Source organism: Halobacillus kuroshimensis DSM 18393, assembly GCF_000425705.1.
Lineage (GTDB): Bacteria > Bacillota > Bacilli > Bacillales > Halobacillaceae > Halobacillus > Halobacillus kuroshimensis.
In genome coordinates, this window is record NZ_AUDY01000012.1 from 56,719 (window position 1) to 114,389 (window position 57,671).

Genomic DNA, 57,671 nt, shown 5'->3' on the forward strand with positions numbered 1-57,671 from the left:
CGTACAGAACCTGGATGCCATCCCCGCCACCATCCAGCTTGCCGGTGCAGAAATTGAACTGGTGCGGACGATTTCAAGAGAAGCTCAGTTGAAAAAGTCCATGGATCAGTTGAAAGCGGATTACGACTATATCATTATTGACTGTCCGCCCTCTTTAGGCCTTTTGACGTTGAACGCCCTGACCGCTTCTGATACGGTGTTAATTCCAGTCCAGTGTGAATATTATGCGCTTGAAGGACTGAGCCAGTTGTTGAACACGATCCGGCTTGTCCAGAAGCATTTAAATAAGCAGCTGATGATTGAAGGAGTCCTGCTGACGATGCTCGATGCCAGGACCAACCTTGGTATCCAGGTAATCGAAGAAGTGAAAAAATATTTCCAGGATAAGGTCTATCAATCGATCATTCCCCGTAATGTCCGGTTGAGCGAAGCTCCCAGCCACGGACGTCCGGCGATTCTGTATGATCCGAAATCAAGAGGAGCAGAAGTCTATTTAGAATTAGCAAAGGAAGTGATTACAAATGGTGAGAGGGTTAGGTAGAGGGCTGGATTCTCTGATCACCGGCTCCATGGAGGATGATGAACTGATTGATGTGTCTGTGGGCGCATGCCGGCCGAACCCGTACCAGCCCCGCAGACAGTTCGATAAAGAGGCCCTTGACGGACTTCAGCAGTCGATTGAAACCCACGGCATCCTCCAGCCTTTAATTGTACGGAAAAGCATCAAAGGCTATGAGATTATTGCTGGTGAGCGCCGTCTGCGGGCAGCCAGGCAGGCGGAGCTTGAGACGGTTCCTGCCATCGTCAAAAATCTGACGGATGAGGAAATGATGGAGCTTGCTCTGCTGGAGAACCTGCAGCGTGAAGATCTCTCCCCGGTGGAGGAAGCCCGTTCCTATGAAAAGCTGATCAAGGAACTGAACGTCACGCAGGAAATTCTGTCCAAGCGACTCGGAAAAAGCCGCTCGCACATTGCCAATCTCATCCGTCTTTTATCGCTTCCACAGGAAGTGATCGAGCTGATCGAGGCCGGCAGCCTCTCGATGGGCCATGGACGGGCTCTGCTTGGGTTGAAAGACCGGTCGGAGCAGATTGCACTCGCCGGCCGGATCGTCAAAGAATCCCTCAATGTCCGGCAGGTGGAGCGGCTGATCCACGAAAAGAATCAGACGCGTTCGAAAGATAAAAAGCAGCCGAAACCGGCCGATGTGTTTTTGAAGGAGCGCGAAACCGACTTGAGAAACCGGCTCGGTACGGCTGTGAAAATCCAAAAAGGCCGTCGGAAAGGGAAAATTGAGATTGAATTCACCAATGAAGCCGATTTGGAGAGAATTCTTGATATGTTCCAGGAGTAACGGGTACGACCAGAGGCCTCAGGGTCTCTGGTTTATTTTTGTCTGAGGAGGTCGGAAGCCGATGGTTTTAACAGGAGCGCTCGTCAATGGACTCTGTATCGCTGTAGGTACAGGACTAGGTCTGTTTTTTACAAAAATCCCTGAGCGGTTTAAGGAAACGGTGATGAACGGGATTGGTCTTGCCGTTCTTTTGATTGGACTCCAGATGGCGTTTGAAACAGAAAACATCGTCATCGTTCTGCTCAGTCTGCTGCTCGGCGGCTTAATCGGGGAGGCGGCTTCTCTTGAGGAAAAGCTGCAGTCCACAGGTCGGTGGCTGGAGGAGAAATTCAGCCGCCCGGGTCAGGAAACCGGCATTGCACAAGGGTTCATTACCGCCTCCCTCATTTTCGTCATCGGGGCGCTGGCGGTTCTGGGTGCCCTGGATAGTGGCCTGCGCCAGGATCATGAAGTGTTGATCACTAAAGGGATCATCGATGGATTCGTTGCGCTCGTCCTGACCTCGACGCTCGGATTCGGCGTGTTGTTTTCCGTCGTCCCCGTCGTGTTATATGAAGGAGGCATCGCCCTCCTGGCGACACAGATCAATGCCTGGGTTCCGGAGGCGATCCTTGATCAATTCATCGTGGAAATGACGGCAGCCGGCGGTCTGCTTATCACAGCTATCGGGCTGAATATGCTGAATATAACCAAAATCCGCACAGCCAACCTGCTGCCTTCGCTGCTGATGGTCGGAGTGATTCTCTGGGTTTACCAGTGGTTTTAATGTTACTGGATCCGTTTGTGAATGACAGGACGGGACGCTGTGAACGCCTGGAACGGACGTGTCTCCATGCTTGTTTTCTTCCGCTTCGCTTCGGTCATCTGAATGGCTGCGGCCACTTTAGCCGCCATCTGCATGACGACGTGAAGCCGTGTGTTCTGCAGGACGACATGCTCCATGAATCCACTGACATTGACCATCCCGCTGATATGGATCTGCCCTACCGGAGGCAGGTCCTTTTTTAATGCGGAGCCTGGGTTCAAGGACCCTTTACCGAGAACAACGGAACCGACGGAGGAAGATTTTCCGAGGCAGGCGTCGACAGCGAGAATATACGGGTTTACATGTTCCCGGTGGATGGCAGACAGCCGTTCTTTCAGGTTCAAGGCGTGGAGCGGCTCTTCCAGTGTGCCGTATATATGGAAGGTATCCAGTAATTGATCGTGAAGCATCGATCCGACGAGCGGACCGAAAGAATCTCCCGTGGAACGGTCGGTTCCGATACAGGCGACGACGATGTCCTTCGACGGGGGAAGCCAGTCATTCAAATAGTCGGCAAGCTGATCACTCATGGCCGGGTCTTCAGTGCTGACGCGTTTCTCTTCTTTGGAAAACTTGTCCTTGAAATTCATAGCTTCTCCTCCAGACACATAGTAGTAACAGTATATAAGGTTGTCCCTGGTTCTATACGTCGCAAATACATAGATGTGGAGGAACGGTCATGATAAAAGCGGGTTGTAAGTGGATGTTTTTGATTGTCGGAACGATGATAGGGGCCGGCTATGCTTCCGGAAGAGAGCTGTGGCAGTTTTTTGGTGATGACAGCAGTCTGGCCATCCTCTTGTTTTCCCTTATGTTCATCTTCTGCTGCTGGGTGATTTTGTCGATCAGTTTCAAGCTGGAAAGCGGCCATTATCTCCCTGTCCTCCGCGCGGTCGTCGGCCGTCGTCTGACCGGCGTATATGACTGGATGATCATCGTCTATCTGTTTACGACGACGGTCATTATGCTGGCGGGCAGTGGAGCGACCCTGCAGGCCTTTAACTTCTCTTATAAGTTCGGGGTCGTTCTGATTATCATTCCGCTTATTCTCCTGTTTGTATGGGACGTCAAAGGGATCGTCGTCGTGAACAGCTTTGTTCTGCCGCTGCTGATCGCCGGTCTGTTATTCGTCCTCATCCTGTTCATCAAAGATCAGGATCTGTCCCTTTTCGGCCATGTGCACGAGATGAGCAACTGGCTGGCGGCTTTTCCGTTTACTGCACTGAACATCCTGCCTTTGATCGCTGTCCTCGGGGCAATCGGCAACCAGGTCCGGCGGAAAGGAGAGATCTGGGTGGCCAGTATCGGAAGCGGGGTGGTCCTCGGAGTCGTTTCCTACCTATATAACAACAGTCTCATCCAAATTGCAGAAGACATCATTTTGTATGAAATCCCCCTTTTCGCGATTCTTAAACATTATCCGTACGAAATGATGATCTTCATGTCGGTGATGCTTTGGATTGCCATTTTCACCACCGCGGCCTCCGGGACACTCGGGCTCGTCACGAGGTTCCGGGATTACGTCCGGCAGCCGCTCTGGATCCTGGCGATGATGGTGATTGCCATCATGCTTCCTTTCACTTCTTTCGGTTTCTCCACGTTAATTGAATACTTGTATCCGCTGTACGGTATCCTGAATTTATACGTGCTCCTCGCCCTTCTTTTATACCCCGTTCTTTCCAGATTCAAAATTCGCTGAAAACCTGTTAAAATGAATGTCATATTCATAGACGTACAGGAGGGAAAGCGGTGAGTGAGCCAACGAAAGCTGTGGAGGATGCCAAAACACAGTGGGAGGAACTTGTCAGTTATGTCAAAGATCCGGAGATTTGGTGGAGTTATGGAATCGGCGCGTTGAAGATCATTATGATCATTGTGCTGTCTCTGCTGATTATCCGGATCGGGCGCGGTTTGATTGCGCAGTTTTTTGCGAATAAACGCAGGGGGCCATTTCAAATTACCCAGCGCCGGGAAGCGACGCTGAACAAGCTGGTCGTCAATGCGTTGTCCTATGTCGTCTACTTTGTCGCCTTTATTATGATTCTGGAGACGCTGACGATCAACATCGCTGCACTCCTTGCCGGTGCCGGTGTAGCAGGCCTTGCGATCGGCTTCGGGGCCCAGAACCTTGTGCGCGACGTTATTTCCGGCTTCTTCATTATCTTTGAAGATCAATTTTCCGTCGGCGACTATATCCAGACCTCCGGTGTCGAAGGCTTCGTTGAAGAAGTCGGTCTCCGGACGTGTAAGGTGAAAGCATGGACAGGCGAAGTCCATATTCTGCCGAACGGCAATGTAACTCAGGTGACCAACTACTCCATGCACAACAGTGTGGCTGTCGTCGATGTGAAAGTGGCCTATGAGGAGGACATCGAGCGGGCAGAGCAGGTCATTTCAAAACTGCTTGAGGAACTGCCGGAACGTTATGAGGAAATCATCACTATGCCGGAACTCCTTGGTGTCCAGAACCTCGGGGCATCGGAAGTCGTGATGCGTGTGATCGCTGAGGTTAACCCGATGGAGCACTGGGCGGTGGCACGGGTGATCCGTAAAGAAGTGAAAAACCGGCTGAATCAGGAAGGCATTGAAATTCCGTTTCCACGTATGGTCATGTATTCCCGTCATGACGAGAACGAGAATGAAGCGGTCGATCAATAAGGAGGAGCACAGCTATGGCAGAGAAATCCTATGAACTCAATGATGTGGTGCAGATGAAAAAACCGCACCCCTGCGGCGAGAACCGCTGGAAAATCATCCGCATGGGGGCGGATATCCGGATCAAATGTGAAGGCTGCGGACACAGTGTCCTCGTCCCGCGCCGGAAGTTTGAAACGAAGATGAAAAAAGTGCTGGAACCGAGTGAATGAACGAAAGCCCTCCCTTTGACAGGGGAGGTTTTTTTATGGAAAGAGGGAAAAAAGGACAAACTTCCATTATTCGGTCTGTTTCTTTGGAAAGGGTGGATTTGTTATAGTGGAAAATGGACTTTTGAGCTGTGCTTTTCCCCGTAAGGACGGGACGGCGCAGGTTGTTATTTTCAAGTACAGAATCTATAATAAAGTGGACTAACATGCATGTATGTAAATCCTTAAGGAGTGAAAGTCTCATATGGCACTAACAGCTGGAATCGTAGGTTTACCGAACGTAGGGAAATCTACGTTGTTTAACGCAATTACACAGGCAGGCGCTTTATCCGCCAACTATCCGTTCGCCACAATAGATCCGAACGTCGGGATCGTGGAAGTACCGGATTCTCGGCTGGAAAAGCTGACCGAGCTTGTGAACCCTAAGAAAACTGTTCCGACCGCATTTGAGTTTACTGATATCGCCGGCATCGTCAAAGGCGCAAGTAAAGGGGAAGGTCTCGGCAACCAGTTCCTCTCCCATATCCGCCAGGTGGATGCGATCTGCCACGTTGTACGCGCGTTCGAAGATGAAAACATCACCCACGTATCCGGTCAGGTCGATCCGATCACGGATATCGAAACGATCAACCTCGAACTGATCCTTGCCGACCTTGAGACGGTTTCGAAGCGTCTGGACCGTGTGGCTAAGCTTGCCCGTCAGAAGGACAAGGACGCCGTTGCTGAATATGCCGTTCTTGAAAAGCTGAAGGAAGCATTGGAAGCTGAAACACCCGCCCGCGCTGTCGAATTCAGCACCGATCAGGAAAAAGTCGTGAAAGGTCTCCATCTTTTAACTTCCAAGCCCATCCTCTATGTGGCTAACGTAAGTGAAGATGAGATTGGCGAAGGCGATAATGACAAAGTGAAGCAGATCCGTGAATTTGCGGCTAAAGAGAACGCAGAAGTCATTGTCGTGTGTGCAAAAATCGAGTCTGAAATCGCTGAGCTTGATGGCGATGAAAAGGACGAATTCCTGGACGATCTTGGAATCGAGGAATCCGGTCTTGATCAATTGATCAAAGCGACCTACAACCTGCTCGGCCTGGCGACATATTTCACTGCCGGCGAACAGGAAGTGCGCGCATGGACCTTTAAGGAAGGCATGACCGCTCCGCAGGCGGCCGGCATCATTCATACGGACTTCGAGCGCGGCTTCATCCGTGCTGAGACAGTGTCCTATGAGGATCTTGTCGACGCGGGAACCATGGGGGCAGCCCGCGACCGCGGCCGTGTCCGCCTTGAAGGAAAAGAATATCTGGTCAAAGACGGTGACGTCATCCATTTCCGTTTTAACGTATAAGCGGGGAACCCTCCACAAAAGGTTGTAAAGTGAGGACAAGTTTGTTACAATACTATATTGTGAGTAATTAAACGAATTACTCCTTGCTCCTCTTTACGAAAAAGGAGCCGTTAAGTCCATAAGGAGGTGAAAACGGATGAACAGAAAATACGAAATCATGTATATCATCCGCCCAGATATCGAGGAGGAAGCGAAAACGTCTGTCAAAGATCGTTTCAGCAAAATCCTTACAGATAACGGAGCGGAGATCCAGGAAGTTAAAGAACTAGGCAAGCGCCGTCTTGCTTATGAAATTAACGACCACCGTGATGGAATCTACGTAACAGTTGATTTCAACGGTACACGTGAAGCGATCAATGAATTCGACCGTCAGGCGAAGTTCACGGATGATATTATCCGCCACATCGCAGTACGCGAAGATGACAAATAAGGAGTGATTCTGGTGTTAAATCGTGTCGTACTAGCCGGCAGATTGACGAAGGATCCTGATTTACGCTATACGCCAAACGGAGTAGCTGTCGCCAACTTTACGATCGCTGTCAACCGCCCGTTCTCAAACAATCAGGGAGATCGCGATGCCGATTTCATCAACTGTGTCGTTTGGAGAAGAGCAGCGGAGAACCTTGCGAATTTCATGAGTAAAGGCAGTCTTGTCGGAGTGGACGGACGTTTACAGTCCCGCAGTTTCGACAATCAGGAAGGCAAGCGTGTGTTTGTAACCGAAGTCGTTGCAGACAGCGTACAATTCCTAGAATCCAAGGGTGGTTCTTCGCAGGGCGGAGGAAACCGTGGAGGTTCAGGATACCAGCCAAATCAGAATCAACCATCAGGAAACAACTTCGGTTCCAATAATAATAATCAACGAAACGATGACCCATTCGCAGATAATGGGGAACCCATCGATATATCAGACGACGATCTACCATTTTAATCAGAAAGGAGTGAATGCTACATGGCACGTCGTGGACGCGGAAAACGTAAAAAGGTGTGTTTCTTCACAGCTAACGGAATCACACACATCGACTATAAAGATGTTGATTTGCTGAAACGTTTCGTCTCTGACCGTGGAAAAATTCTTCCTCGTCGAGTAACTGGAACTTCTGCTAAATATCAGCGTAAATTGACAAAAGCGATCAAACGCTCTCGTCAAATGGCCCTGCTTCCTTACTCTACTGAGTAATAGCAGCGTTACTAAAAACCGTGAAGTCTTTTAAAGACTTCACGGTTTTTTTATGTTCAGGCCAGCCCCATCAGCTTCTGCAGTTCTCCCCGATTATCCAGTAAGTCCGCCAGTGTATAGCTGTCCAGCACTTGAAAGAATGCGGCCAGGGCTTCGTGCAGGGCACGCTTCAGCCGGCAGGCCGGTGTAAGGACACAGTAATCCGAGCCGCAGTCAAAGCACTCCAACAGGTGGAAATTATCCTCCATCGCCCGTACGACGCTTCCAATGTTTATATCTTTCGGTTCTTCAGCCAGACGAATTCCTCCAGCTCTTCCCCGGATCGTTTCAATCAGACCGAGCCTGCTCAATTCATGAATGATTTTCCCCAGATGGTTTTCAGATATATGAAACACCTCGGAAATTTCCTTTTTATTCGCCAGGGCACCGTCTTCCTTGGACCCGGCAAACATCAGTACCCTCAGGGCATAATCCGTATATTTCTTCAGATGCATGTCCGGCACCCCTTTTGTTTTCCAGTTTCCTTTATCATACCACATGTATTTCTATGGAAAGCGGTGAGAAGATTGCCTTCGAATTGTCAAATCTTTTTGTGAAAAAGACGTTGCAGAAGACGTCCCTTTCGATACAATAAAGGTGTATACAAAATACATCTTTTAAAGGGGTTTGAATGATGACCAATCACGTTAAACATCCGCTTGATGAAAAGACTGTACGGATTATCAAGGCCACCGTTCCTGTGCTGGAGGAGCATGGGGAGGCCATTACGACCTTGTTTTACAAACGACTTTTTGAAAATTACCCGGAGCTTAAAAACATTTTCAACCAGACCCACCAACGTGCGGGAGACCAGCCGAGAGCCTTGGCGAATATGGTTTACATGGCAGCTCTTCACATCGAAAACCTTGGGGCGGTGCTTCCTCAGGTGAGAACCGTTGCGGAAAAGCATCGAAGCTTGAATGTTCAGCCGGAACATTATCCGATTGTTGGTGAATATCTGCTGAAGGCGATGAAGGAAGTGCTTGGCGAGCAGGCGACGGATGAAATCCTTGGAGCCTGGGGAGAGGCTTACGGTGTCATTGCAGGTGTTTTCATCGATGTGGAAAAAGATTTGTATGAAGCAGCCGAGGATCAGAAGGGTGGCTGGGCAGACTGGAGGTTGATGCAGGTCGTGGATAAAGTGAAGGAAAGTGATGAAATGACGTCCTTTTACCTGCAGCCGGAAGATGAGCGCCCACTGCCCCGTTACAAAGCTGGTCAATACATTACGGTGAAGGCAGAGATCGAAGGGGAGTCTTATGATCATCTTCGTCAGTACAGCTTATCTGATGCTCCGGGCAGTGGTTATTTCAGAATCACCGTCAAACGTGAGGCAGGATCAGAAGGTGTTCCAGCCGGGATCGTTTCGACGTGGCTGCATGACCATGTGAACGTTGGAGATGCGCTTCCGGTAAGCGTTCCGGCCGGCGATTTCCATCTGGATGATCATAAGCGTCCGCTCGTTCTAATCAGCGGAGGAGCAGGATTGACTCCTTTGATGAGCATGCAGAAAGAAGCGGCAGCCCGGCAGCCTGAACGGGATATTTATGTTGTCCATGCCGCAAGAAGCGGAAGCGTTCATGCGTTCAGGGAGGAAATGATGAAGAGGAAGGCCTGTTTCGTTTATGAACAGCCGACTGAGGAAGATATCCGCTCCGGATCGTTCCATGAGCGGGGGTTTATCAATCTGGATATCCTTCAGCGGACGGTTCCGAAAGATGCTGAATTTTACTTCTGTGGACCGAAGGGGTTTATGACAGCAGTGTACAGCAGTCTGACCGAGTGGGGTGTGAAGGAGGATGCGATGCACTATGAATTTTTCGGTCCTCAGGAGGCATTGCTGCTGAGAGAATCGTAACGTTACGACTCTCTCAGTGGAGCAGCCTGGAAGGTGCGCTGGTCGAACTGGTCAATCATCTTCATAAAGATATTAATGATATACCCGCTGAAAATGGTAATGATCACGGTGCCGATTCCCACGGCTCCTCCAAACAAGGCCGCCAGAATGACAAGAATGATGCTGATGAAGGCTCTCGATATCGAAACATTCCATCCTGTTAAATCTTTAATCACAAGCATCATCCGGTCGAAGGGATTCGGTGCGAAATCTGCCTGAAGGTTCATCGCAATCCCGAAACCGGCAATGATCATGCCGCTGATCAGGCAGATAAACTGTACGGCTCCCGTTGCCGGCTGGACGGATTCTCTTAGAAGAAACACCCAGAAATCAATCCCTGCCCCTGTCATCAGAGAGGTGATGACAGCGAAAAGTTCCGGTTTTTTCCTCGATGCCGCCGCATTAAACAGGATCATCGTCAGGCCGACAACAATTTCCCAGCTACCGATCGTCAATCCGAATGTCCGGTGCAGTCCTACAAGAAGGGCGTCAAAAGGAGAGGTACCGAGGGAGGATTGAATCGTCAAGGCAATACCAGCGGTCATAATGAAAAGGCCTGCCATATAATACAAGCCTCGGATGTAATGGCGTTTCATGACACCACCCCTTTTCTCGTTATCCTTAGACTATACAGCGGGAGTCACCCGGATTTCAAGGGAGAGGGTGTAAGGTGTAAATAAAAGTAAAAAAGCAGGAGCTTATGGCTCCTGCCTTTCAAGCTGGTGAGTGAGGAACCTTGACCACCATTTGGGTAGAACGGTCACGTTCCGCTTATCGGTGGATGCCTGCCGCGGGTACGGCCTCAGCTAACTTGGGCAGAAAGAACACCTGCCCAAGTGGATCTTCGACCTGTGCTGTTCCCGCAGGCGTCACCACCGAACGCTCCTCGTGACTTCACCAAATGATGAAGGCTCTAAACGATCCTTGTTTCACAAAAACATGCCGTACGGGTCATGACAGGAACCCTGAATGATGTGTCGTATACGTGCAGGGAGACGTCCACTTACCGTAATCGAAAGCATTTTACTTGAATAAGGAAGACTGGAGGCGTTGGGGTAAATGGGAGTTATCTACATATAAAAAAGCAGGAGCTAAAAAGCTCCTGCTTTTTTATAGGATAGAATCACTCTTCAACGTAAGCCCACTTGAATTCGAATTCAGGGCCTGTTGCTGTAGAATACACGCCTTTAATGGACGGGCGGAACAGTTGTGCTTTAGCATCCTGATAGATAGGAGCCACAGCCTGATCTTCTTCAAGAAGCAGCTTCTCGGCTTCCAGGAAGGTTTCAAAACGCTTCGCCGGGTCCTGGGCGTATTCTGTGTTGGCTTTTTCAATTAAGCTGTCATACTCTTCGCTGGAGTACGCCATGTTGTTGTTCTGACCATCTGTCAGGTACATGTTCAAGTACGTGTTCGGGTCCACGTAGTCTGGTCCCCACGTAGCCGCTTCGATTTCGAATTCGGAATTGTTATCACGGCGGACACGTTCTTTAAATGGAACTTCCAGAAGTTTGATTGTCAATCCTTCCAGGTTTTCCTCAAGCTGTCCTTTGTAATACGCAAGAGCATCTTTGGATGTCCCGGTATCATCACCAAGCAGCTCGATTTCAACAGAATCTGTACCGAGTTCCTCAAGGGCCTTGTCCCAGTGCTCTTTTGCTTTCTCAACATTGGATTCTACAAGTGACCCTTGTGCCTCGCGGAAATCTTCCTCACTGTCCGGCATGGACACGAAGTTGGATGGTACATAGCCTTCTGCAGGGACGGATCCGTCATTCAGGATGACATCGACAAGACCTTGACGATCGATCCCGTAGGAAATCGCCTTACGTACATTCACATTGGCAAGGGCCTCGTTATTTTCCTGGTTGAACTTGAAGAAATATAAGTATGGTTTTTCGACGACGTTGAACGCTTCGTTCGTACGATACTGGTCGACAAATTCCGCATTCAATTCTGTCTGATCAATTTCACCGGACTCATAAAGGTTCACACCGGTGGAAACCTCTTTTACAACTTTAGCATTGATTTTTTCAAGCTGTACCGTTTCGTTATCCCAGTACGAATCGCTCTTTTCGATGGACCAGCCTTCGCCGTGGCTCCACTCTGTCATTTCGAACGGTCCGTTGGAAATGGTATATTCCGCTTCTGTTGCGAACTTGTCCCCCTGTTCTTCAACGTATGCCTGGTTCAGCGGCATGAACGTGATGAAGACCGTCATGGACTCAAAGTAAGGAACCGGCTTTTCCAGTTCGACTTCAAGTGTTTTATCATCTACAGCTGTTGCTCCGAGGTCTTCCAGGGAAGCTTCCCCGTTGCTGATTTCTGTCGCATTTTTAATAATCCCACCAAGGAAGTATGGACCGTACTCGGATCCCACTTCCGGATCAACCGCTCTTCTCCACGCGTAAACGAAATCATCAGCGGTAACCGGGTCGCCGTTTGACCATTCGGCGTCACGCAGGTTGAATGTCCACGTCAGGCCGTCTTCGCTCACTTCAGAGCTTTCCGCCATTCCGTTGACAAGCTGGCTGTTTTCATCGAGTCGGTAAAGTCCCTCGTAGGTTTCCCCTGCCCATTGGAATCCGACGGAATCCGTAATCAAGGACGGGTCCATGCTTGGGATCTCACTTTTAGATGTAATCGTGATTTCCTGTTCTCCTGAAGCACTGCTTTCTTCTGTTCCTTCTGATGTTTCCTCATTACCTTCTCCTGATTCAGATGATGTTTCACTGTCCCCGCCGCTGCACGCTGCAAGTACGAGCACAAACATCAATCCGAAAAGCACCAACAGATGTTTTCTCAAAGTGACTCCCCCTATAGTTTAAATTTTCTAAAAATAATTACTTTTTGAATTATACAAATAAATAAGAAAAAAAGCAAAGTCTATTTTTGTCTAATCCTTTGGCATACGCGGGAAAACACAGGCTTATCCTGCTTTAAACAGAATATTCCCATTACATTGACATCGGGTTTACTTCTGATAGGATTATAGAATATCCAATTCTTTTCTAACGTTTTAACGCGTCTAAAAGATGAAAAGAGAGCATTGAATAAATAGGAGGTACAAGTCGAATGAAGCGTGAATGGGATTTGCTTCATACTCCGGGACCGACGCCGATCCCGCCGAGTGTGGACCGCAGTATGAGTCAGCCGATGATTGGACACAGAGGAGAAAAATGCAAGGAATTGATGCAGGACATCGCCCCGAGGTTGAAGCCGGTCTTCGGTACATCCGGTGACGTTCTCGTTATAACAGGAAGCGGGACGTCCGCGCTGGAATCTGCTGTTGTCAATGCCACCCAGCCGGGAGATGAAGTGCTTGTCGTTGTTGCCGGTGCTTTCGGTGATCGTTTTGCCCAGATTTGTCAAACCTATGAATTGAATGTCCATCGTCTCGATGTCACATGGGGAGAGGCTGTGAAGGTCGAAGAGGTCACACGGGCTCTACAGGAGAACCCGGAAATCAAGGCTGTATTCGTGACGCACTGTGAAACATCGACCGGAGTTATGCACCCGGTGGAGGCCGTCGCTGAAAAAGTGAAGGAAGTCAGTGAGGCTCTTGTCATTGTTGATGGTGTCTCTTCGATCGGCGGCGCTGGTTTGAATATGGACGCCTCTGGAATCGATATCTTAGTCTCCGGTTCACAAAAGGCGATGATGCTCCCGGCCGGTCTTGCGTTTGTTGCAGTGGCGGATTCTGCCTGGACGGTCATTGATCAGAACCCGAGACCGCGCTTTTATTTGGATCTGCGCGTCTACCGGAAGCAGCTGATGGCCGGTCAGACCCCGTACACTCCGGCTCTTTCCCTGCTGTTTGGACTGCAGGAAGCGCTGCGTCTTTTAGAGGAAGAAACGTTGGAAAAAGTGTATGAACGTCATGCATTAATGAAGCAGATGACACGTGAAGCGTTTCAGGCTCTTCAAATTCCTCTGCTCGTTTCCGATGGAGAGGCATCCACGACGGTCACCTCCGTCCGGCCGGAAACGTTCGAAGCCGAGCAGTTGAGAAAACTGGCAAGAGAAGAATTCGGCCTGCAGCTTGCCGGCGGACAGAAACAGCTGAAGGGTGAAATCTTCCGTGTCGGCCATATGGGGTACTCCCGTCCGGCCAATGTTCTGCAGTATATCGGCATTATCGAAATCATTCTGAAGCGCCTTGGTCATACGTTTGAACCGGGTGCGGGTACAGCAGCAGCTCAGGCCGCGTACCTCGATTTTACAAGGGAGGATTAATCCATGCACCGAGTGTTAATTAGTGATCCATTGAGCGAGGAAGGCATCAAACCGCTCCGAGAAGCGGATGATATAGAAATCATTAAGGAAACGTCCATGTCCCATGAGGAACTGTTGGAAGCGGTCGGCTCCGCAGAAGCATTGATTGTCCGCAGCCAGACACAGGTGACGCGTGAAGTCATCGAACATGGAACCCACCTGAAAATCATCGGCCGTGCCGGTGTCGGTGTTGATAACATCGATTTGGATGCGGCCACCGACAATGGTGTGATTGTCGTGAACGCCCCGGATGGCAATACGATTTCCACAGCCGAACACACTATGGCGATGCTCATGTCCCTGGCCCGCAACATCCCTCAGGCGTATCACCAGCTTCAGCAGAAACGCTGGGAACGTAAGAAGTTCGTCGGTGTGGAGCTGAAGGACAAAGTACTCGGGATTGTTGGATTTGGACGGATCGGACGCGAGGTGGCCCAGCGTGCAAAAGGGCACCGCATGAAGGTCGTAGCCTTTGATCCTTTCCTTAATGAAGAAAAAGCGCAGAAGGCAGGCGTCACTCACGGTACATTGGAAGAAGTGTTGCAGCAGGCGGATTTCCTGACTGTACATACGCCGCTGATTGAAAAAACGAAGCATTTGATTAATGAAGAAGCGATCGCACTCATGAAAGACGGTGCCCGTATTTTGAACTGTGCCCGCGGCGGAATCGTGGAGGAGAATGCCTTGTATGAGGCAGTTAAATCCGGGAAAATTGCAGGAGCGGCTCTTGATGTATTTGAAGAAGAACCGGCAACCGAGCATCCGCTGCTGTCCCTTCCTGAAGTGATTGCCACTCCTCACCTCGGTGCAAGTACCGTGGAAGCGCAGGAAAACGTTGCGACAGATGTCAGTGCTGATGTGCTCGAACTGCTGCGCGGCGGAACCGTAAGAAACCCGGTCAATCTGCCTTCGGTTTCTACTGAAATGATGGAGAAACTGTCTCCATACTTTACGCTTTCCGAACGTCTTGGTTCTTTTGTGTCCCGCATTGCGGAAGGCACATTTGAAAAGATCAATGTCTACTACAGTGGTGAACTTCTCGACATCGATACGACTCCGTTGACGAGAATTGCGGTGAAAGGCATCCTCGGTCGTTACATCGGCAGCCGCGTTAACGATGTCAACGCCTATAAGACAGCTGCGGATAAAGGGATTACCATCAATGAGCAGAAGTCTACGAAAACGAAAGGGTTCACGAACCTCATTACGGTTGAAATTGAAACCGACAAGGAAACACGAAGTGCAGCCGGTACCCGGTTGAATGGACTTGGAGCGAGGATCGTGCAGCTCGACCAATACTCCATCGATATCGTTCCGGAAGGTCATTTGATTGTCATTCACCATACCGACCAGCCTGGAGCCATCGGCCGTGTCGGAAGTCTGCTCGCTGAGCAGGACGTCAACATTGCAACGATGCAGGTCGGACGTGCAAACGAAGGTGGAGAAGCGGTCATGGTCTTAACCGTCGATAAAGCCATTGATAAGCAGGCGGCTGATCAACTTTCTGAGATTGCCGACATCCGTCAGGTGGATTATTTAACTCTTAAATAAACAAAAGACCGGCCTGAGCAGGCCGGTCTCAGCTTGTAAAGAAACCTATGTTTCTTTACAAGCTTTTTTTCTGTCTTACCGCCAGGAGCGTAAGCCCTTCCCTTTCCGCGCCCGATCTTCCTCCCCGGCCCACTCGTTCTTCCGGAACGGTCTGTGCCCCATACGTAATTGAAAAAAGTTCATTTTCGATTATATTCAGTCTAATAATAAGAGGCGATCTTCTGTTTAACGGAAAATCGTTCTCTTTTTGGGTGAGGTTACGAGGAGCGTTCGGTGGTGACGCCCGCGGCAAGCATCCACCGATAAGCGGAACGTGGCCGCTCTGTATAGGGGGAACTTTATAATGAGGAACGTTCGATCTTGCCGTCTAATGATCTGCCTGTGGGTTGATTTGTATGTGGTTTTTGTAAAAGTGAAACATAAACTTTGACTTTGAGACAATCCCTTGTTAAATTTAATGCCGACCTTATTTGTAAGTATTAAATAAAAAAACAAGGAGGACCATTATGAATGCTCAACAAAAAGAAGCTTCTGCCCCGAAAAAGCTTCTCTTCCGTATATTAGACGGGATCGAGTGGCTGGGGAATAAGCTGCCCTCTCCTTTGCTGCTGTTTGCCATTCTGGCAGCGCTTGTCGTGGTGATTTCCGGCATCTTCTCCGGTGTATCTGTCACCAACCCGACCTCAGGAGAAGTGGTCGAAGTCAAAAACCTATTCAGTCTCAGTGGACTGGAGTATATATTCAACAGTGCCGTTGAAAACTTCATCGGCTTTCCGCCGCTTGGCGCCGTTCTTGTAACGATGCTCGGTATCGGGCTTGCGGAACAGACAGGACTGATCAACGCCTCGCTGAAGGGCATCGTCTTTTCCTTCCCGCGCCGCCTGCTTACAGCTGCGCTTGTATTTGCCGGTGTTATGTCCAGTGTGGCGGTTAACGCCGGATATGTTGTTCTTCCGCCGCTTGGCGCTGTCCTGTTCCTTGGACTGGGACGTCACCCGCTTGCTGGTCTGGCTGCGGCCTTCGCTGGTGTCTCCGGTGGTTTCGGTGCCAACCTGGCGCTGACGTCCACGGATGCCATTCTGCTTGAGTTGACGGCTGATGCGGCCAGTACCATTGACCCTGCCTACGCCGATACGATTACGGTGACGATGAACTATTTCTTTGCCGCTGTTTCGGTCGCATTGATTACGATTGTCGGTACATTCGTGACTGATAAAATTGTAGAACCGCGTCTAGGCACTTATAAAGGGGACGAAGCCGGGGATATTGATGAACTGACGGCCTTGGAGAAAAAAGGGATGCGCCGGGCTGGTATCGGTTTCCTCCTTACCTTCGCCTTGATGGCCTATCTTTCCTTCGGGCCGCTGCGCGGGGACGGGGCTTATATCGAATCGCCGTTCTTCAACGCCCTGGTCTTTGTTATTTTCATCCTGTTCCTCGTCCCGGGACTGATTTACGGGATTGTCGTCAAGGAGATTTCCAATGACAAAGACTTGACCAAACTGTTAGGAAAAACGATGGCCACGATGAGCGGCTACATCGCTCTCGCCTTTACGGCCGGTCAGTTTATTGCTTACTTCCGTGAAACCAATCTTGGAACCGTCATCGCTTTCAAAGGCGCTGATTTTCTTGATTCCACAGGATTTGACGGCATCGGGCTGATCCTGACGTTCCTCGGCCTGACGATGGTCGTCAACTTCTTTATCGGAAGTTCTTCGGCGAAATGGACGATTCTTGCACCGGTGTTCGTTCCGATCATGATGAATCTCGGGTATTCCCCGGAATTCACGACACTGCTGTACCGGATTGCGGACTCTGTGACGAATATGATTACCCCGCTGCTCTTGTACTTCCCAGTGGTCATTGCATTTGCTCAGCGTTATGACAAGAAGCTCGGCATCGGTACCCTCATCTCCATGATGATTCCGTATTCGGTCGCCTTCCTGCTTGCATGGCTGCTGCTCTTACTTGTCTGGGTACTCGTTGGGATACCAGTCGGACCGGGAGCTCCAATCAGCTATTAATGACTCAGCACAGATTATGAAAAAAGGCCGGACTCCTTCAATGGAGTCCGGCCTTTCAACTTGTTAAGGGAACGTGGTGTTTTTCTAGTGCTTCCAGGCAAAAAAGACTCTGAAGCAGTCTCACATTCATGCAAACAATTCAGCAATTGCTCCGCTGAACTTATCGCTTTATCATTCGGTACATCCGATTTCCTTCATAAGGAATACGCGGTTGTCACGAGAAGCGTTCGGTGGTGACGCCTGCGGGAACAGCGCGAGTCGAAGATCCACTCGGGCAGGTGGTTTTCCTGTCCGAGTTAGCTGAGGCCGTGCCCGCGGCAAGCATCCACCGATAAGCGGAACGTGACGATCAACTCAACATAGGACAAGTCTACGGGAGGACACGTGCTTTTTCTTGTTTACCCGATCGGATGACGTTCAGCCTTCCGGTTCGTAAACGTATGGATATGCGTATAGCCGGCGGATTTCGCAAGGTCGATGGCGGCATCATAGCGGTAGCCGATATGGTCCGGCTTATGGGCATCAGAGCAGAGAACGATTCCAACTCCGGCTCCCCTGCAGATGCTCAATAGATCAGGGTCAGGATACAGCTCCCCGACCGGTTTCCTCAGGCCGGCGGTACTGATTTCAATAAGTGTATTTGTAGAAGCCAGCGCTTCCGCCGCCCGCTTGTACTGCCCGATAAGAAAATCACGGTCATCCGGACGATAGCCGAATACTTTGATCACATCGATATGGCCGACAAAGTCGAACAGCCCGGATTCAGCGAGGGTGACGACGCGGTCGAAGTACTGCTCATAGACGTCTTTCAAATCTCTTTTTTCATATTCCTCGCGGTAAATGGCCAGATCGATGCCCCATTCGTCGATCCAGTGCACGGACCCGATCACATAATCGAAGGGATGGGTATCGATAAAGGCTTCCATCTCTTTTTCCTTACCGGGCATGTAATCCATCTCGATGCCCATCTTAATGGGAAGTCCCTGCTTTTCGGCTTCATCAAACATCTGCTGGTAGGTGTCGAAATCGAGGGTCCGTCGGTTGTTGACCCACGGATTGGAGAGAATCTCCTTTGTCTCCTGGAAAAAATACGCATGTTCAGAAATGCCTAATTCCTGAATGCCTTCGTTTTTTGCTTTTTGTATGTAGGTTCTCAGATAGTCGACGTCTAAATTTCCTGTTTCAGCCATATGCACGTGATAATCGGTCAGCATGAACATCCTCCTCAGGTGGAATTTCATTCATCATACCAGACTCACACTTGTTCACCAAGACAGAACAGGCGTGAGTAAACAACAACCCGTACAAACCGTACATATGTTAAAATAGGGTGGTTAAGACAGCGCGAAAAAAGTCGAGGTGCTACCTGAATATGAATAACTCTAAAAGAATAACCGAAGGGGCTTTAATGGCAGGGATATATCTGCTATTGTTATTGGTAATTATTTTCCTGCCGGGAGGAATCGGATCGTTACTCCTGTTCGTTCTGCCGGTGCCATACATTTATTACAGCAGCCGTCATGGCTGGAAGTCCGGCCTGCTCCTGTTTTGTTTAACGATGATCTTCAGTCTGCTGATCGTTCCGGTCCTTTCCATTCCCTTTACACTCACAGCGGGAATCGGGGGCGTGGTATCCGGCGGCGTCCTGCATGCCGGCCGTTCAGCCTATGAATCTCTTGCTCTTGGAACCGTCGGGTATACGGGAGGACTTGTCCTCGGTATGGGACTTGTCCAGCTGCTTCTCGGGATCAATCTTATTGATGAACTGACAGCAGGGATGAGCGATAGTTTAGACACGGTGGAATCTACGATGGGCATCTTCCCACAGGGGGAGAGCTCAGAGGAAGCTGTGGACACAGTCCGTGAAGCGATTACCTTCATCCCGGACATCATCCCAAGTATTTTCGTCATGACAAGCGTCATCACGGCCTTGATCAGTTTGTGGCTGACGTTCAAGCTCATGAACAGGATCGAAAATAAATCCTATGCCTTTGCTTCATTTAAAAATTTCCGATTGCCGACGTCTATTCTGTGGTATTACTTCTTTGCGATGATTTTGAACTATGTGGTGACAGATCGGGAAGGCTGGGTGTATTTCGGAGCCATCAACGTCTTCATTGTGGCGGGCACACTGCTTGCCATCCAAGGCTTTTCATTCGTCTTCTATTACGCATCACAGAAGAAGTGGCCGAAGGCTGTCCCTGTCCTGGTGATCGTTTTTTCATTACTTTCTCCGGGATTGATCATGTATCTTGTTCGAATTTTAGGTATAATTGATTTAGGATTTCCACTGCGCAGCTATGTCAGTGAGAAGAAAAAAAACTAGCTCGGAGAAGATGGTAGGAGCTGAATGCAATGCCGAACTTTTTTAAGAAACCAACTATGAGCGGACACTTATGGATCATCTATGCGATTTCCTTAATTCTGCTCGGGTTTATCTGGTATTATCAGTGGATGCTCGGATTATTGATGACGCTGTTCCTTGCTGCATCGATATTCTATAGTGTCCGCACCGAACAGCACATGATCAATGAAACCGAAGAATATATATCGACCCTTTCCTACCGGGTGAAAAAGGTGGGCGAGGAAGCCCTGTTGGAAATGCCGATCGGAATTATCCTTTACAGCGAGAATTACACCGTCGAATGGGCCAATCCGTACATGAACCGGTTCACCAATGAAGATACGGTTGTCGGAGAGTCCCTGAAAAAGCTGTCGGATCAGCTGATTCCTGCCTTGAAGGAAGAGGAGGATGAAGTGTGGATTACGATCGACGGCTATAAACTCCAAACAGTTGTCAAACGGGAGGAGCGCCTGCTATATCTATTTGATCGGACACAGCAGACCGAGATTCATAACCGTTATGAAAACGAACAGACCGTACTTGCGATCATTTTTCTTGATAACTATGAGGAAATTACGCAGGGAATGGATGATACAGCGAAAAGCCATATCAACTCCCAGGTAACCTCCATACTGAACAAATGGGCCGGGGACTACGGCATCTATTTGAAACGTACATCACAGGAACGGTTTATGGCTGTGATGAATCAGGAAATTCTTTACACGCTTGAAAAAGCGAAGTTCGAAATCCTGGATGATGTCCGGGAACTGATTACCGATCAGAACGTCCCGCTGACACTGAGTTTCGGTATCGGTGTCGGTCCGATCAGCCTGCCTGAACTCGGGGAGCTGTCTCAGTCGAGTCTGGATCTTGCTCTCGGCCGCGGCGGCGACCAGGTGGCCATCAAGGATGATTCCGGGAAGGTCCGCTTCTACGGCGGTAAAACCAACCCGATGGAGAAACGGACGCGTGTACGGGCACGGGTCATCTCCCACGCCATGAAGGAGCTCGTCCAGGCGAGTGAAAAAGTCTTGATTATGGGACACAAATCGCCGGATATGGACTCGATCGGGGCTTCCATCGGCATACTGAAAATCGCTCAGGCCAACGACAAAAAAGCAGCCATCGTCCTGGATCCGGATGATATCGATACAGGCGTGCAGCGGATGGTCGAAGAGATTGAAAAGGACGAAGACTTGTGGCAGTACTTCATCCCGCCGGAAGATGCGCTCGAAATGGTGACGAATAATACACTGCTCGTCGTCGTCGATACGCACAAACCGTCCATGGTCATGGAGGAAAAACTGCTGTCCAAGACCGAGCATGTCGTCGTCATCGATCACCACCGCCGGGCGGAGGAGTTCATCAAGGACCCGACGCTCGTCTATATGGAGCCGTATGCTTCTTCCACGGCCGAGCTTGTCACCGAGCTATTGGAATACCAGCCGAAGAAGCTGAAGCTGTCCATGCTTGAATCGACGGCCCTGCTTGCCGGGATCATCGTCGATACGAAGAGCTTCACGCTCCGTACGGGCTCACGAACGTTTGATGCCGCTTCCTACCTGCGATCCAAAGGAGCGGATACCGTCCAGGTCCAGAAATTCATGAAAGAGGATCTGGATGTCTATGTAAGGCGGAGCAAGTTGATTGAGAAGGCATCCATATATAGAGATGGGATAGCCATATCAACAGGCGACCACGGTGAATCCTATGGTCCTGTCATCATCGCTCAAGCTGCGGATACGCTGCTTACGATGAGTGGAATTGTCGCATCGTTTGTCATATCTGAACGCAGTGACGGCCGAATCGGCATCAGTGCCCGTTCCCTCGGCGATATCAACGTCCAGGTCATCATGGAGAAGATGAATGGCGGGGGGCATCTGACCAATGCGGCTACACAGCTGGAAGACACAACGATTGAAGATGCCAGAGATTTGCTGCAGGATATTATTGACGAATATTTTGAAGGGGGAGACACAGAATGAAAGTAATATTCAAAACGGATGTAAAAGGTAAAGGGAAAAAAGGCGAAATCAAAGAAGTGAACGACGGTTATGCGCGTAACTACCTTCTGAAGAACAACCTGGCTGTCGAGGCGACCAAAGGCAATATGCAGGCGCAGAAAGCCAAGGATGCCAAGGTTGAGCAGCAGGCTCAGGAAGAAGTGGAAGAAGCGAAGCGCCTTAAGGATCAGCTCGCTGATCTGGAAGTGAAGCTTGATGCGAAATCCGGCGACAGCGGCCGTCTTTTCGGATCGATTACGAGCAAGCAGATCGCCGAGCAGTTGAAGAAGGATCACAACATCAAGATCGACAAACGGAAAATTGAGCTGGATGATCCGATCCGTACGCTTGGATACTCGAACGTTCCTGTGAAGCTTCACCCGGAAGTGACAGGCACGATCCGTGTCCACATCGCTGAAAAATAAATGTATCAAAGAGGCGCCCTGTCCATTGTCCGGATGAACAGGGCGCTTTTACTTCTGCCCTTTCCGGCATATGGACAGCGGTCAGAATATGAGTTAATATGATGTATTGGTGTTAACGATTCAGAGGAGGAAAAGCTAGTGAGTGAAATGTGGAACGACCGTACCCCGCCTCATAATATAGAAGCAGAGCAGGCGGTGCTTGGTGCGATCTTTTTAGAACCTGAAGCAATGTCGACAGCCGCAGAGAATTTACTTCCGGAAGATTTTTATCGAGCAAGCCACCAGCGGATATTCGAAGTGATGCTGACGCTTGCGGACAGAGGCGAGCCGATCGACCTGGTTACGGTCACCACGGCTCTTTCCAACAATAAGGTGTTGGAGGAGGTCGGCGGAGTTTCCTATCTGACGGATATCGCAAACTCGGTGCCGACCGCCGCCAACGTCGGTTATTATACGAACATCGTCGGTGAAAAATCGACGCTCCGCAGTTTGATCAGAACCGCTACGAACATTGTGACGACAGGATATTCGGAGGAAGAAGAGATTGACGATGTCCTGAACTCCGCAGAGAAGGACATATTAGAAGTATCCCAGCGGAAAAATTCCAGTGCTTTCAAAAGCATTAAAGACGTCCTGATCGATGTGTATGACAACATTGAACAGCTGCACATGAACGATGGATCGACGACAGGTATTCCGACGGGCTACCGTGACCTTGATCACATCACATCCGGCTTCCAGCGGAATGATTTGATCATTATCGCTGCGCGTCCATCGATGGGTAAGACGGCCTTCGCCTTGAACATCGCCCAGAACGTCGCCGTACACACAGATGAGAACGTCGCCATCTTCAGTTTGGAGATGGGGGCTGACCAGCTCGTTTCCCGTATGCTCTGCGCAGAAGGAAACATCGATGCCCAGCGTCTGCGTACCGGAAGCCTGGAAACGGAAGACTGGAACAAGTTGACCATGGCGATGGGAAGCTTGTCCAACGCCGGCATCTACATTGACGACACCCCCGGGGTGCGCGTGAGTGAAATCCGCTCCAAATGCCGCCGCCTGAAGCAGGAACACGGACTCGGCATGATTTTGATCGACTATCTGCAGTTGATCCAGGGAAGCGCGAATTCCAAAGAAAACCGTCAGCAGGAGGTTTCTGAAATCTCCCGTTCCCTGAAAGGTCTTGCCCGTGAGCTGAACGTGCCTTTGATTGCCCTGTCCCAGCTCTCCCGTGGTGTGGAATCCCGTCAGGATAAACGCCCGATGATGTCGGACCTTCGTGAATCCGGATCGATTGAGCAGGATGCTGATATCGTCGGATTCCTTTATCGTGATGACTATTATGATAAAGAATCCGAAAGCCAGAACATCATTGAAATCATTATCGCTAAACAGCGTAACGGTCCGGTCGGAAACGTCGAACTTGCCTTCGTGAAGGAGTACAACAAGTTCGTCGACCTTGACCACCGTTATACCGATGCCGATATACCACCGGCCTGACAAAAGAAAGAAACGAAAAGACGCTCACATCCAGAGGGGAGATCTGGAGGAGCGTCTTTTTTTGCAGCTTCTGTGAAGCCATGTATGATGATCACCACCCATCACGCCTCCCGGAGAGTCACGCTGGGTCGTGGGTGATCTTAAGAAAAGTAGTGCGTGATGGCATAGGCCGCGCCATCCTCATCATTGGATTTTGTGATGTAATCGCTTGCTTCTTTCACATCACGGACCGCGTTTTCCATTGCGGCACTCCTTCCGGCGGCCTTCAGCATGGAAAGGTCGTTATGACTGTCTCCGACGGCCGCTGTCCGGTCCATCGGGATGCCGAGGTGATCTGCTACCGACTTCAGGGCACTGCCTTTGGAGGCGGTGTGGTCCTCAAGCTCAAAGTTATGCTCGGCAGAACTCACCATCGTGAACGATGGATGGTCACGGAACTTCTCTCTGCCTTTTTCGAGTTTATCCAGATCGAACGTGAAAGCGAGGATGTTGTACATCGGGTCCTTTGACTCGACGATCTCCTCATAGGATTCGACAAAAGCGAAGCCGTTTTGACTGAACTGCTTATCCAGTGCATGCCTCAAGCTCTGCTGATCGGTTTCCGGGTTGGCGCTGAGGAGGCGGTCCATCTCCACATGAAGAAGTTCCCGTCCATTCTGCGGCGTGTAAATCGATGATCCGCTGAATACCTCATAATAATAATCCTCCTGCTCCAGCCACTCCAAGGCTTCCCCGGCATCTTCCCGATCCAGTGCTTTTTCTTCAAACAGGGTGCCGTCCGGTGTATGGATGACGGCGCCGTTTGCACTGATGACCCATGGCTGGAGGGGAAGACTGGAAAAAATCTTCTGGACGTCGAAATAGGCCCGACCTGTGGCTATAACGATTTCCACGCCGTTTTCCCTTGCGTTCTTAAGTGCTTCTGCATTTCCGTCACTGATTGAATTTTCCTTGTTCAAAAGCGTTCCGTCGAGATCGATGGCAATCAAGTCCATAAATCCTTCTCCTCCTCTTCTGTAACAATCAATTCTACTCCGCATTCCTTCAATAGATGCTGGAAGGGTTCCTCCGGTGCCTGATCGGTAATGATCATGTCGATATCCTCCAGTCCTGCAAACGTGAAGAATTCCGTCATCCCGAATTTCGTATGATCAGCAAGGACGATCACTTCCTCGGCCTGCTTGATCATATTTTTCTTCACCATTCCGTCCTCTTCATGCCCGAGGGTCAGTCCGTGTTCAGAGATGCCGACTACGCCGATGAAGGCTTTATCGACATGGTAGCTTTTCAGGCGTTCAATGACAGAGGCGCCGTAAAGAAACTGGTGCTCCTTCTGCAGGTAGCCTCCGAGGAGCTGAATGGAGACGAGACCGACATTGGAGAGGATATCCGCCTGGTGAATCGAATTGGTAATCACCTTGATCTCCATCGGTGAGATCTGACTGGCGCAGGCCTGTACGGTCGTGGATGTGTCTAAAATGATATGATCCCCCGAATGGATCAACGAAGCTGCTTTTCTGCCGATTTCCTGTTTTTCATAGGATACAGCCTTCAAACGATGGGTATAATCCTGAATAGCCGCATGGGTTTTCGGCAGGATGGCCCCGCCCCGCGTCCGTACGATGGCTTTGCGCTCTTCCAGCTTCACCAGGTCACGTCTTGCGGTATCTCGTGAAATGTCGAACATCTCACACATTTGATCAATCGTGATGCGGCGGTTGTTTTTTAAGTATTCGATGACGCCGATCAGTCTTTCTTCCTGATACATGGGAGAACCCCTTCCATATCTATCCTCTTGTAAGTGATTATAAGTAATTTTATAATTAAAATCAATGGATAATAAGTTTTAATAAGTTGTTAGAAAAGCCTGATATATAGGCTATTATCGAACATTGAAATATTTTATTGAAATTAATGTTCGGATTTAGCGTTGACTTTCACGTCGGGAATTGGTAAACTGACGAAGGAAATTCAAACCAATAACCAAATTCATTGCGGAGGTGCCTTATGTCTTCAGTAGTTGTAGTCGGAACCCAGTGGGGGGACGAAGGTAAAGGCAAAATTACCGATTTTCTTTCACAAAATGCCGAAGTGGTTGCGCGTTACCAAGGTGGTAACAATGCGGGACACACGATTAAATTTGACGGAATAACTTATAAACTTCACCTGATTCCATCAGGGATTTTCTTTGATGATAAAATCTGCGTACTCGGAAATGGCATGGTCATTGATCCGAAAGCGCTTCTTGAGGAATTGAAATACCTTCATGATAAAGGTGTTTCCACAGACAACCTGCGGATCAGCAACCGTGCGCACGTCATTCTACCTTACCACTTGAAGCTGGATGCGCTTCAGGAGGAAGAAAAGGGCGCCAATAAGATCGGAACAACCAAAAAAGGGATTGGACCGGCTTATATGGACAAAGCGGCCCGTACAGGAATCCGCATAGCAGATCTCATGGACAAGGAGAGCTTCCGTGAGAAACTGGAACAGAACCTTGCCGAGAAGAACCGTCTGTTCGAAAAAGTGTATGAAACAGAACCGTTCACCGTGGATGAAATTCTTGATGAGTACTACGAGTATGGTCAGAAGATCGCTTCTTATGTATGCGATACGTCTGTCGTCCTGAATGACAACCTTGATGACGGCCGCCGCGTACTTTTCGAAGGCGCCCAGGGTGTTATGCTCGATATCGACCAGGGAACTTACCCGTTCGTCACATCCTCCAACCCGATTGCCGGTGGAGTTACGATCGGTTCCGGTGTCGGTCCATCTAAAATCAAGCACGTCGTCGGTGTATCCAAAGCCTATACGACACGTGTCGGCGATGGTCCATTCCCGACGGAGCTTGAAAACGAAACCGGCGACCAAATCCGCGAAGTCGGCCGTGAATACGGAACGACAACAGGACGTCCGCGCCGTGTCGGCTGGTTCGACAGTGTTGTTGTCCGCCACGCCCGCCGTGTGAGCGGAATCACGGATCTTTCCCTGAATTCGATTGATGTGCTGACAGGCATTGAAACGCTGAAGATTTGTACGGCATATAAGTACAAAGGTGAAATCATCGAGGAGTTCCCGGCCAGCTTGAAAGTTCTCGCTGAATGTGAACCGGTCTATGAAGAAATGCCGGGCTGGACGGAAGACATCACGGGTGTGAAAAACCTGAGCGAACTGCCGGCCAATGCACGCCATTACATCGAGCGTGTGTCACAGCTGACAGGAATTCCGCTTTCTGTCTTCTCTGTCGGTCCTGACCGTTCCCAAACGAACGTCGTCCGCAGTGTGTACAGCGAATAATCAACGAGCACCTGGCTGTTATCAGTCAGGTGTTTTTGTATAGGATAACGATAAAGGAAAGGAGTGTTTCATGTGAAACGCATTTGTATTTTTGCCGGGTCAAGTGCCGGAAGCAGCCCGGTCTTCGCTGAACAGACGAAAATTCTCGGACAGGCCCTCGCTTCCCGTGGGATTGAACTCGTCTACGGAGGAGCCCGGAGCGGACTGATGGGCGCTGTGGCTGATGAAGTCCTTGCACATGGCGGGTCCGTTACAGGCGTCATGCCGACACATCTTTTTGATAAAGAAGTCCCCCACCCGGATATTACGAAAATGATTGAAGTGGACACCCTCCATGAGCGAAAAGCGAAAATGAGTGAACTGGCCGATGGATTCATCGCTCTCCCCGGCGGCTTCGGCACGCTTGAGGAATTGTTTGAAACCGTCAGCTGGGCACAAATCGGCATTCATCAGAAGCCTGTCGCCCTCTTCAACATTGGAGGGTACTATACCCCTGTGATGAAGCTCGTGGAACACAGTGTCCAGGCCGGATTTGTGAAAGAGGAGCACCAGGACTTGATGGTAGCCTCTTCCGATCCGCAGCAGCTTTTGGATGAAATGGAAGCAAAAGAAAAACCGGGCCTTCGCTGAGGTCCGGTTCCTTCCTATACGTGAATCGTTTTTGAAAAGATCAACCCGAAGTACCGGTATGTCACTTTAATTTTGCTGATGGTTGTTTTTTCGACAATACTCAGGCCATATATGGTGGCAGGGGCTGGATCAGTGGCAGCGGCAACGGTTTTAGCAGCAAGGGGAGATGTGTCGGGTCCTAGTGAGAATGAGGTGAAATCCTGTGTGCGTTGGCTCTCACCGAGGAGCGCATGTGTATCCGTAAGGGTGAAACCTTGTTCTGTGTCGCTGATCTGAACATTCACGTGGGAAGGGGCTTCATCATCATTAATGGAAACATCCGTAATGTGGATACTTCCCAGCATGCTTTTGTTTCCTAAAGCGACAATGACCGACTGTTTGTCCTCCGTCGATCCAATCGATCCGTGCTCAAGCGGCGGATTCAGCTTCAGAAAGGCAATGGACGATACCAATAAAAAGATAAGGGCGTAAACCAGATAGCGGAACCATATCCTCGTCAACGAGATCCTCCTTTCTATGTATAATGGCAGCTGTTCAGACAAAGGACTGAAGGAATTCTTACATTCTATGAAATTTACTATTGCTTCCCCTTTGACCGTGTGGTACGATAGATATCGTTGCGGTGAACGAGCCGTATTGGTCCGGTAGTTCAGTTGGTTAGAATGCCTGCCTGTCACGCAGGAGGTCGCGGGTTCGAGTCCCGTCCGGACCGCCATTTTCATTATATCATTCTGTGTGGTCGAATTCACACGTAATGTGATTCTGTAATGGAAAGAAGAAGTCGAAAACTCGGTAATTGCAGGAGTTTCATCCATTTTGAAAAATTCATCTTACTATGGCTCGGTAGCTCAGTCGGTAGAGCAACGGACTGAAAATCCGTGTGTCGGCGGTTCGATTCCGTCCCGAGCCACTTCTTTAAAAAGCCTGTAGAAGAACTTAGCGTTCCTCTACAGGCTTTTTTTTGTGTTCATTTACAGGAAAATATTATCCGTGTTTCCACATCCTCATTTTAATGCTAATTTATATCAATATATATAAGATTATTATCTATTTCGTAAAATTGCCAGGAAAATTATATCTTTTTTACAAGTTTTAAAATCTATTTTATTAAAAGTTTGGCTATGATAGATTAATGAAGGTGAATTTTACAATTTTTTATAGATAGATACACATAAAAATCCAGGGGGAAGGAAACATGTGGAAGAAGGTTGTCATTACGGTGCTTGGGATCGCTGTACTCGGAGTCGGAACGGTTTATGCAGAGCAGTCCATGCAGACCGTTTATCACGTCCAGATGGATGGCCGGGAGATCGGTACCGTGACAGAGAAAGCTGTCGTTCAGGATGAACTGGAAGCATTAGTGAAACAGAAGGAAGAGCAGCATGAAGATTGGAACTTGACGGTGGCTGAAGATATTACATTCAAGCCGGAGCGCGTCTTTTCTGTTGAAGCAGACGAGGGACAGGTGCTTGAAAGCTTGGAGCAGGACGTGTCGTACGCGGTGGAAGCGGTACAAGTCCAAGTGAATGGGCAGTCCATCGCTTACCTTCCGGAGGCCGGAGATGTAGAGGAAGTGATGGAGACGTTAAAAGCGGAATACGTCAATGACGAGCGCGGCTCTGAGGAAGAGGACGTGTCTGCCGGCGAAACGGAACTTGAAAACGTCTACGTCAATGGTGTGATCGACTATGCCCCTGTTCAAGCGGCCCCTTCGTCCATCAATACCGTAGAGGAGACGGTGGACCGCATTCAAACCGGTAACCTGTCAGAGCAGGTGTCGCTGAGCAGCGGCGAACCGCTGGTCGATGTGATCGTAACCGAACAGGAACGGGAAGCAGAAATGATTGCCCACAAGGTCGAAGTCCGGAATACGGATGCGCTGTATGAAGGAGAAACGGAAATCCATCAGGAAGGACAGGATGGGAAGAAGGAAACCTTGATTCAGACGGTGACGGAAAACGGTGAGACCACAGAGGAGGAAGTCCTTGAAGAGGAAGTCGTCGAGGATCCTGTCACACAAGTCGTGTTGAAAGGCACGAAGCCGTCGCCATCCACCGGATCCGGGAACTTTGTGTGGCCGGCAGTCGGAGGAGTCATTACGAGTAAACAGGGAGAACGCTGGGGGCGTTATCACAAAGGGATCGATATCGCCGGCGTTTCCGACCTGACCATAAAAGCCGCCGATCACGGGAAAGTGACCGAAGCCGGTTACCAGGAGAGCTTTGGTAACAAAGTCGTCATTGATCACGGCAACGGCTATGAGACATTGTATGCCCACCTGTCTTCCATCGATGTCCAGGTGGGGGACACGGTTCAGCAGGGGGAAAAAATCGGTGATATGGGAACGACCGGTCATTCCACCGGTGTCCATCTCCACTTTGAAGTGCATAAGGATGGCGGCCTGGAAAACCCGCTTTCCCACGTATCTCAATAATGAAAAGCCGCTATGCAGAGTCATAGCGGCTTTTTTCATGGGAATGACTAATCATGGAGACCTATAGATAGGATGAACGGATGATTTCCTCTCGTGTCTTCAGATGAAATAAGACATTTAGCAGGAAATAAGTTAAAATGAGGGAAAGAACAGAAGTCGATGAAAGGGATGAGACAAGATGGCTCAAAAGATCTTAGTTGTAGACGATGAAAAACCAATTGCTGATATATTGAAGTTCAACCTTGAAAAGGAAGGCTATGAAGTCGTGTGTGCCTATGATGGGGACGAAGCGATCGCTAAAGCGGATGAGGAAGAGCCGGAACTGATTCTGCTTGATATTATGCTTCCGAATAAAGATGGCAATGAAGTGTGCCGGGAAGTGCGTAAGCGCCACAATATGCCGATCATCATGCTGACGGCTAAAGACGCTGAAATTGATAAAGTGCTCGGACTGGAAATGGGTGCGGACGATTATGTAACGAAACCGTTCAGCAACCGCGAACTGATTGCCCGTGTCAAAGCGAACCTGCGCCGCCAGCAGCAGGAGCCGGAGGATTCCTCCCAGCAGACGAAGGACATTGAAATCGGCCGCCTGGCGATCCATCCGGATGCTTATACGGTGACGCGTGATGGGACATATATCGAGCTTACCCACCGTGAATTCGAGCTGCTTCACTACTTAGCCCGCCATATCGGACAGGTGATGACGCGTGAACACCTGCTTGAAACCGTATGGGGCTACGATTACTACGGTGATGTCCGTACCGTTGATGTGACTGTCCGCCGTCTCCGTGAAAAAATTGAGGAGAACCCGAGTAACCCGATGTGGATCGTGACACGACGCGGGGTCGGCTACTATTTGAGAAATCCAGAGCAGGACTGACTTTATGAAGAAAGTGGGTTTCTTTCAGTCGGTCCGGCTGAAGCTGATTGTTGTTTATATACTGCTTTTATTATTAGGCATCCAAGTGATTGGGGCCTATTTTGTTAGTCAGCTTGATAATCAGCTGACAAGCAATTTCACCAGTTCCATCGATAACCAGCTGAATTCCCTGACTTTCAGCCTGCAGAATGCGTTTAACGCCGAACGGGACGAGGACAGCCCGACACTGGAGGATGAAGTGCAGGGGCTGATCAGTGACTTTATAGAAGAAACGCAGAGCATCAATCCCCGCAAACTGCAGATTTTGAACAGCAACTCCAATATCATCGCCTCGGTCGGCAACCGGGATGATTCATCCGATATCGGAAAAAAGGTCACCGATTACCAGCTGACCAACGTGCTGGTTATCGGTGAGGCGACCGAACCGAAGTTCAAGCGGGAAGAGGGCAGCAATGACCGCGTGTATGTAGGTACGCGCCCGATCACCGATGAAACGGGCGAGGAAGTCCTCGGTCTTCTCCATTATGAAATCTACGGGGATGAAATCTCGACACAGATGCAGGAGATCAGCAGTATTTTTGCCAAAGGGACGGTCTTAGCCATCGTCGTAACGGCTCTGCTCGGGATTTTGGTGGCCCGGACCATTACGAAGCCGCTGACGGAAATGAAGCGTCAGGCCCAGATAATGGCGACCGGTGACTTTTCCCAGAAGGTCAATGTCCGGGGAAATGATGAAATCGGTGAACTGGGGCATGCGTTCAACGATATGAATGATAAATTGAAGCTGGCTCAGGCGACAACCGAAGGAGAGCGGAGGAAGCTGAGTTCTGTGCTTTCCAACATGTCGGACGGCGTGATTGCCACGGACCGGCTGGGCGCCATTATTTTAATGAACGCGCCGGCTTCCAAGTTGATCGGCCAGCGCTTTGAGGATATCCAGGGGCAGTCGCTCATCGATGTGCTTGATTTGAGCGACCAGATTGAAGAAATGGAGGAAGTCGAAGAAACCAACTCGATGATTATCGATTTGAGTAACGACGACGACCACCTGTTATTGAAAGCGAACTTCTCAGTGGTGGAGGATGAAAACAATGAAATGGACGGCTTCATCACGGTAATCAGTGATGTAACCGAGCAGCAGCGCGTCGAGCAGGAGCGCCGCGAATTCGTTTCCAATGTTTCCCATGAACTCCGCACGCCATTGACGACGATGCGCAGCTACATCGAAGCGCTGAACGACGGAGCATGGCAGGATCCGGAGATCGCCCCGCGCTTCCTTGATGTCACCCAGAATGAAACGGACCGGATGATCCGGCTCGTCAACGATCTGCTCCAGCTTACGAAAATGGATCATAAAGAAACGACCCTTATGAAGGAACGGGTGGAATTCGTCAGCTTTTATGAAAGCATTATTGAGCGCTTTGAAATGAACAAGGATGATAAAGTGAACTTCGTCCGCAGCCTGACGAAGAAAAAGATGCATGTATGGATTGATAAGGATAAAATCACCCAGGTGCTGGATAATGTAATTTCCAACGCCATCAAGTATTCCCCGGAAGGCGGGCGGATTACCTTTGAAGCCTCCTCAACGCGGAAACAGCTGCGTGTCAGCATTACTGATGAAGGCATCGGGATGCCGCCGGATACGGTCGATAAAATCTTTGACCGCTTTTATCGTGTAGATAAGTCAAGGGCCCGGGAAATGGGCGGTACTGGTCTTGGTCTTGCGATTGCCCGGGAAATAATTGATGCCCACCACGGGAAAATATGGGCGGAAAGCCGTGAAGGGAAAGGAACAACCGTTTACTTTACTCTCCCGCTCATGAGTCAGAAGCGGAGGGATAAATCATGAATAGAGAAACGTTGAAATCAATCATTCTCGTTATTCTGATTGCCTTCAGTCTCGTGTTGACCGTCGCCCTCTGGAGTTACCAGCCGGCTTCGGAAACGTTGGAAGAGGGTGGAAGCACAGCCGACAACAAGCTGGAAGGTCTCGGTACCGAAGAAGATCTTTCTGATTTATTGATTCCTGAACTGGTCGTCTATCATGAAAATGACGGACATTTCACATTTCCTGAACCGAATGGAAAGACGAGCTTTAATGACCAATTCAAGAAATGGTCGTTATCCAATTTTGATACCACACCTGGTGAAATCGATCTGAATACGATCGAAAAAGGCGTGGAAGTCATTTTTCCGACCTCTCTGCCGTTAAAAGTGATCAAAGACCTGTTTACCGTCAACAATAATGTCATTCTTGATAATTTCAATAAGAACTTTGAACGGGTATTCCTTGTCCAAAATGAAGAGCGCTCTTCCTCTACTTATGAGCTTTGGTTCGTCCAGGCCGGCAGCCAGGGGGACGAAGTCACCTTGAAGGCAAGTGTCAATGCGAGTGCGGGAGACAGAGCACTGAAGGCATTCGAAGATCGGAATGACCTGACGGAAATTGTCCGTCTTGCCGATGAAATGCCGGCCGTCGATGCGGCGAATATCGGCGCTAACCATATCTATCTGCCGAAAGATGATATTTTTGTGCCTCAGGTCGTCCTGCAGACGACGGCTGTGCCGGTCACACCGCTGCAGAATGATTTGTTCCCGTCGCCATCCAGCACCATCTTCTATGAGGCGGGAGAAGGGATCAAACGGACGAAAACGAATGACCGGAGGCTGGATCAGAAAAAGGATGACCGGCTGATGGAGTTTCTATTTTTAACAACGAAGAGTATCAATGAATCCGGGATGACCGAATACGACCTGCTGACAAAAAGTGTGCAGGACATCAACAGTCATCTTGGATGGACAAACGAATTCAGGATCGAATCCTTATCCACCGGGCTGGATGAACTGAAATACCGGATGTATTTCAATGAATTCCCGGTCATGGAAGACGAGGCCACACAGGGGTTTGCGCAGATATCCATGACGTATGAGGATAGTGACATCCAAAGCTACGACCGGCCGCTGATCAAGTTCGTACGGACTCCGTATGAAACAGATTCCATGGCTGAACTGCAGTCCGTCGATGATGTGATTACTCAAATCCAGAATTCCAACACGTATGACTTCAACAGCATCAAAAATATCGGAATTCGCTACACGTTGGAAGAGCAGACGAACAATCTGGCGTATAACTTGATACCGGAATGGTATATCGAGACCGAATCCGAAAGCTGGGCACCATTATTCAAGGAAGAGCCGATGCCGAATGGCGAAGCGGCACCTTAAGAGGAAGGCGGGATAACGAATGCAGTGGGGCCAGATAAAATTATTGTTCATCCTCAGCTTTTTGATTCTCGACCTTTTCCTCTTGCAGCAGTTTATTACCAAACAGTCGCAGGATGTTCTGGGACAGATTTCAACAGCTGAAGAAAATATTGAAACCGAGCTTGAAGAAGATGGCATAACGATCGCCGATGACGCCAACCCGCAGGAGCCGGGGGAAGTGTCGACGATCAAGTCCTCAGGCAGCACGTTCTCTGATGAAATTCTTGGACAGATTGAAGATATGGACGAAGAAAACCAGACCGTCGAAGTGCTGAATGAGAACCGTGTACTGAAAGTCGAACTGGACGAGCCTGTTCCTGTCACAAAGGATAATTTGATTGAAAAAGTCCGGGCGCTCGTGCCGTTCTATTCCCAGTATTCGTTCTGGGGATGGAATGAAGAAAAAGGAGCGGCGCTGTTTTTCCAGAAAGCCAACGACCGGACGATCTACTTCAATAACAGCGGATCCCTGCTCGTCTCGATTGAAGACGGGGAGATCACCGGTTATGTAGCAACGATGCTTGCGTTCAATGAAGGGGAAATGATCATTGATTCCGAACAGGACGGGGCGGTTATTGCGCCCCTCAGTGCAATGAGAAATCTCCGTAACCAGGGGATGCTGAAGAGCGGGGACGAAGTGACCTCGATGAGCATCGGGTATTATACGGAAATTTTTGTTGAACCGAGTGAGGAAAAAGGGGAGCAGGTCTTTGCTCCTGCCTGGAAAGTGACCGTCAATGGAGAACGCAGCCACTTTGTCTATGCTTTGTCGGGCGGCGTCATTGATGTCGAAGAAGGGGAATTTATCGAAGAAGAGTTACAAACGTACAATCTTCAGGAAAATCCATTAGAGAGTACGACAGAGGAGAACGAAGAAAGTGAAAACAATTAAATGGAGTGTCTTACATCATGACCTTACGCTTTAGTGTACTGGCTTCAGGCAGTACGGGGAACGCGTTTTTTATTGAATCAGGGGACGAACGGATTTTGGTGGACGCCGGCTTGAGCGGCAAAAAGATGGAAGGGTTGATGGAGCAGGTGGACATCGACCCCGCATCGCTGTCACGGATCCTCGTCACGCACGAGCACAGCGATCATATTAAGGGGCTCGGCATCATGGCGCGCCGCTACAACCTGCCTGTCTATGCCAACGAGAAGACGTGGCAGGCGATGGAAGGGCAGATCGGCAAGCTGTCTCTGGACCAGAAGTTCCTTTTCGGAATGGAGGAAGTGCAGACATTCGGGGGCATCGATGTAGAAAGCTTCGCGGTATCCCACGATGCGGCGGACCCGATGTTTTATACGTTCCATCAGGACGGGAAAAAGGTGGCACTGGTCACCGACCTCGGCTACGTGTCGGAGCGCATCAAAAAGACAGTGGAAGGTGCGGACGCCTATGTGTTTGAATCCAATCATGATGTCAGCATGCTTCGGATGGGACGGTATCCTTGGAATGTGAAACGGCGGATCCTCGGTGATTCCGGGCACGTTTCCAACGAAGATGCCGCGCTTGCCTTGACCGATATCATCACCGATCAGACGAAGCGGATCTACCTGGCCCACCTGAGTCTGGATAACAACATGAAGGATTTAGCCCGGATGTCAGTCTCTAACATTCTCGAGGAGCGTGGTTTCGAGCTGGGGACGAAAGTAGCGCTGTATGATACAGATCCCGCTGAAGCCACACCGATTTTTGAGGTTTAAAAGGTTTGATTTAGTTAAACATAAGGGAACAATACCTATTGAAGTTCATAGGAACGAAGGAAAGGTAAGGTGAAGCGGAGTGGGTTATTACGATGACCATTCACCCCAGACACAGCAGAAAAGAACCCGCAGGCGCTGGGTCATGCCGACCATCGTCGGAGGGGTCTTAGGTGCTGTGCTCGTCCTGCTTGCTCTCCCGGCACTCGTCCAGACCGAGCTGCTCCCATACGATATGACGATTCCGGAGGATGAAAGCGGCCTTGTGGATGACAACCAGGGTCTGACCGGCGATACGAAGAGTGTCTCGGTCGATGTAACGACACAGATTACCGATGTCGTCGAACAGGTCACCCCGACGGTTGTCGGCGTCGTCAATCTGCAGACGAGGGAGAATTTCTGGCAGGAAGGCGCTGAGGATTCCTCCCAGCAGGCAGGCGTCGGTTCCGGTGTCATTTATAAAAAGGAAGACGGGACCGCTTATGTGGTAACGAACAACCATGTTATTGAAGGCGCCAGTGAAATCGAAGTCGTGCTCGCTGATGAAACAAGGATTACAGCCGAATTGATCGGCGGCGATGTATTCACAGACCTCGCTGTTCTGAAGATGCCGGGCGAACAAGTGGAACAGGTGTCCGAGCTTGGCAGTTCTGAAGATTTGAAAGTCGGTGAACCGGCCATTGCTATCGGGAACCCGCTCGGCTTGAGTTTCGCCGGATCCGTCACACAGGGCATCATCAGTGGAAAAGAACGGGCCATTCCGCAGGATTTCAACGGAGACGGCCTGGAAGACTGGCAGGCGGAAGTTATCCAGACTGACGCCGCCATCAACCCCGGAAACAGTGGAGGGGCTTTAATTAATATCGAAGGACAGCTGATCGGAATCAACTCGATGAAAATCGCCCAGTCCTCTGTAGAAGGGATCGGTTTTGCCATTCCGATCGATTCAGCCAAACCGATCATCGATGAGCTCGAGCAGAAGGGCCAGGTCGACCGTCCTTATATCGGCATTGAGGCATACGGACTGAACGAAGTACCGACCTCCGAATGGGGCAATACGTTGAACCTTCCTGAGGATGTGGAAGGCGGCCTGTACATCCGCAGCATCCGGCAGATGTCACCAGCCGCGAAAGCCGGGCTGGAGCCACTCGATGTCATTACCGCCCTTGATGACGAACCAGTTGAGGATATCATCGATCTCAGAAAGTATTTGTACAATGAGAAGAATCCTGGCGAAGAGATGGAAATCACCTACTACCGCGATGGACAGCAGCAGACAACAACGATTACCCTCGGTTCGCAGGAATAAATCATGAAAAAGAGTACCTTCGTTGTGAAGGTACTCTTTTTTGATGGTCAGCAATCGACATTCTTCTCTTTTATTCAACATATGATTATCCACAGCCTGTGTATAGAGTTCTGGATAACTGTCATATATGGTAGGGAACGTATATTCCGATACCATATAGCCAAAAGGGGTGTGAATATGTGGATAAAATCTGTGTATAACCTGTTTATATCTAAGTGAACCCTGTGAATATCAGAAAATTAACAAGGTTTGTGCATAAGTCTGTGGACAGTTGTGGGTAACTGCTTTCGTTAGTGCCTGTTTTCCACATGTGTATGAAATTCAAACGTTCCCTTTATCGGTTCTGTGAAAAAAATGTCTAATGCTAACGTCATTCGTGAGTACCTGTTTAAGAGGCTGATTTTTTAACTCTTGGAAGATTGAACTTCCTCCTGTAGTAGAAATTGAAGCTGTAAATCAGAGGAGTCAGGACCGCCGCCGGCAGAAACCAGAGCCAGATGCTTACACTTGAGATATTCAATAATCTCGGAGCACCAAAAACGACAAAAGCTGTAATGGTGGCAATCGAGCAGCCGATCAAGTTTCCGTAATGCTCAAAATACCAGTGCATTTTTGTTTTTGGAGGGGTGAGCCAATAAGAAAGCTGACCACTTCCGAGCACGAGACCCAGGATCGGGAAAAATTTCAGCAGGGCAAAATCATCCATCCAGCCGACCACCATTGTGACGAGGGACATGATGACGAGCAGACCGGATATCCCCAAATCATAAGGGTTGCGGTGAGCGTCTGTCCGGCGTTTGAAACGGAGGACACGGATGCCCATCCAGGCTGTCGCTGCACTCAAGACGGCGATAAACAAAAGAAAAAAGGAAAAAGCCTGTTCGGCTGATGTTCTTTCCTGATCGATAAACAGGCGGTACAACCCCATGAACAGCGCACTGCCCGCGACTGTATACATGGCCCAGACGTATACCCAGCCGATTTTGCGGTGCGCACGGCCGCCTTTTTTCGTGACGAGTGGGATCCAGAATACGGTGAGCGCGGTAAACCCTGCGGCGATATGAAGCATGAGTATGATTGAAAATAAAGACATGGTTTTCACTCCTCTCTACTCTACCAGTTATACGGAACGAAGGAAGGGAATTCCTGCATTCTTAACGATTTTTACAAAGGAACGACAAAATGGAGATGAAAAAAACGGCTGTCCTTGTAAGGACAGCCGTTTCATATTGTAGAAAAAAGTATTTCTCTTCTTGTGGAGCTGTGATTGTCACGTTCCGCTTATCGGTGGATGCTTGCCGCGGGCATGGCCTCAGCTAACTTGAGCAGGGAAACCACCTGCCCAAGTGAATCTTCGACTCGTTCTTTTCCCGCAGCCGTCACCAGCGAACACTCCACGTGACCTTCCCAATTATCTTTTGGGATGGTTTTATCTAGGATTGAAGGCGGTCGCTGTTCCACGTCTTTTTGATGATTTTCGTTAAGGCGAGGACAGCGATCAAGTTAGGAACGACCATCAGTGCGTTGAACGTATCGGCCATCTGCCAGACGAATTCCACTTGGACGACGGCTCCTGTTACGATGAACAGCAGCACGAACGCGCGGTACGCCGGTACGGCTTTTTCGCCGAACAGGAACTTCACGTTCACCTCTCCGAAGAACGCCCAGCCGAGAATCGTCGTGAAGGCGAAGAACAAGAGGCAGATCGCGATAAACGGAATACCGAATTCACCGAGTCCGCGGGCGAACCCTTCCTGTGTAATCGCACTTCCCTCAAGGCCTGTTTTATGGGCGCCGGTTACAAGTACGACGAGAGCGGTCATCGTACAGATGATCACGGTATCAATGAAAACACCGACCATGGCGACAAGCCCCTGGTGGGACGGACGCTTCACTTGAGCGACCGCGTGGGCGTGCGGTGTGGAGCCCATTCCGGCTTCGTTCGAGAACAACCCACGGGCAATACCATAACGGATCGCTTCTTTCACCGTGGCACCGAGCACACCACCGCCGGCGGCTTCCGGACTGATCGCGGCCTGCACGATCAGCTGCAGCGTCGGCAGCACCTGATCCCAGTACTCCACCATAATGACGAGGCTTCCGCCGATGTACAACAGCGCCATGACGGGGACGACATTTCCGGCAAAGGTGGAGATCCGGTCAATCCCGCCGAATAAAATAAGACCAATTAAAATAGCAATAACAATACCAAGACCGAGATTGAGACCGAATGAAGTGGAGTCAAGCGCCTGATTCATCGCTGTAGCGATCGCGTTGGACTGCACCATGTTTCCGACAAAGCCGAGGGCAATGATAATGGCTACAGCGAAAAAGCCGGCCAGCCATTTGCTGCCAAGGCCGTCACGGATGTAATACGCCGGACCACCGTGGACGGATCCATTTTTCTTTACCTTATAGAGCTGGGCGAGGACCGCTTCGGCAAAAATCGTCGCCATGCCGAAGAACGAGCTGATCCACATCCAGAAAATCGCACCGGGTCCACCGGCAGCAATCGCCGTGGCGACACCGGCCAGGTTTCCGGTTCCGACCTGAGCGGAAATCGATGTGGCGAGCGCCTTGAACGAATGGATGCCTTCCTGTTTTTCCTTTTTGAAAAGCGGTGCGAAGGTGATTTTAAATCCTTTACCAAGAAAGCGCACCTGGATGAAGCGGAGCTGGAAGGTGAGCCATACTCCCGTTCCTAGAAGGAAGATGAGCATAACCGGCCCCCAAAGAACACTGTTTATATCTTTAAAAAGCTGCGTCAACTGTTCCACGTAGAGTTTCCTTTCTTTCTTTCGCTAATGAATAACCATAAAAAAGAGTATCGCACGTGGAAGCGTTTCACAGCAAGTGACATTTTGAGGCAGGTAGGTTATATATGAAAACAGTTGATCCAAACGACTGTTTTTACCTTTTGAAAAAGAGGATAAAGGAAGAGGAGGGTTTAGACACATGATACATGCAGCCATAATAAACAATTGAAAGTGCATCTTGTGTGTAATCCAAAAAAGTCAGCTGGGAAATTTTCCAGCTGACCGAGGGATGTTGGGTGAGATTGATCTAATTTAATTAAAATATACCCAATAGGACCCCGACAATAGATATTCCAATTAAGATTAACAATACTTTTGTAGCAGAAATCCTTTTTTTAGCTATCAGATACCAGCTGAATATGACGGATATTAAACCTAACAAACCCGGGAAAAAGCTGTCTAAGGTTTCCTGTAACACAAGTGTTTCCTCACCATTAGGGATTTCAATGGCTGTACTCAATTTTACAAAAGAAGCGGCGAGGCCTCCAATGACTAAAATACCTAAGATGTTAAAGGCATCCCTTAATCTTTCCGACCCTTCACCTACGATGGTATCTATCGAATTAACCCCTAATTGATACCCTCTCATATATAGAAAATAAGAGAGCCATCCAGCTATGGAAACATATCCAACCATATAAAGCAGTACACCTAATGGGTTGCCGCTTGAGGATATAGCCATTGCTATGGATAACAGGACGGGGATTAAAATTCCTTGAATGGTTGAATCACCAATGCCCGACAAAGGCCCCATAGTGCTTGTTTTTACACTTACAAATATATCATCATCAATATCTTTTCCGTTAGCCCGTTCTTCCTCCATAGATGCAGTGATCCCATTGATCACGCTGCCCACTTGTGGTTCTACATTATGAAAAACAGAGTGACGTTCTAAAGCTTTTCGATATTCTTCCGGATCATCTTTATACAATTTCTTTATAATCGGAATCATAGAATGAGCAAACCCATGAGCTTCTAGCTTTTCAAAACTCATAGAAGATAAATTGTACATGGCCCAGTTCAACCATGACTTCCGCAGGTCTTTCTTTGTTAACTTCGGCATTTATATCACCTCATCATCGTCAGAAATTGGTGAAGGTGTTGAGTTGCTGGCAACTAAATAAATCACATAGGCAATAAGGAGCGAGAATATTGTGAGCGCTATCATGTTGTTGGAAATAAAAACAATGAACGCGAATCCTGTAACGAAGAATATAAAGTGAGATTTTTCACGGATTAAAAGATTCATCAGCAATGCGATCCCTAAAGCGGGCAGCAAGCCTCCTAATACATCCATCATGTGAGTCACTTTGTCCGGAACAAAATCAAGGAACGCTTTTACAAACCCTTCTCCTAAATAAACCGCAAGACCGATAGGAATGACTCTCAGCAGAAAGTTAACAATCTGAGGATATATCCCGTTGTTCCTGGCAATCCCCTGGGCATCTCCTTTTTTAGCGGCATTCTCTGCTCGTCTATTCCAGCCGGAGTTCAATACCATCATTAGATTGTGTAAAAAAAGACCCAGGACTCCAATTCCAACAGACAAAGTTACTGTGACCCCTGTGGAGGCCTCTGCAAGAATCCCTAACGCAATACCGCCATAGGCTGCATAGGTGATTTCCTGGTTCTGCGTACCCCCTGTGGAGATTGTTGCTATGAATGCTGCCTGGACAGCCACCCCTAAAATAATTCCAGTTGTAACATCCCCTAGAATAATCCCGATGATTAAACCTGCTACAAGCGGCCGGCCAATAGTGTAATAACCACCAGTGACACCAAGAAGCCAAGGAGATGATACGGATCCAAGGTAGCAGAAGATCCCTATGGCTAATGCTTGAATCATTAATATAATATCCATCCCGTCACCCCTTTAGATTAACTTTGGATGTCCTTCCATTTATAAACATTTTCTTCCGGAACTAATTGAAAGGAAATGTCGATATCATTACTGTCTAAATAGTCAAAAGCCTGACGTTCATCTGGAGTGATAGAAACATTTTTTCCGATATATTCGGTGTTTTCTCGTGCACTCATGGGTCCTACATTAATTGCATGACCGAAATCTGCGCCTTTTTCTATAAGTCTTTGTAATGTAAGGGGGGATTTTACTATAACAAAATAGCTGTTTTTAGCCCCTTTGGCTTTGTTGATCTTCTCAACGCCTTCATCCATTGTATAAATTCCAATCTTTATGGATTTGGGAACGGCGTTACTGAATATTTTCTTCTGCATAGGATCCTGTGCTATTTGGTCGTCAATGACAAGGATGCCGTGGCAGTCTTTCCAACGGGTCCACCGGGTAACAATTTGACCATGAATGACTCGATCATCTATCCTTACGAAGCTGATTGGCATATGAAAAACCTCCTATATAAATTAATCCGTTATGGCTTCTTGTCCAAATTCAACCGCCTTTTGAGTGAGGGATGGTAAATCGCTGCTTTCTAAAATCAAAGAAGTTTCGATGATCATAGGTAAATTCACACCGGCTATAACCTTTACTTTATCTTCGTGGATGAACGATTGTTTCAGCGAAACATTATAAGGTGTTCCTCCTTTAAGGTCAGTGAGCACTAAGATCCCTTCATACTCTTTCAATAAATCCTCTATAAGTTTCTCTGTAGAACTTGTAAAGGAATCGATTCCTTCCTCTAAAGACACGGGATACACATGTTGTGACTCCCCTATAATCATTTCAAATGAGTTTTTCAATCCATAACTTAATTGGCCGTGGGTTGCGATTACTATGGATAACATATAATATCTCCTTTCTTTTATCAGGTCCGTACACTTGCTTTAATGGTTGCCAATGTTTTACCTTCCGCTGCACCATAAGGGCGGATGGTGTATTCTGGAACAGATTGTGGAATTATGAATGTTTCCGCATAATGGACGACAAAAGGATCAAATAAATGATCGGGACTTTCAATAATCGCCTCGTCTCCTTCTACTAAGTTCAGGACGTTTACACTGGATCCTGTAGTATGATGCACTTTTTTGGAGAACCAATGTCTTCTTGTTTCGATGAATTCTCTTTCATGTAATCCGGTTCTTTCTTCTGTCCATCCATCGCCTGTATGGATGGTTTCTATTTGGTTGATTAAGTTCTCTTCCACCCATGTCGTGTCACGATCCCACTGAATTACTTCCTTCCCGTGTTCAAGGTGCACAGGTCTTGGAAGTCCATCCAATCCCAACCGGCCCCAATCCCATAGTTTAAAAGTGAAGATATATGGAGTGGCACTTATTTCTAAAACCATAGAGTCCGTACCGGAGCAGTGAATCGTTCCTGCCGGGATGAGGAAATGATCATGCTTCTTAGCTGGATACTGATTAATGTATTTCTCGTCAGGAAAAGCTTTTCCACCATTATTAGCCGTGTAGAGGTCCTGCAGCATTTCTTCCTTGTCCACATTGTTTTTTAATCCAAGATAAACCTTGGCGTTTTCCTTGGCATCCAGCATATAGTAACTTTCATCCTGCGTGTAATGCATTCCGAATTTATCTTGTATATATTCTGTGAGAGGGTGGACTTGGAGGCTTAAATTCTGTCCTCCCATAGTATCTAGAAAATCAAAGCGGATAGGGAATTCATCACCAAACCTGGCGTGGACTCTTTCACCCAGCAGCTCCCGCGGATGCATAAACACGACATTCATAGAAGGTATGGAAAGTTTTACGTCTCCATATGTCAGCTGCACGCTGTTCTCTTCAGGAACACCATCAAAGCTCCAGGCATAATTATCCTCCGAAGGGTCAAGTTCGAATTTCTCTTTCATCCACTGACCTCCCCACACGCCTGGTGCGAAATAAGGAACTAATCGGAATGGCTGCTTTGTTACTTTCTTCATCCCCTCCAGGAAATTTTCTCCTGTAACCATTTTCGGAGTTGCTTTCACATTCGTGTCGAGTAAAAAATTGATGTTATGAAATAACTTCTTCTTATGCTTATCGGCTATTCTCCATTCAACAAAGTAACCCCTCTTGTATTTCTTCAAAATATCTTCATCTTTGTTATCTGCTTTCCAGTTCGGCATCCGTTCCTGACTGAACCTTCTTTGAATTTCCCATCTCGTTAAATCCGCATAGACCAATAGATCGGGTTCATGGACTAACTGAGCTCCTACACCATACACGACAATAAGTCCATCCTTGCGATCGATCTCAACGCGCGCTTTTTCCAATTGCTGTTGATTAAAGAAATCTTTCAATTCATGATGGCTTTTAACTCCGAACACCCGGTCATCTGTAAGGTTCTGTTCAATCAATTGCTGAATTTCTTCGTTTGTCGAAGTCAATTCATCTGAGTGCACGATATGATCTGGGTTTAAAGGATTAATGAAAGACTCCACCAACTCTTCGTAGTCCACGCCAGGATAGCATTCGATGGTCAGTACAGTTCTGCCCTTATTAGTAATCGCTTTCAAAATTGCTTGAGTAATCTCCCCGTATCCTTGCCACGCTCCATCATTGGTGGAGCGGATTAAAATTTCCGGGCTTTTGTCATAATTTTTCACGTAAATCCTCCTTCACCTATCAATTGTTGTATTGTTATGACAATTGATTAAGTAGAATATATCATAATGTTATGACAATGGCAATTTTTTTATTTGGTTTTGTTTAGTTCCACGTAATAACGATAATCTTCACCAACGTAAAAGCATTCCGTGTATTCTGTGAACGTGTTATCGGCATTTCTCGCGAGGCGGACTCTTTTTAACACGGGTGTTTCTAAGCTGATATTCAGTTTGGCTGCCACTTCTTCACTTGGAAGAACAGCTTCTAAATATTCCTGAATATTTTCTAAAACAATGCCCTTTTCATTTAACAGCTCATAGAAAGACCCGTAGTAGTCTTCTGAATTCGTAGAGAAGTGGTCCTCAAATTTCCAGTAGGTTTTAAAGAATACCGGATGCATATTTTCGCTCCCGCGCACTCTTAAGAGTTCGATCACGTCATTACCCGGGAGCAGGTTGAGATTTTCTGCCACTTTTTTGTCTGCTTCTTTCTTTTGTACAGATACTTGATAGGTTTTGGCTTCCTTACCTAATTCATTAAGCTCATACGTATAACTCTTCACGTAAGTATAATAATCTTTATCTATACTGCGCTCTTTATAATCGAGAACGAAAGTCCCTCTGGCACGTTTCCGAATTAAATAATTTTCCCAGACTAACTCATTTATGGCATCACGTACGGTTGTTCTGCTTACATTATATACGTCACATAGTTCCAGTTCTGATGTGATTTTGTCGCCGGGCTTCCAATATCCCTGATCGATTTTGTTCTTAAGGTCATTTTTCACTTGTATATAGAGAGGGGGGGCATCCTTACCTGAATTTAATTGTATGTTCATAGAAAGGCTCCTTTGTATTTTAAGATCATATTGTTATGTCAATATGATAACCGAATCTAAAAGTAAATAAAACCTACAAAGGTTCTAAAACCATGTTTTTACATATTCAAAGATTAAAAGAGGGAGCGGGTGCATTCGTAAGCGAAGCTCTATAAGGATAGGCTGGCCCAGCCGATTAACTGGTTGGAAATGGAAGGTTTGTGGGTATACAGAGACTACAACACACTTGGAGGTGGGCTCTGATCGCAGATGTCATTCCATTCCGGTCAGGTGAGCGTACGTCAGCTGCAGAACGTGAATTTGTGGAGTTATATGAGCGCGATCCGTACATGAATGACAATATCCCTCTGGATGAACTCGGTCATCATCTGCGCCGGACGTTGACGAACCGGCAGAAAGGCTGTAAGAAAAAATGAACAAAACCCCCGTGAATGGGCACGGGGGTTTTCGTTTATTAGACAAGGGCTGGTGTTCGGTTGTAATCCTGCTGAGCTTCAAGTCCCGCCTTGTTTAAGAAGTTCCACGGCTGGTTGAAGTGCGGCTGGAAGAAGAAATCGACGTAGGCGAGCTGGTCAATCGTCATGCCGGCCTGGATGCAGACGCTCATCGTATTGATGGACTGCGTCACATCGGCTTTGGACAGAACCTGGGCGCCGAGAATCTTCCTTGTTTCCGGATCGATCGTCACTTTCAGCTTCACATTCTCGGCCGTCGGCATGAACGCCGGACGGTGCGTCTCTTCTATTGTGAAACTTTTCACATGAACATCTAAAAGTTGAGCAGATGTTTCTGTCAGCCCCGTGGATGCCATGTTGTAGTCGTAAATGTGCAGCCCGGATGTGCCCTGGGTTCCTCCGTGGGGCATGACCGGCTCCATGATGTTACGGGCGGCGAGTGTTCCCATACGAACCGCGTTCGTTGCGAGCGGAATATAGGCGTGTTTTCCAGTCGGGTTGTACGTCACGGCACAGCAGTCTCCCGCTGCAAAAATATCAGGATGGCTCGTCTGCATATATTCATTGACGATGATCGCACCGTTATCGAGCGTGTCGACGATTCCTCTGACAAGATCGGTATTCGGACGGAACCCGACACACATGATGACAAGATCGGTCTCATAGCTTCCGCCGTTCGTGATCACACGTCCGACTTGGCCGCCGCTCCCTTCAAACCGCTGGACAGTTTCATTCATCGCTAACGTAATCCCGCGGTTTTCGAAGTCCTCTTCGACGATGGACGTGAATGCCTCATCCAGATATTTGTTCAAAATCCTGTCGGCACCATCAATCAATGTCACCTCTTTGCCAGCTTTCTCAAAGGCTTCGACAAGCTCGACACCGATATAACCAGCTCCGACGACGGTCACTTTTTCGGCGTGTTCCGCCCGTTCAATGATGGTATTCGCCTGGTTGTAGTTTTTCGCAAGCAGGATGTTCTCAAGATCGATGCCTTCAATCGGCGGTGTCACCGGCCATGAACCGGTCGTGATCACTAATTTATCATACGAATCGGTGAGGTGTTCACCGGTCACAAGATTCTCGGCATAGATCGTTTTCGTTTCAGCATCAATGTCTTTCACGTCGTGCTGCATCCGGATGGTAACGCCGAGCTTCTGCAGCTCCTCCGGAGAAGAATAAAAGAGTCCCTGTGGGTCTTCGACGACTCCGCCGACATAGAGAGCGAGTCCGCAGGATAGAAAGGAGACGTTATCGTTTCGTTCATAGACGGTAATCTGAGCTTCAGGATACATGTTCGCTATATTCGTCACCGCAGCGGTTCCTGCGTGGGTACTTCCAATTACTGCAATTTTCATGGAATAGATCCTCCTCAAACGTTCATGTGAAGTGTTTCACATGTTAACTATGATTGTATTATAAGACGGATCGGAGGAGAATACAACCCTTTTGCTCACTATTTCACAAAATAAAAATAACCCGCCGGAAAGCCGGCGGGCAGGGGTTATTCCTTATCCTTGCGGGGAAATGTTTTATTTTTTACTTTCTTGAAGGCTTCAGAGGACGTATCCACCGTTTTGTCGATGGCTTCGGTGCTTTTTTCGGACGCTTTTTTAATGATGTTCCCTGATGAGTCGACGGTTTTGCCAATCAATCCGCCTTCACCGGTAATCGATTTGATGACCTTCCCGGACGAATCGACCGTCTGATGGACGATGTTGTTGGCCTCTTTGGCCACCTGCTTGAAGAAGCCGTCTTTTTCCTTAGAGCTTCGCTTTTCACTCATGTGAACATCTCCTCCTTGGAATCAATGGCTTACCCTTTATACATATGTATCCGTGGCGCTCCTATGACAGAAGGAAAGAAATCTGATTCGGACGTCATGCGCCGGAGGTCCTCATTATGAAGCGCATGTTAACACTCTGTGAGAATCGTGCTAACTTCACAGTTTCAGGCAGGAAATCAGAGGTGGGTATGGAAAGAAGCGGTGTAAGGCCATATGACAAACAAGGGAGTGTACATGATGAAGAAATTATTTTTGATCGTCTTTAGTCTTGTCTTTTTCACCGGGGGACCAGCTGTAAGCGCTGCTGGAAACCTGTCTGTCCAGGAAGCGATGCAGACGTCGAACGGGACCGATGTGATTGTTGAGGGGTACATCGTGGGCGTACCGGTATCCCAGTCGACCGTGGAGCAGAGCAATTTTTCCTCGAATTATGCCCTCGCGCTTGCGGATGATGCCGGCGAAACGGATATGAACGACATGATCCTGGTCAAATTGGATTCTGAATACCGCTATGAGTGGGGACTCCAGAACAACCCCGGATTGATGGGGGAAAAAATCGTCGTGGACGGCACCCGTGATGCCTACTTCGGCCATGAAGGCGTCGAATACGTAAGCTCGATCACCAAAACGTCCGGCGACTGCGGCGGTGGCGACACCGGAAGCGGGGACGGAGACGGCTCGACGTCCGGTGACTACTACAGCAGTGCGGATGGATTGACAGGAGATGCGTTGAAGCAGGAGCTTCACAACGTCATCGACGATCACACGGAGCTTACATATTCGGACGTATGGGATGCGCTTCGTCATACCGATGAAGATCCGAACAACACAGGCAATGTCCTGCTACTGTATACAGGGAACTCGATTTCCAAGTATGAGAACGGTGGGTATGTCGATGAGTGGAACCGCGAGCACGTCTGGGCGAAGTCCCACGGCGATTTCGGCACGAGCATGGGAGCCGGCACCGACATTCATCACCTGCGTCCGACCGATGTATCGGTGAACTCTGCCCGCAGCAACCTTGATTTTGATAATGGCGGCTCCGCTTATGCCGACGCCCCGGATACGTATTCGGACAGTGACTCCTGGGAGCCCCGTGATGAGGTCAAAGGGGATGTAGCCCGGATGATTTTCTATATGGCCGTCCGCTATGAAGGCGACCAGGGCGAACTGGACCTTGAAATTGCGGATTACACCGGAACGAGCGGTCCATACTTAGGGAAGCTTTCCACATTGAAACAGTGGCACGAGAGCGATCCGGTCGACAGCTTTGAGCGTAACCGTAACGAAATCATTTTCAGTGACTATCAAGGCAACCGCAACCCGTTCATCGACCACCCGGAATATGTGGAACAGATCTGGTAAAGAGAAGATCCCCGGAAGCGGCCTGCTTCCGGGGATTTTATCTTCCCTTTTTATGAAAAGCTTCCTGAAAAGCCGCCGCATCATCCACTTTGAGATAAATGGAGGTCACGTTCTTTTTCATTCCGAATGGCCGGCGGATGGTAACTGGATCTTTCAGCCGGATCACATACGGTGGTGTTTCTTTTTCCAATCCGTAAAAAGCGAGTTCAATGCTGTCCGCTTCTGCCGGCTGATCATTGTTGTATAATCCCTCGACCTTCTCCCATGGAACAGATCCAAAGGCCCGGATCCCTTTTTGAAAATGAATCCCGTGACGATCGAGAACGATTGGCGACAGACGTATGGCCTGGTAATCAGCAATGATAAACAAAAGGGCATACACATCCAAAGCTGTGACAATCCAGGCGGCTGTATGACTGAACTGAGCGACCATCAGATGGACAGCGATGATTTCAATGAGCATCGCATGGACAAGCATAAAAAACACGCCGGTGTACGCCCCGTCCTGATGGAACGTATACCCATCCGGACGCTGCTTCCGCCAGCTGAACAAGCTGTAGTAAAAAGCGGAAAGGTCCACAGCCAACACGTGGAAAACCTTCTGCACATGAATAACTCTTTTGAAAGAAAAGGAGTGGTCGACAGCTGCAGAAAAGCTCGCCAGAAAATGATACCGTTCCTTTTTTTGAGCTTTGTAGTTTCTTATAAAAAGAGGAACTTTCCTGACGGCTATAAGGAGAAGCAGCAATTCAAAGCTGATGACGGCTGCTTCCAGGACGATGACAGAATGGTTGAAATAAGAGAGGTATCCGTCGGCGTGACTCGGGATAATCAGGTTGGCAAGCAGGACACCGATAAAAAGAAGAACAGGCAGAACGATCCACGAGGCGCGTGTTTTGAATCCGAAGAAATAAAGCAGGAGCGGGAGAATGATACCGAGATCAATCGCTGTCGCCGTGCCAATCCGGTCATCAATCGGTCCGGCCAGCTCCAGACGCATCACAAGCAGGTTGGGGATAAGAATAAGCATCATGAAAAAGAAGATTCGTTTCAGATGAATGTTGGAGAGAGAAAGAGAAGTTGTCACAGCAGATCCCTGCTTTCTGTCTTTTCTATCAGTATACGGGAAGAAAGTGGGTCGTTGTCCGTTTGTATAGGATTGTCATCATTTTTCCATAAAACACATCCGCCCCCATAAAAAATAAAGGACTCCCGCCCCCGTCCGGCGTATGTAATAGGAATGGGATTTGTTAACGTAAAAGGGGGCAGACGGATGGATGTACGATTCCGCAGCGACGGCCGGTTTTTCAATCACCGCGCCGCCGGCATACTAATTCAGCAGGGGCATGTGCTGTTACATAAACAAAAGAAAGATGCCCACTGGTCCCTGCCGGGTGGTGGCATTGAGCTCGGCGAGGATTCGATGAATACGATCATCCGTGAGATGAGGGAGGAACTCGGCTGGGAAGTCGAGGTCGAGCGTACGGTCTGGATTGCCGAAAGCTTTTTCCCTCACCGCGGGGAAGCGCTTCATGAGGTGGCTTTTTACTATGCGCTGGAAACGAAGGAGCCCAAGTTCAGAGCCGGACCTTTTCACGGAAAAGAAGGCGATCACCTGATCTATCAGTGGATTGCTCTCGATGATCTTTCCCTGCATGAGGTGAAGCCGGCGTTTCTTAAAAAGTCGCTGCTGGAAATTCCGGATCATCTGATGCATCTGATCCTGAAGGAAACGTTCTAAGCGGACAGGCGGGCTCGTACACTATGACGAATGCGTATGTCAGGGAGGGCAGGCAGTGAAGAAAAAATTTATCACATGGACGTTCATTCTCTACGGCCTCTATAGTCTGGTGCTGGGCCTGTATTTTTTCCAGTGGTCAAACCCCGGCGTGCCTCCGGAATACGAAGGGACCGCCGCCGACCCTGCGACATTTATGACCGCGAGGGAGCTTGAACTTAGTCAGGAATACTCGACCTATCAGAACTTCCTCTCCTTTCTCGGCGAGCCGTTGGAGTGGATCGTCTACCTCGGTGTGATGATTTTCGGCGCGTCGATCGTCTTCAAGCAGTTCGGGGAGAAGGTGTCACGCTTCCGCATCATCCAGATTCCGTTGTTTGTGCTGCTGTTATCGACGCTGACATCGATCCTGTTATTCCCGATCGATTACGTAAAGCGGCGCTTGTCGGTGGAGTACGGCATTTCCACCCAGAGCTTTTCAAGCTGGATGCGCGATGAGCTGCTCAGCTTCTGGATCGGCTGGCTCATCATGGCCGTTCTCATTACTGTGTTATATTTCTTAATGAAAAAATTCGAAAAGCGCTGGTGGCTGATCGCCTGGCTGCTCATGATTCCGTTTCTCATTTTCATGATGTACCTGCAGCCGGTCGTCATCGACCCGCTTTATAATGATTTCGGTGAACTGCAGGACAAACAGCTCGAGGAAAAAATTCTCACGCTCGCCGATGAAGCGGATATTCCCGCTGACCGTGTTTATGAAGTGAACATGTCGGAGAAAACGAACAGCATGAACGCCTATGTGAACGGCATCGGCTCCAATCTCCGCATCGTTTTATGGGATACGACGCTCAACCGGCTTCAGGAAAATGAAGTGCTTTTCATCATGGCCCATGAAATCGGCCACTACGTCATGAATCACCTGTACTGGAATCTCGCCGGTGCGATCTTCGCCACCTTCCTAGGACTGCTGGCGACCTATCATCTGCTGCGGTGGAGCGTCCGGCGCTACGGAGAAAAACTCGGGTTCACGAAGGTGTCCGACATTGCCAGTCTTCCGATGTTTTATTTGATCCTGACGCTGCTTTCCTTTATCGCAAGTCCTGTTGAGCTTGCGGTATCACGCGATGCAGAAGCGGATGCCGACCGTTATGCGATCGAGATGACACAGGATACGGAAGCGGCTGTCGGGTCCTTCCAGGAGCTCACCGTCAACGGCTTGAGTGACGTCGATCCACCTGCGCTCGTGAAGTACCTGCGCTACGGGCATCCGACGATGATGGAGCGGATCTATATGTTGGAAAACTATGAGCTGAGCGAAGAGGAGTAGGTACGAGCCCCCGGGTATCCGGGGGCTTGTTCTGTTCAGAGCGCCTTATTATTTGTCACGATCTGCAGCTGGTAAAGGACGCGCGCCAGGCGCTCCCGGTTCTTTTCGCTGACCTCGATGAACTCCACCCCGTAGACGACAGCGGAGCTTGATAATTCTTCATGCTTCCGGGCCATCCGGGCATGCAGGTCAAAATCTTCGTCATTCAAGGAAAAGTGCAGCGAAATGGTGATGTTCTCCTGGATAGGGATGTTGTACTCCGATGAAAATTTCAATCCGGTAAGGTTGATGTTTTCGATGTAGCCGATAAAGTATTTCTGGTTCAAGGCCTTGAACCGTTTGGTGTCGATATCAATGATGATGATTTTACTTTCGACACGGGGGACATCGACCCGCAGGCTTCTTTGGACGTAAGGATGATTCGATGGGGGACCGCTTCTTTTCGGGGCGTCGTCTGCTGATGGAGTGGCCGCGGGTTTTCTTTTGAACAAACCTTTCATTATCATCACGGCGAATACGACAATGATCAGGGCTTCTGCCCATACGATATAAACCAAGACAACCACCTCGTAACCCTTCTAATTTATCCCGGTTCTCTCTGACTGGCCCGGGCTGAAATGTTGGATGCACGCAGTCTCCTGGTTTTCCTTCTATTTAGAGGGCCTCACACTCCTTTTTGGGTATTTTTATCTATATTATTGCATGATAAAGGTGTTTGCTTTTACATATCCCATGTTTGTTTTAGGAAAAGCTGTGATTTTTACAAAACGTGAGTGGAAAGGAGGCTGCTTAGAACACTTCCTTTATTTATGGATCTCCTTCATGGTAATGTTTAGGTGATACATCAAAGAGGAGCGTGATCGTTTGTTAACAAAATGGAAGGCTGTGCTGGTTCTTTTTACTATTTTGTTCATTTCAGCGTGCAGTTCAGAAGGTACAACAGAGAAGGCTGATGAGCCGGAAGAAAAAGTGGAGGAAGAATCTTCTTCTAATGATGAAAAGGAACCTGAAATTGTGGAAACCGACCGGGGGAATTTTGAAATGGTCTCCACCGCCGAAGATATAGGTACATATGAAACAGGACCTGTTACCTTGGATTTCGCAGCGGCAAGCCTTGTTACAGGCACCTATACCGATGACTTGTTCATCGACTTGATTGGCAGAGAAGACGTAGAGTACTTGAATCTGGGAATGGACCTTGCCGTGTCCAATAAGGATATTATTTTCACATGGGATCATTTCCGTGTGGAGACAGGTACGGGTGAAATGGTTGATCCGGATGAGAAGATGAGTGATGGCCTCGTGGAACGTATTTTCCGTGAAGAGGGTGTTTCAAGGTTGTTCACGTTCTTCTTTGATGAAACGAACGTGAAGGATATTGAGGAACTGACCCTCTATGTCAAAGCTCCGACTGATCAAACAGGAAACCCTTTAGGCGATGATCTGGAGATTGATCTTCCTTTGCATCCATAATGCAGGAACCTCCCTCGTTCATGAGGGAGGTTTTTCGTTGCTTTTCCGCTCCTTCAACCTCTTATTCTCTTTTTTCGCCTGTTCCGCTGTATAAAAGGCACCGCCAGCCAAAGATAAGGCCATCCAGCTCCACAACCCGTCCATATCGAACACCTCCCTTTCCCATCCTATCATGGTAAAAAAAGGAGGTGGGGTATCTAGCAACTCCACCTCTCTTTTGATAGACTCAAAGTAGCGACTATTGAAAACGTTATCATATCAAAGGAGTGACCCAGGATGCCATCGATGCTTGAGGAGCGCAATCATGTGCTGGAGACGCTGTTTGGCAATGTGAAGCACTGTATCGTCGTCGTCGACCGGGACGGCCGGATTTCCTATATGAACGAAAGCTACGGCCGGTTTTTAGAAGTCGACCAAAAAGAAATCACCGGCCGCCACGTCACCGAAGTGATCGAGAATACGCGGATGCACATCGTCGTCGACACCGGGGAGGAGGAGATGGCCGATCTCCAGAAGATCCGCGGCGACTATATGATCGCCCACCGCATTCCGCTCCAGGAGGATGGGGAAGTGATTGGGGCCCTCGGCATGGTGCTGTTCCGTGATACCGATGAATGGAAAATCATGAACACCCACATCAAGGATCTCCTGCTTGAGCTCGAGACATACCGCAGCCAAATGCAGCACGTGAACGGCGCGAAGTATTCGCTGCATGACATCATCACCACCTCACCGGAAGTACTGCAGGTTAAGGAAAAGATCCGCAAAACCGCCTACAGCGACGTGTCGGTGCTCGTCCGCGGCGAAAGCGGGACAGGAAAGGAATTGTTCGCCCACAGCATCCACCACTTGAGTGAACGGAGCCAGCAGCCGTTCATCAAGGTGAACTGCGCGGCTATCCCGGAACATTTGATCGAAGCGGAGCTGTTCGGCTATCAGGAAGGAGCGTTTACCGGTGCTAAAAAAGGCGGCAAGCCGGGCAAATTCCAACTCGCCCACGGCGGCACGCTGTTTCTTGATGAAATCGGCGACATGCCGCTCCACGCCCAGGTGAAAATCCTACGCGCCCTGCAGGAAGGCGAAATCGAAGCGGTCGGCGCAGAGAAGCCGCAGGCCATCGACGTCCGCATCATCGCCGCCACCAACCGGCCGCTCGAAGCGCTCATCAAGGAGGACAAATTCCGGGAGGATCTCTTTTACCGCATCAATGTCGTCCAGATCGATATTCCGCCGCTCCGCAGACGCCGGGGCGACATCAAGGTGCTCACGAAGTTTCTGTTGAAAAAGCTCAGTGACCGGACCGGCAAACGGGTCGAGACGCTCGCCCCGGACGTGGAGGCTCTCTTTAACAAACACGACTGGCCGGGGAATGTTCGTGAACTGGAAAACGTCATCGAATCCGCCATTCATATGACCGACGACGGGGAAATCCGTTACGGCGACCTGCCGGATTACCTATCATCATCAGGAAACGGCCAGCGTGCCGGACAGACGCTCAAGGATGTCGTTGAGGAAGCGGAAAAAGCGGCGATCCTCCGGGCAATCGAAGAAGCGGACGGTGACAAATGTACAGCCGCCGACCGCCTCGGCATCGGCAAATCAAGCCTGTATGACAAAGTGAAAAAGTACGACCTGTAACCCATTCCAGATTTCAGGAATCCGTTCCGGAAATCCGGAATGGGTTTTTTTATGCCTTTTTGTAAGGGTTTTCATGAATGTTGCATCAGTTTTTCCATAAATCCGGAAACCAAAAACCCAGAAACCTTTAGTACCGCGGTTGAAAAGTTGGCATGAAACTTGCATGTAGAAGGGTGGAAGGGGTGGAAACCAATATGAAACACATTCACACATCATTTCAGGAAGCGGTTAAGGACATAAACGATCACTCAACGATTATGGTCGGAGGATTCGGACTCGTCGGAATCCCGGAAAATCTCATTTTGGCACTCGTCGAATCGAACGTGAAGCATCTCACCGTCATCAGCAACAACTGCGGCGTCGACGACTGGGGTCTCGGCCTGCTTTTGGAAAACAAACAGATTGATAAGATGATCGGCTCCTACGTCGGCGAAAACAAGGAATTCGAACGCCAGGTGCTCGCAGGCGAACTGGAAGTCGAGCTCACGCCGCAGGGAACACTCGCAGAACGCATCCGTGCAGGAGGCGCCGGCATCCCGGCCTTCTACACACCCGCAGGCGTCGGAACACCAATCGCTGAAGGAAAAGAAGTGCGCACTTTCGACGGCAGGGACTACCTGCTGGAGACCGGACTTACCGCTGATGTCAGCCTCGTCCGTGCCCTGAAGGGAGACAAGCACGGTAACCTCATTTATAACAAAACGGCGCGCAACTTCAACCCGATGATGGCCGCTGCCGGGGCTGTCACGATCGCTGAAGTCGAAGAGCTGGTCGAGCCGGGCGAACTTGATGCCGATCAAATCCACACACCAGGCATCTACGTACAGGGACTCATTGAAGGACAGCAGGAAAAACGCATCGAACGCCGGACCGTACGCACTCACGCATAACAAAAGGAGGGGCTATTATGGCCGTAGAAATGGATAAAGCGGCAGTCAGGGAACTGATTGCCCGACGTGCTGAAAAGGAAATTGAAAGCGGTTACTATGTGAACCTTGGAATTGGAATGCCGACGATGGTCGCCAACTACATCGATAATGATAAGGAAGTCGTCCTGCAGTCGGAAAACGGACTGCTCGGCATCGGACGCTCTCCGTATGAAGAGGAAGTCGACCCGGACTTGATCAACGCCGGAAAGGAAACTGTCACCGCCTCCATCGGCGCCGCCTACTGTGACAGTGCTGAATCGTTCGCGATGATCCGCGGTGAGCACCTCGACCTTGCGATTTTAGGCGGCATGGAAGTCGCAGAGAACGGTGATCTCGCCAACTGGATGATTCCCGGAAAAATGATCAAAGGCATGGGCGGGGCGATGGATATCGTCCACGGCTCCAAAAAAGTCGTCATCATCATGGACCACGTGAACAAGCACGGCGATCCGAAAATCCTGAAGGCATGCCGTCTGCCGCTCACAGGAAAAGGCGTCGTCGACCGCATCATTACCGAGCGTGCCGTTATGGACGTAACAGAGGAAAGCCTGAAGCTGATCGAAATCGCTGAAGGCTGGACAGTAGACGAAATCAAGGCATCAACAGAAGCGGATCTGATTGTCAGCGACGAACTGATGACAATCCAGTCCAACACGTGAGGAGGAACACCGGATGGTAGAAAATAAAGTCGTCTTCATTACAGGCGCGGCCAGCGGCATCGGCTATGAAATCGGCACCGAATTCGCCAAGAACGGCGCCAAGGTCGCCTTGAGCGATATAAACGAGGAAAAAGTGAAGGAAGCCGAAAAGCAGCTGTCTTCAGAAGGGTATGACGTCACTGGTCTCGTCTGTGACGTGACGAAGGAAAAGGATATCCAGGACGCCATTGATGCAACCGTGGACAAGTACGGCCGTCTCGACGTGCTCGTTAACAACGCCGGCCTCCAGCACGTTTCGTCCATCGAGGAGTTTCCGACAGAGAAGTTCGAGCTGATTACGAAAATCATGCTCGTGGCCCCGTTCATGGCGACGAAGCACGTATTCCCGATTATGAAAAAGCAGGGCTTCGGCCGCATCCTCAATATGGCCTCCATCAACGGCCTGATCGGATTCGCCGGCAAGTCCGCCTACAACAGCGCCAAGCACGGCGTCATCGGTCTCACAAAAGTGACCGCTCTGGAAGGCGCGGAGGACGGCATTACCGTCAACGCTATCTGCCCGGGCTATGTCGATACACCGCTCGTCCGCAACCAGCTTGAGGATCTCGCCAACAACCGTGGCGTCTCGCTCGATAAGGCACTTGAGGAAGTCATCTATCCGCTCGTGCCGCAGAAGCGTCTTCTAAAAGTCCAGGAAATCGCCGACTACGCGCTGTTTTTAGCCAGTGACAAAGCGAAAGGCATTACCGGTCAGGCGGCTGTCATCGACGGCGGCTATACGACCCAGTAACCGAAAGGGGTATTTCAATGAAATCCGTATATATCGTAGAAGGAGCGCGCACGCCGTTCGGTACGTTCGGCGGCGCCCTCAAGGACGTGGAGCCGACAGACCTCGGCATCACCGCAGGAAAAGAAGCGCTGAAGCGGAGCGGCATCGACGCCGCCAGCATCGACTTTTCCGTCATCGGCAATGTCATTCATTCATCTCAAAACGCACCGTA

58 protein-coding genes and 2 tRNA genes (2 of these 60 only partly in view) are annotated in these 57,671 nt (G+C 49.2%); 39 read left to right on the forward strand and 21 right to left on the reverse strand.

What is annotated here, in order from left to right; translation table 11 throughout:
- The 3 genes from H615_RS0114805 to H615_RS0114815 all read left to right on the forward strand — a co-directional run.
- Nucleotides 1–541, forward strand: the 3' portion of a protein-coding gene (locus H615_RS0114805) for a ParA family protein (RefSeq protein ID WP_027955880.1). Its footprint begins 233 nt before the window's first position; only the last 541 of its 774 coding nucleotides appear in the window; its start codon lies beyond the left edge, outside the window; its stop codon occupies nt 539–541.
- Nucleotides 522–1,355 (forward strand): ParB/RepB/Spo0J family partition protein, encoded by an 834-nt coding sequence (locus H615_RS0114810; protein ID WP_027955881.1) that lies wholly within the window; start codon nt 522–524, stop codon nt 1,353–1,355. The genes H615_RS0114805 and H615_RS0114810 overlap by 20 nt, the downstream gene beginning before the upstream one ends.
- Before the next feature lie 61 nt (nt 1,356–1,416).
- Nucleotides 1,417–2,121: a DUF554 domain-containing protein gene (locus H615_RS0114815; protein WP_027955882.1), complete on the forward strand. Its 705-nt coding sequence runs from the start codon at nt 1,417–1,419 to the stop codon at nt 2,119–2,121.
- A gap of 2 nt (nt 2,122–2,123) precedes the next feature.
- Here the strand turns inward: H615_RS0114815 and yyaC are convergent, their stop codons facing one another.
- The gene (yyaC, locus tag H615_RS0114820; RefSeq protein ID WP_027955883.1) at nt 2,124–2,750 is read right to left on the reverse strand and encodes a spore protease YyaC; all 627 of its coding nucleotides are present in this window, start codon (nt 2,748–2,750) and stop codon (nt 2,124–2,126) included.
- An 89-nt stretch (nt 2,751–2,839) separates the two neighbouring features.
- Between yyaC and H615_RS0114825 the strand changes: the two genes are divergently transcribed.
- From H615_RS0114825 to rpsR, 7 genes are all read left to right on the forward strand, one after another.
- Nucleotides 2,840–3,859 (forward strand): YkvI family membrane protein, encoded by a 1,020-nt coding sequence (locus H615_RS0114825; protein ID WP_027955884.1) that lies wholly within the window; start codon nt 2,840–2,842, stop codon nt 3,857–3,859.
- Nucleotides 3,860–3,909: 50 nt separating this feature from the next.
- The gene (locus tag H615_RS0114830; RefSeq protein WP_027955885.1) at nt 3,910–4,818 is read left to right on the forward strand and encodes a mechanosensitive ion channel family protein; all 909 of its coding nucleotides are present in this window, start codon (nt 3,910–3,912) and stop codon (nt 4,816–4,818) included.
- 14 nt (nt 4,819–4,832) lie between these two features.
- Nucleotides 4,833–5,027 (forward strand): DUF951 domain-containing protein, encoded by a 195-nt coding sequence (locus tag H615_RS0114835; RefSeq protein ID WP_027955886.1) that lies wholly within the window; start codon nt 4,833–4,835, stop codon nt 5,025–5,027.
- Nucleotides 5,028–5,268: 241 nt separating this feature from the next.
- Nucleotides 5,269–6,366, forward strand: a complete 1,098-nt coding sequence (ychF, locus tag H615_RS0114840; protein ID WP_027955887.1) for a redox-regulated ATPase YchF — start codon at nt 5,269–5,271, stop codon at nt 6,364–6,366.
- Nucleotides 6,367–6,502: 136 nt separating this feature from the next.
- The gene (gene rpsF, locus H615_RS0114845; protein WP_027955888.1) at nt 6,503–6,796 is read left to right on the forward strand and encodes a 30S ribosomal protein S6; all 294 of its coding nucleotides are present in this window, start codon (nt 6,503–6,505) and stop codon (nt 6,794–6,796) included.
- A 12-nt stretch (nt 6,797–6,808) separates the two neighbouring features.
- The gene (gene ssb / locus H615_RS0114850) at nt 6,809–7,297 is read left to right on the forward strand and encodes a single-stranded DNA-binding protein (RefSeq protein ID WP_027955889.1); all 489 of its coding nucleotides are present in this window, start codon (nt 6,809–6,811) and stop codon (nt 7,295–7,297) included.
- Between the two features lie 21 nt (nt 7,298–7,318).
- Nucleotides 7,319–7,546 (forward strand): 30S ribosomal protein S18, encoded by a 228-nt coding sequence (gene rpsR / locus H615_RS0114855; protein WP_027955890.1) that lies wholly within the window; start codon nt 7,319–7,321, stop codon nt 7,544–7,546.
- A 56-nt stretch (nt 7,547–7,602) separates the two neighbouring features.
- Here the strand turns inward: rpsR and H615_RS0114860 are convergent, their stop codons facing one another.
- Complete coding sequence (locus H615_RS0114860) at nt 7,603–8,040, reverse strand: Rrf2 family transcriptional regulator (protein ID WP_027955891.1); 438 nt, start codon at nt 8,038–8,040, stop codon at nt 7,603–7,605.
- Nucleotides 8,041–8,219: 179 nt separating this feature from the next.
- Between H615_RS0114860 and hmpA the strand changes: the two genes are divergently transcribed.
- The gene (hmpA, locus tag H615_RS0114865; protein WP_027955892.1) at nt 8,220–9,443 is read left to right on the forward strand and encodes an NO-inducible flavohemoprotein; all 1,224 of its coding nucleotides are present in this window, start codon (nt 8,220–8,222) and stop codon (nt 9,441–9,443) included.
- 2 nt (nt 9,444–9,445) lie between these two features.
- Here hmpA and H615_RS0114870 read toward each other — a convergent pair whose 3' ends face one another.
- Both H615_RS0114870 and H615_RS0114880 read right to left on the reverse strand, forming a co-directional pair.
- Nucleotides 9,446–10,078: a YczE/YyaS/YitT family protein gene (locus H615_RS0114870; RefSeq protein WP_027955893.1), complete on the reverse strand. Its 633-nt coding sequence runs from the start codon at nt 10,076–10,078 to the stop codon at nt 9,446–9,448.
- A 527-nt stretch (nt 10,079–10,605) separates the two neighbouring features.
- On the reverse strand, nt 10,606–12,255 hold the full coding sequence (locus tag H615_RS0114880) for a peptide ABC transporter substrate-binding protein (RefSeq protein ID WP_425307007.1): 1,650 nt from the start codon (nt 12,253–12,255) through the stop codon (nt 10,606–10,608).
- Nucleotides 12,256–12,557: 302 nt separating this feature from the next.
- Here H615_RS0114880 and H615_RS0114885 point away from each other — a divergent pair, with 302 nt between their 5' ends.
- The 3 genes from H615_RS0114885 (at nt 12,558) to H615_RS0114895 (ending at nt 17,332) form a co-directional block, all read left to right on the forward strand.
- On the forward strand, nt 12,558–13,718 hold the full coding sequence (locus tag H615_RS0114885; RefSeq protein WP_027955895.1) for a pyridoxal-phosphate-dependent aminotransferase family protein: 1,161 nt from the start codon (nt 12,558–12,560) through the stop codon (nt 13,716–13,718).
- A 3-nt stretch (nt 13,719–13,721) separates the two neighbouring features.
- A complete protein-coding gene (serA, locus tag H615_RS0114890; RefSeq protein ID WP_027955896.1) occupies nt 13,722–15,308 on the forward strand; it encodes a phosphoglycerate dehydrogenase in 1,587 nt (528 codons plus the stop codon).
- A gap of 506 nt (nt 15,309–15,814) precedes the next feature.
- Nucleotides 15,815–17,332, forward strand: a complete 1,518-nt coding sequence (locus H615_RS0114895) for an AbgT family transporter (RefSeq protein WP_027955897.1) — start codon at nt 15,815–15,817, stop codon at nt 17,330–17,332.
- Between the two features lie 398 nt (nt 17,333–17,730).
- On the opposite strand, the gene H615_RS0114900 is transcribed toward H615_RS0114895, so the two are convergent.
- Nucleotides 17,731–18,546, reverse strand: coding sequence for a histidinol-phosphatase HisJ family protein (locus H615_RS0114900; protein WP_027955898.1), 816 nt, complete (start codon nt 18,544–18,546; stop codon nt 17,731–17,733).
- A gap of 158 nt (nt 18,547–18,704) precedes the next feature.
- Between H615_RS0114900 and H615_RS0114905 the strand changes: the two genes are divergently transcribed.
- From H615_RS0114905 to dnaB, 4 genes are all read left to right on the forward strand, one after another.
- On the forward strand, nt 18,705–19,658 hold the full coding sequence (locus H615_RS0114905; protein WP_027955899.1) for a YybS family protein: 954 nt from the start codon (nt 18,705–18,707) through the stop codon (nt 19,656–19,658).
- A 29-nt stretch (nt 19,659–19,687) separates the two neighbouring features.
- Entirely contained in the window at nt 19,688–21,661 is a 1,974-nt protein-coding gene (locus H615_RS0114910; RefSeq protein WP_027955900.1) for a DHH family phosphoesterase, read from the forward strand.
- The gene (gene rplI, locus H615_RS0114915) at nt 21,658–22,104 is read left to right on the forward strand and encodes a 50S ribosomal protein L9 (RefSeq protein WP_027955901.1); all 447 of its coding nucleotides are present in this window, start codon (nt 21,658–21,660) and stop codon (nt 22,102–22,104) included. Before H615_RS0114910 ends, rplI begins: the two co-directional genes overlap by 4 nt.
- 138 nt (nt 22,105–22,242) lie before the next feature.
- Nucleotides 22,243–23,604 (forward strand): replicative DNA helicase, encoded by a 1,362-nt coding sequence (gene dnaB, locus H615_RS21445; protein WP_035532384.1) that lies wholly within the window; start codon nt 22,243–22,245, stop codon nt 23,602–23,604.
- Between the two features lie 140 nt (nt 23,605–23,744).
- Here the strand turns inward: dnaB and H615_RS0114935 are convergent, their stop codons facing one another.
- Nucleotides 23,745–24,599 carry a Cof-type HAD-IIB family hydrolase gene (locus tag H615_RS0114935; RefSeq protein ID WP_027955903.1) on the reverse strand — a complete coding sequence of 285 codons (855 nt, stop codon included), beginning with the start codon at nt 24,597–24,599 and terminating at the stop codon, nt 23,745–23,747.
- Complete coding sequence (locus H615_RS0114940) at nt 24,590–25,372, reverse strand: DeoR/GlpR family DNA-binding transcription regulator (protein WP_027955904.1); 783 nt, start codon at nt 25,370–25,372, stop codon at nt 24,590–24,592. The genes H615_RS0114935 and H615_RS0114940 overlap by 10 nt, the downstream gene beginning before the upstream one ends.
- Before the next feature lie 239 nt (nt 25,373–25,611).
- On the opposite strand from H615_RS0114940, the gene H615_RS0114945 reads away from it, so the two are divergent.
- Complete coding sequence (locus H615_RS0114945; protein ID WP_027955905.1) at nt 25,612–26,901, forward strand: adenylosuccinate synthase; 1,290 nt, start codon at nt 25,612–25,614, stop codon at nt 26,899–26,901.
- A 72-nt stretch (nt 26,902–26,973) separates the two neighbouring features.
- The gene (locus H615_RS0114950) at nt 26,974–27,531 is read left to right on the forward strand and encodes an LOG family protein (RefSeq protein WP_027955906.1); all 558 of its coding nucleotides are present in this window, start codon (nt 26,974–26,976) and stop codon (nt 27,529–27,531) included.
- Between the two features lie 14 nt (nt 27,532–27,545).
- Here the strand turns inward: H615_RS0114950 and H615_RS0114955 are convergent, their stop codons facing one another.
- Nucleotides 27,546–28,031, reverse strand: a complete 486-nt coding sequence (locus H615_RS0114955; RefSeq protein ID WP_027955907.1) for a hypothetical protein — start codon at nt 28,029–28,031, stop codon at nt 27,546–27,548.
- Between the two features lie 138 nt (nt 28,032–28,169).
- Here H615_RS0114955 and H615_RS0114960 point away from each other — a divergent pair.
- From H615_RS0114960 to H615_RS0115000, 9 genes are all read left to right on the forward strand, one after another.
- A tRNA-Asp gene (locus H615_RS0114960) sits at nt 28,170–28,246 on the forward strand.
- Between the two features lie 122 nt (nt 28,247–28,368).
- Nucleotides 28,369–28,441, forward strand: a tRNA-Phe gene (locus H615_RS0114965).
- A 285-nt stretch (nt 28,442–28,726) separates the two neighbouring features.
- Nucleotides 28,727–29,965 (forward strand): peptidoglycan DD-metalloendopeptidase family protein, encoded by a 1,239-nt coding sequence (locus tag H615_RS21855; protein ID WP_027955908.1) that lies wholly within the window; start codon nt 28,727–28,729, stop codon nt 29,963–29,965.
- A gap of 178 nt (nt 29,966–30,143) precedes the next feature.
- Nucleotides 30,144–30,848, forward strand: a complete 705-nt coding sequence (gene yycF, locus H615_RS0114975; protein WP_027955909.1) for a response regulator YycF — start codon at nt 30,144–30,146, stop codon at nt 30,846–30,848.
- Between the two features lie 4 nt (nt 30,849–30,852).
- A complete protein-coding gene (walK, locus tag H615_RS0114980) occupies nt 30,853–32,700 on the forward strand; it encodes a cell wall metabolism sensor histidine kinase WalK (protein WP_027955910.1) in 1,848 nt (615 codons plus the stop codon).
- On the forward strand, nt 32,697–34,076 hold the full coding sequence (locus tag H615_RS0114985) for a YycH family regulatory protein (protein ID WP_027955911.1): 1,380 nt from the start codon (nt 32,697–32,699) through the stop codon (nt 34,074–34,076). Before walK ends, H615_RS0114985 begins: the two co-directional genes overlap by 4 nt.
- A 19-nt stretch (nt 34,077–34,095) precedes the next feature.
- The gene (yycI, locus tag H615_RS0114990) at nt 34,096–35,007 is read left to right on the forward strand and encodes a two-component system regulatory protein YycI (protein WP_027955912.1); all 912 of its coding nucleotides are present in this window, start codon (nt 34,096–34,098) and stop codon (nt 35,005–35,007) included.
- A gap of 17 nt (nt 35,008–35,024) precedes the next feature.
- Entirely contained in the window at nt 35,025–35,819 is a 795-nt protein-coding gene (locus H615_RS0114995) for an MBL fold metallo-hydrolase (RefSeq protein ID WP_027955913.1), read from the forward strand.
- A 79-nt stretch (nt 35,820–35,898) separates the two neighbouring features.
- Entirely contained in the window at nt 35,899–37,125 is a 1,227-nt protein-coding gene (locus tag H615_RS0115000) for a S1C family serine protease (RefSeq protein WP_027955914.1), read from the forward strand.
- A 388-nt stretch (nt 37,126–37,513) separates the two neighbouring features.
- Here H615_RS0115000 and H615_RS0115010 read toward each other — a convergent pair whose 3' ends face one another.
- From H615_RS0115010 to H615_RS0115045, 8 genes are all read right to left on the reverse strand, one after another.
- On the reverse strand, nt 37,514–38,218 hold the full coding sequence (locus tag H615_RS0115010; protein WP_027955916.1) for a DUF2306 domain-containing protein: 705 nt from the start codon (nt 38,216–38,218) through the stop codon (nt 37,514–37,516).
- A gap of 340 nt (nt 38,219–38,558) precedes the next feature.
- Nucleotides 38,559–39,902, reverse strand: coding sequence for an alanine/glycine:cation symporter family protein (locus H615_RS0115015; RefSeq protein WP_027955917.1), 1,344 nt, complete (start codon nt 39,900–39,902; stop codon nt 38,559–38,561).
- Nucleotides 39,903–40,197: 295 nt separating this feature from the next.
- Nucleotides 40,198–41,004 (reverse strand): PTS system mannose/fructose/sorbose family transporter subunit IID, encoded by an 807-nt coding sequence (locus H615_RS0115020; protein WP_027955918.1) that lies wholly within the window; start codon nt 41,002–41,004, stop codon nt 40,198–40,200.
- A complete protein-coding gene (locus H615_RS0115025; RefSeq protein WP_027955919.1) occupies nt 41,005–41,802 on the reverse strand; it encodes a PTS mannose/fructose/sorbose/N-acetylgalactosamine transporter subunit IIC in 798 nt (265 codons plus the stop codon).
- A gap of 17 nt (nt 41,803–41,819) precedes the next feature.
- On the reverse strand, nt 41,820–42,299 hold the full coding sequence (locus H615_RS0115030) for a PTS sugar transporter subunit IIB (protein ID WP_027955920.1): 480 nt from the start codon (nt 42,297–42,299) through the stop codon (nt 41,820–41,822).
- A gap of 21 nt (nt 42,300–42,320) precedes the next feature.
- Nucleotides 42,321–42,701 carry a PTS sugar transporter subunit IIA gene (locus H615_RS21455; RefSeq protein ID WP_051254729.1) on the reverse strand — a complete coding sequence of 127 codons (381 nt, stop codon included), beginning with the start codon at nt 42,699–42,701 and terminating at the stop codon, nt 42,321–42,323.
- Nucleotides 42,702–42,721: 20 nt separating this feature from the next.
- Entirely contained in the window at nt 42,722–44,461 is a 1,740-nt protein-coding gene (locus tag H615_RS0115040; RefSeq protein ID WP_027955921.1) for a class I mannose-6-phosphate isomerase, read from the reverse strand.
- An 89-nt stretch (nt 44,462–44,550) separates the two neighbouring features.
- Nucleotides 44,551–45,300, reverse strand: a complete 750-nt coding sequence (locus tag H615_RS0115045) for a GntR family transcriptional regulator (protein WP_027955922.1) — start codon at nt 45,298–45,300, stop codon at nt 44,551–44,553.
- A gap of 200 nt (nt 45,301–45,500) precedes the next feature.
- On the opposite strand from H615_RS0115045, the gene H615_RS0115050 reads away from it, so the two are divergent.
- A complete protein-coding gene (locus H615_RS0115050; protein ID WP_027955923.1) occupies nt 45,501–45,716 on the forward strand; it encodes a hypothetical protein in 216 nt (71 codons plus the stop codon).
- Between the two features lie 38 nt (nt 45,717–45,754).
- Here H615_RS0115050 and H615_RS0115055 read toward each other — a convergent pair whose 3' ends face one another.
- Nucleotides 45,755–47,113, reverse strand: a complete 1,359-nt coding sequence (locus tag H615_RS0115055) for an FAD-dependent oxidoreductase (protein ID WP_027955924.1) — start codon at nt 47,111–47,113, stop codon at nt 45,755–45,757.
- Between the two features lie 146 nt (nt 47,114–47,259).
- Entirely contained in the window at nt 47,260–47,541 is a 282-nt protein-coding gene (locus tag H615_RS0115060; RefSeq protein WP_027955925.1) for a hypothetical protein, read from the reverse strand.
- Between the two features lie 237 nt (nt 47,542–47,778).
- On the opposite strand from H615_RS0115060, the gene H615_RS0115065 reads away from it, so the two are divergent.
- Nucleotides 47,779–48,906 (forward strand): endonuclease, encoded by a 1,128-nt coding sequence (locus H615_RS0115065; protein WP_027955926.1) that lies wholly within the window; start codon nt 47,779–47,781, stop codon nt 48,904–48,906.
- A gap of 37 nt (nt 48,907–48,943) precedes the next feature.
- On the opposite strand, the gene H615_RS0115070 is transcribed toward H615_RS0115065, so the two are convergent.
- Entirely contained in the window at nt 48,944–49,993 is a 1,050-nt protein-coding gene (locus H615_RS0115070; protein ID WP_027955927.1) for a hypothetical protein, read from the reverse strand.
- Between the two features lie 186 nt (nt 49,994–50,179).
- Here H615_RS0115070 and H615_RS0115075 point away from each other — a divergent pair, with 186 nt between their 5' ends.
- Nucleotides 50,180–50,647, forward strand: coding sequence for an NUDIX hydrolase (locus tag H615_RS0115075; protein ID WP_027955928.1), 468 nt, complete (start codon nt 50,180–50,182; stop codon nt 50,645–50,647).
- A gap of 55 nt (nt 50,648–50,702) precedes the next feature.
- Entirely contained in the window at nt 50,703–51,971 is a 1,269-nt protein-coding gene (locus H615_RS0115080; protein ID WP_027955929.1) for a M48 family metallopeptidase, read from the forward strand.
- Nucleotides 51,972–52,006: 35 nt separating this feature from the next.
- Here H615_RS0115080 and H615_RS0115085 read toward each other — a convergent pair whose 3' ends face one another.
- Nucleotides 52,007–52,528, reverse strand: coding sequence for a PilZ domain-containing protein (locus H615_RS0115085; protein ID WP_035532388.1), 522 nt, complete (start codon nt 52,526–52,528; stop codon nt 52,007–52,009).
- A 307-nt stretch (nt 52,529–52,835) separates the two neighbouring features.
- On the opposite strand from H615_RS0115085, the gene H615_RS0115090 reads away from it, so the two are divergent.
- Nucleotides 52,836–53,444 carry a hypothetical protein gene (locus H615_RS0115090; protein WP_027955931.1) on the forward strand — a complete coding sequence of 203 codons (609 nt, stop codon included), beginning with the start codon at nt 52,836–52,838 and terminating at the stop codon, nt 53,442–53,444.
- 18 nt (nt 53,445–53,462) lie between these two features.
- On the opposite strand, the gene H615_RS22835 is transcribed toward H615_RS0115090, so the two are convergent.
- On the reverse strand, nt 53,463–53,588 hold the full coding sequence (locus tag H615_RS22835) for a hypothetical protein (RefSeq protein WP_280513308.1): 126 nt from the start codon (nt 53,586–53,588) through the stop codon (nt 53,463–53,465).
- A 132-nt stretch (nt 53,589–53,720) separates the two neighbouring features.
- Here H615_RS22835 and H615_RS0115100 point away from each other — a divergent pair, with 132 nt between their 5' ends.
- From H615_RS0115100 to H615_RS0115120, 5 genes are all read left to right on the forward strand, one after another.
- A complete protein-coding gene (locus H615_RS0115100; RefSeq protein ID WP_244877764.1) occupies nt 53,721–55,082 on the forward strand; it encodes a sigma-54 interaction domain-containing protein in 1,362 nt (453 codons plus the stop codon).
- A gap of 194 nt (nt 55,083–55,276) precedes the next feature.
- On the forward strand, nt 55,277–55,972 hold the full coding sequence (locus tag H615_RS0115105; protein ID WP_027955933.1) for a CoA transferase subunit A: 696 nt from the start codon (nt 55,277–55,279) through the stop codon (nt 55,970–55,972).
- A 17-nt stretch (nt 55,973–55,989) separates the two neighbouring features.
- Entirely contained in the window at nt 55,990–56,670 is a 681-nt protein-coding gene (locus H615_RS0115110; protein ID WP_027955934.1) for a 3-oxoacid CoA-transferase subunit B, read from the forward strand.
- A gap of 13 nt (nt 56,671–56,683) precedes the next feature.
- Nucleotides 56,684–57,460 (forward strand): 3-hydroxybutyrate dehydrogenase, encoded by a 777-nt coding sequence (locus H615_RS0115115; RefSeq protein WP_027955935.1) that lies wholly within the window; start codon nt 56,684–56,686, stop codon nt 57,458–57,460.
- A gap of 17 nt (nt 57,461–57,477) precedes the next feature.
- A protein-coding gene (locus H615_RS0115120) for a thiolase family protein (RefSeq protein ID WP_027955936.1) crosses the window boundary here: on the forward strand, nt 57,478–57,671 show its 5' portion. Its footprint extends 985 nt past the window's final position; the window shows 194 of its 1,179 coding nt (coding positions 1–194); the start codon lies at nt 57,478–57,480; its stop codon lies off the right edge, out of view.

Coding starts and splice junctions, on each gene's coding strand:
- H615_RS0114810 (WP_027955881.1), top strand. CDS start 522: ATGGTGAGAGGGTTAGGTAGAGGGCTGGATTCTCTGATCACCGGCTCC.
- H615_RS0114815 (WP_027955882.1), top strand. CDS start 1,417: ATGGTTTTAACAGGAGCGCTCGTCAATGGACTCTGTATCGCTGTAGGT.
- yyaC (WP_027955883.1), bottom strand. CDS start 2,750: ATGAATTTCAAGGACAAGTTTTCCAAAGAAGAGAAACGCGTCAGCACT.
- H615_RS0114825 (WP_027955884.1), top strand. CDS start 2,840: ATGATAAAAGCGGGTTGTAAGTGGATGTTTTTGATTGTCGGAACGATG.
- H615_RS0114835 (WP_027955886.1), top strand. CDS start 4,833: ATGGCAGAGAAATCCTATGAACTCAATGATGTGGTGCAGATGAAAAAA.
- ychF (WP_027955887.1), top strand. CDS start 5,269: ATGGCACTAACAGCTGGAATCGTAGGTTTACCGAACGTAGGGAAATCT.
- rpsF (WP_027955888.1), top strand. CDS start 6,503: ATGAACAGAAAATACGAAATCATGTATATCATCCGCCCAGATATCGAG.
- rpsR (WP_027955890.1), top strand. CDS start 7,319: ATGGCACGTCGTGGACGCGGAAAACGTAAAAAGGTGTGTTTCTTCACA.
- H615_RS0114860 (WP_027955891.1), bottom strand. CDS start 8,040: ATGCATCTGAAGAAATATACGGATTATGCCCTGAGGGTACTGATGTTT.
- hmpA (WP_027955892.1), top strand. CDS start 8,220: ATGACCAATCACGTTAAACATCCGCTTGATGAAAAGACTGTACGGATT.
- H615_RS0114870 (WP_027955893.1), bottom strand. CDS start 10,078: ATGAAACGCCATTACATCCGAGGCTTGTATTATATGGCAGGCCTTTTC.
- H615_RS0114880 (WP_425307007.1), bottom strand. CDS start 12,255: ATGTTTGTGCTCGTACTTGCAGCGTGCAGCGGCGGGGACAGTGAAACA.
- H615_RS0114885 (WP_027955895.1), top strand. CDS start 12,558: ATGAAGCGTGAATGGGATTTGCTTCATACTCCGGGACCGACGCCGATC.
- serA (WP_027955896.1), top strand. CDS start 13,722: ATGCACCGAGTGTTAATTAGTGATCCATTGAGCGAGGAAGGCATCAAA.
- H615_RS0114895 (WP_027955897.1), top strand. CDS start 15,815: ATGAATGCTCAACAAAAAGAAGCTTCTGCCCCGAAAAAGCTTCTCTTC.
- H615_RS0114900 (WP_027955898.1), bottom strand. CDS start 18,546: ATGCTGACCGATTATCACGTGCATATGGCTGAAACAGGAAATTTAGAC.
- H615_RS0114905 (WP_027955899.1), top strand. CDS start 18,705: ATGAATAACTCTAAAAGAATAACCGAAGGGGCTTTAATGGCAGGGATA.
- H615_RS0114910 (WP_027955900.1), top strand. CDS start 19,688: ATGCCGAACTTTTTTAAGAAACCAACTATGAGCGGACACTTATGGATC.
- rplI (WP_027955901.1), top strand. CDS start 21,658: ATGAAAGTAATATTCAAAACGGATGTAAAAGGTAAAGGGAAAAAAGGC.
- H615_RS0114935 (WP_027955903.1), bottom strand. CDS start 24,599: ATGGACTTGATTGCCATCGATCTCGACGGAACGCTTTTGAACAAGGAA.
- H615_RS0114940 (WP_027955904.1), bottom strand. CDS start 25,372: ATGTATCAGGAAGAAAGACTGATCGGCGTCATCGAATACTTAAAAAAC.
- H615_RS0114945 (WP_027955905.1), top strand. CDS start 25,612: ATGTCTTCAGTAGTTGTAGTCGGAACCCAGTGGGGGGACGAAGGTAAA.
- H615_RS21855 (WP_027955908.1), top strand. CDS start 28,727: ATGTGGAAGAAGGTTGTCATTACGGTGCTTGGGATCGCTGTACTCGGA.
- yycF (WP_027955909.1), top strand. CDS start 30,144: ATGGCTCAAAAGATCTTAGTTGTAGACGATGAAAAACCAATTGCTGAT.
- walK (WP_027955910.1), top strand. CDS start 30,853: ATGAAGAAAGTGGGTTTCTTTCAGTCGGTCCGGCTGAAGCTGATTGTT.
- H615_RS0114985 (WP_027955911.1), top strand. CDS start 32,697: ATGAATAGAGAAACGTTGAAATCAATCATTCTCGTTATTCTGATTGCC.
- yycI (WP_027955912.1), top strand. CDS start 34,096: ATGCAGTGGGGCCAGATAAAATTATTGTTCATCCTCAGCTTTTTGATT.
- H615_RS0114995 (WP_027955913.1), top strand. CDS start 35,025: ATGACCTTACGCTTTAGTGTACTGGCTTCAGGCAGTACGGGGAACGCG.
- H615_RS0115010 (WP_027955916.1), bottom strand. CDS start 38,218: ATGTCTTTATTTTCAATCATACTCATGCTTCATATCGCCGCAGGGTTT.
- H615_RS0115020 (WP_027955918.1), bottom strand. CDS start 41,004: ATGCCGAAGTTAACAAAGAAAGACCTGCGGAAGTCATGGTTGAACTGG.
- H615_RS0115025 (WP_027955919.1), bottom strand. CDS start 41,802: ATGGATATTATATTAATGATTCAAGCATTAGCCATAGGGATCTTCTGC.
- H615_RS0115030 (WP_027955920.1), bottom strand. CDS start 42,299: ATGCCAATCAGCTTCGTAAGGATAGATGATCGAGTCATTCATGGTCAA.
- H615_RS21455 (WP_051254729.1), bottom strand. CDS start 42,701: ATGTTATCCATAGTAATCGCAACCCACGGCCAATTAAGTTATGGATTG.
- H615_RS0115045 (WP_027955922.1), bottom strand. CDS start 45,300: ATGAACATACAATTAAATTCAGGTAAGGATGCCCCCCCTCTCTATATA.
- H615_RS0115055 (WP_027955924.1), bottom strand. CDS start 47,113: ATGAAAATTGCAGTAATTGGAAGTACCCACGCAGGAACCGCTGCGGTG.
- H615_RS0115060 (WP_027955925.1), bottom strand. CDS start 47,541: ATGAGTGAAAAGCGAAGCTCTAAGGAAAAAGACGGCTTCTTCAAGCAG.
- H615_RS0115065 (WP_027955926.1), top strand. CDS start 47,779: ATGAAGAAATTATTTTTGATCGTCTTTAGTCTTGTCTTTTTCACCGGG.
- H615_RS0115075 (WP_027955928.1), top strand. CDS start 50,180: ATGGATGTACGATTCCGCAGCGACGGCCGGTTTTTCAATCACCGCGCC.
- H615_RS22835 (WP_280513308.1), bottom strand. CDS start 53,588: ATGGACGGGTTGTGGAGCTGGATGGCCTTATCTTTGGCTGGCGGTGCC.
- H615_RS0115100 (WP_244877764.1), top strand. CDS start 53,721: ATGCCATCGATGCTTGAGGAGCGCAATCATGTGCTGGAGACGCTGTTT.
- H615_RS0115105 (WP_027955933.1), top strand. CDS start 55,277: ATGAAACACATTCACACATCATTTCAGGAAGCGGTTAAGGACATAAAC.
- H615_RS0115110 (WP_027955934.1), top strand. CDS start 55,990: ATGGCCGTAGAAATGGATAAAGCGGCAGTCAGGGAACTGATTGCCCGA.
- H615_RS0115115 (WP_027955935.1), top strand. CDS start 56,684: ATGGTAGAAAATAAAGTCGTCTTCATTACAGGCGCGGCCAGCGGCATC.